Here is a 55620-nt window from a genome sequence, read left to right as displayed (position 1 = left end):
TAATAAACGGACGTTTGGCAGTTTTTTCGCCCACTCTAGTCACCATCTTTTCTGTTCAATTATTTTTTCGATGACTTCGTTCATGAGCGGCACATACGTTGACCAATAAAATTGCGAATCATCGTTTGAAAATCCTTTTAATAAAAGCGGTGCTTTTTCCCACTTAGCTAAGGATTTTTTGGGGTAATCTGTATAATCTCCAGCAAAATAATAAGTTTTATTCTCAGCATGATGGACCACTGCAGGAAATTTTGTCGGGATACCCGATTGTATTAATTGTTCTTCGCCTTTGGAGGTAAGATGTAATTCGTATTCTGCTAATATATCACTGCCCTCCATCGGTGACACGATGTCAAACCAATACATATAGTTGGACGAGGAAACACCGTCTAGCTGCTTCTCTCCCTGCTGCGTTAATTGAACAGATACAAAATCCTTCACATCATGCTTCCCCAAAACGACCACTCGATCGGAAGTGTGGACAAATGCTAATCCTGGGCCCTTGAAATCCCATTTCTCCTTATATTGATTTTCATAATTCCGGATGAGCCATGGGGGAATTTCACTGCTATCCAACTCCTTAAAGTAGCGTCCAATCCAGTCACTCCAGACAACACCTATGTTTCGCTCCATAATCTTTCTAGTCACTTTGTCTGTCGGCTCTGCAAAGGAATTGAATTCCGCAATAAGCGTCGTATCTTTTCCTTTACTTTCCATAACCGCATTCCATTCCAATAAATCCATTCCACCATATACCTTTTGTGTTCTCTCTCCTTCAGGAAGATCTTGTAAATCATCACTGTATACTCCATAAGTATCCGCTATATAGATGAGATCAACATTGCGTGTAACATCGTATGACACAGTTTCTTTTTGCTCATATGGATCATAACCGAAATAATCCCGGCCGATATCATATAATTCTCCATTTGGCTTAACGATTTTTTTATTTTCTAAAATCCAAAACAATCCATTATGTTCTCTATAATCTTTTTTTGGTACCGTTTTATCGACTACTGCAATATCAAGAGCAGCAGCTGACTTGAACATCCAATAAAAACGTGGAGAGAAAAGAACGAGTATAATAGTAATAAATATAATGACCTTCTTCATCCGGTTCCTTCCTTCTATTTGCATGATTAGCTGTTACTTGCATTATCGACTTGCTGCTTGTTCTATGATTAAACTTATACTTATAATTCAAAACTAAATGATAGCAAGTTTCTATCTTCGCATGGTTATCATACTGTAAATTATTTACGTTTAAATCTCATAGTATAGATCGAACTGCCTATGTTATATTTTAACAATCAATTAGTTAACACAAAAGAAAAATATTCTATCCCCTTTTTACAATTTTAGCAATAGATATCTATTTACTAGAGGTGTTATTTTGAAAAACAGGAAAATATCAATACTTATTAGCTGTTTATTTGTAATAATCGTCATTATCATTAGCACATGGACTCAAAAAGAAAAAACATCTCATGTGGCAACATGGCTATGGGAAACAGATCTAATAAAAAACGATATGGATCACACAATACAATTTATCAAAGAGAGACAGATTCAAACCGTTTATCTTCAATACCATTCACAAATCCAAAATAGCACATACAAAAAGTTTATTGCTGCTGTAAATAAGATGGGAGTTCATGTATACGCACTAGATGGCGGCTCCGATTGGGGCATGACTAATCAGGAAAAAGAAAAACAATTCCTCAATCGGTTTATAGACTATCAAACAAGCGCTCAGAAGAAGGAACAGTTTCAAGGAATACATTTAGATGTCGAGCCTTATTTATTGGATGACTGGAAGACAAACCAAGATGAGCGAGTGCTGCAATATCAATCATTAATCGTAAGAATGAAAGAGGCAGCCAAGCATATGAATACTCGCCTCGGTGTCGATATCCCCTTTTGGTACGATAAAGTTTTGTTTAAAAATGAAAATGGGCACGGCATACTTTCTCAATGGGTAATTCAAAATGTAGACGAGATCACCGTGATGGCCTATCGAAACTTTGCACGAGGAAAGAATGGGATTATCGATATAAGCACAAAAGAGGTAGAGTGGGCGGAACAAGAAGGGAAAAGAATATACATTGCTGTTGAAACAAAAGAGCTTCCTGAAGAACATACATCTTTTTACGGAAAGGATATACACACGTTGTCTGAAGAACTAGAAATTGTGACAAGCCACTTCGACAAAAGGATTTCAGGTATAGCTATCCACCATTTTAATAGCTGGCAAAAATTCATTCACGATCAAGAGTAGTATGGATGTATAGGCCTAAATAAAAGTACAGATTCGGACAATCACGCTTTGCTTGGTTCAGCGCGCTTTAATTGCATAATGAAAGGATCGCTTCAACTCTTTCTCATTGGGGGTCTATAACAAAGGGATCTAAATGTTTATACTAAACACCTTGTCTTTACTGAAAGCCTGATTTATAAGAACTAGAAAAATATCATTTAGTCACACCGATTCTTCAAAATAGAAATCACTGCCTAACAGGGACCTTCCACTAATCTCACCTAACTGCCAACTTATCTAGTGTATTCCACTACACAGGGAAGGAATGCCCGCTGTACAAAAAAAGACCCCCAACCAATAGGTTGAGGGTCTTCCAAACGTTGATAATTAACGTTTTGAGAACTGAGGTGCACGACGAGCGCCTTTAAGACCGTATTTTTTACGTTCTTTCATACGAGCGTCACGAGTTAAGTAACCAGCGCGTTTTAATACGCCGCGGTATTCAGGGTCTACATGAAGAAGAGCACGAGCGATACCATGGCGGATTGCTCCAGCTTGTCCAGTGTAGCCGCCTCCGTTTACATTTACATGTACATCATAGCTGCTAGTTGTTTCAGTTGCTACAAGCGGCTGCTTGATTACTGTACGTAATGCTTCGAATGGGATATAGTTTTCTACGTCACGTCCATTAATGACGATTTTTCCGTCTCCAGGTACTAGGCGCACACGAGCAACTGAGCTCTTGCGGCGGCCTGTTCCGATATATTGAACTTGTGCCAAGATAATAACCTCCTCTTAATAATTAGCCGCGAAGTTCGTAAACTTCCGGTTGTTGGGCTTGGTTCTTATGTTCAGGACCAGCGTATACGTGTAATTTTTTAGCCATTTGGCGGCCTAAAGAACCTTTTGGAAGCATGCCTTTAATAGCAAGCTCAAGCATTCTCTCAGGGTATTTTGTACGCATTTCGTTTGCTGTGCGAGTTTTTAAACCACCTGGATACATGCTGTGGCGGTAGTAAATTTTATCAGCTAATTTATTGCCTGTTAATTCAATTTTCTCTGCGTTGATGATGATTACGTGATCACCAGTGTCAACGTGTGGTGTGAATGTTGGTTTATGTTTACCACGTAAGATAGACGCAACTTCGCTGGAAAGACGGCCTAGAGTTTTGCCGGCAGCATCAATCACGTACCATTTACGTTCGATTTCGCTTGCTTTCGCCATATAAGTCGTACGCATTGGTTTGTATCCTCCTAAAAAGTAATTAATTGTTTCATGTTGTCGTATCTTATTTATTATCACGAATAAGTTTCCGGGGCTTATCGTGGGGTTAAATAACGTACCATAGCATATAATATAACTTACAGCAACCAATGTCAAGAAAAAATGTGACACCCGGGCTAGTTGCCATGAACTATGCTCTTATCACTTCATTATTGAAGCCAAAATTTCTCAGCCGGATGATCTAATAAAATACTTCCCACAAATATAAGCCTTCCGCTGGTGCTGTTTTCCCCGCTAATGACCGATCCCGGCCTTCTAAAATCGCTCGAACGGCATCAGGGGCTATTCTCCCTCGCCCTATCTCGATTAACGTACCGGCAATAATACGCACCATATTATATAAAAAGCCGTTCCCTGCCACTCGCAGTTCTATTGTGTTTCCCGAGCGAACCACTTCTAGCTTGGTAATTGTTCTAACTTTGTCCTGCACTTCTGTTTTTGCCGAGCAAAAACTCGTAAAGTCGGACGTTCCGATCAGCAGATTCGCCGCTTCCTGCATAAGTAAAGTATCCAACTCTATAGGAGAGTGACAAGCATAAAAACGATGAAATGGGCTGCGGAACGGGTCTTGATAGATTTGATAGCGATATTCCTTGCCTACCGCTGAAAAGCGCGCATGGAACGATTGGGGCACGATTTCAGCGTGTCTAACCGATATATCTTCCGGAAGCCGGCTGTTCAAGGCTGACGGCCAGCGATCAGCCGGAATCGAAAGGGAGGTGTCGAAATGAATGACTTGTCCCTTAGCATGAACACCGGCATCTGTCCGGCCTGATGCTGTTACTTTTATTGGTTCCCCTTTATGGATCACTGCTAGAACTTTTTCCAATTCCTCTTGAACTGTGCGGCTATTCGGCTGAATTTGATAGCCAGAAAATAAAGCTCCATCATAAGCGATTGTACATTTCACTCGCGGCATATTATCACTCCATTAACTTCTTAACCACCAAAGAACAGCGCCGAGTACGACGAGCAGACCAAGCGCAGCGGTGTCTTTTCCTGTCCAGTGCAGAAGCCGGTATTTCGTCCGGCCTTCTCCTCCTCGATAGCCCCGTGCTTCCATGGCTATAGCCAGTTCTTCGGCCCGTTTAAAGGAGCTGACAAACAAAGGAATGAGCAAAGGGATGACCGCTTTTACTCTATCCTTGATTGGTCCGCTTGAAAAATCCGCCCCTCTTGCCATTTGTGCCTTCATAATTTTGTCGGTTTCATCCATTAACGTTGGAATAAAGCGCAGGGAAATAGACATCATCAGCGCCAGCTCATGAACCGGTAACTTCCACTTTTTAAAAGGATTCAGCAGGCTTTCAAGGCCATCTGTAATCGAGATCGGAGAAGTGGTCAGTGTCAATAAAGATGTCACAAAAATCAGCAATAGAAAACGCAGGGAAATAAATGCCCCTTGGATGACTCCACCTTCATAAATCTTCAAAAAACCAATATCTATAAGTAGCCTTCCTTCTTTCGTTAAAAAAGTGTGCAGAAGGAAAGTAAGTACAATTAACCAGATCACCGGTTTCAGTCCGGCAACTAAAAAGCGTAGGTTAATTTTAGTTAAGTAAACGATAACAAGCGTAAATAGAGCTAATACTCCATAAGACAGTGCATTATTTGCCAAAAAGACAATGATAACAAAACCAAAAATAAACAAAAGCTTTGCCCGCGGGTCGAGCTGATGAACGAGAGAATGAAGCGGGAGGTAGCGGCCAAAAATCATTTTTTCCATCATAAAGGACCACCCCTTTCCCTTGCCTGTGCTAGTTCTTCTACTAGCTCTTCCATCGTTAAACAGGTTTTGGAAAGCTTCATACCTGCTAATGCTTCAAAACGATGTTGAAAACGGACGACTTCTGGAACACTGAGACCTACAGCAGCGAGTTCATCAGAGTGGGAAAATAATTCCCGGGGCTTCCCCTGGTTATACACTTTTCCTTTATGCATAATGATCATTTCGTCAGCATATAAGGCGGCATCTTCCATGCTATGAGTAACCAATACAGTAGAAAGACCGCGTTCACGGTGGATAGCATGGAACATATCCATGATTTCCTTTCTGCCCCTGGGATCTAAACCTGCCGTCGGTTCATCGAGTACGAGAACATCTGGTTCCATCGCAAGAACTCCTGCAATAGCTACCCGTCTCATCTGTCCGCCTGACAGATCAAATGGAGACTTCTGCAGCACTTCTTCCGGAAGGCCTACTTGCTGAACAAGTAGACGGGCCCTCCTTTTTGCTTCTTCTTCTGGCACACCGAAATTCATTGGTCCATAACTGATGTCTTTTTCCACTGTTTCTTCAAACAATTGATGCTCGGGAAACTGGAAGACAACGCCTACCCTTTTACGTACTTCTTTTAAGTTTTTTTCTTTTTTGCCTGCTGAAATAGTTCGGTCTCCAAGGATGATGTGCCCCTTTGTTGGCCGCAGTAAGGCATTTAAATGCTGAATAATCGTGGACTTCCCAGAGCCAGTATGGCCAATAACTGCTAGGAATACTCCCTCAGCAATGGTAAAACTAACATCTTGAATAGCGAGACGCTCAAACGGGGTACCCGCCGCATAGCGATATTCTACTTCTTGAAGTTGTATGTCCATACCTCTTTCACCAGCTCTTCTTCTGTTAAATGATTACTCATAATCTTGAAACCTTGTAAACGCAGCGTCTCACTCAATTTGATAGGAAAAGGGACATCAAGACCAAGCTTAATTAATTCTTCATTCATTTGAAATATCTCTTGGGGTGTCCCTTGGGAATAAACCGTTCCCTCATTTAACACAATTATGCGATCAGCCCGGGAAGCCTCTTCTAAGTCGTGTGTAATAGAAATAACAGTTAAATCCTGTTCTTCTTTCAATTGACGGACCGTTGAAAGTACCTCTTCCCTGCCGCGCGGATCAAGCATAGATGTTGCTTCATCCAATAAAATAATATCTGGCTGCAGGGCGATAATTCCAGCGATGGCTACACGCTGCTTTTGTCCGCCAGATAGATGGTGCGGCTCTTGATTTAGAAAGTCGGCCATACCTACCCGTTGGAGTGAGTTTTTCACCCTCTCTTCCATCACATCATAGGGCACCCCATTATTTTCTAACCCAAAAGCCACATCATCTTGAACAGTCGTACCAACAAACTGGTTGTCAGGATTCTGAAATACCATGCCCAGTCGTTTGCGTATATCCCAAACACATTCTTCTTTTAAGGGATAACTACAAATCGTTACTTGTCCGTCTTCCGGATAGTGCAGACCATTCAACATTTTTGCGAGGGTCGACTTCCCTGAACCATTATGACCGACAATGGCGAGCCATTCGCCCTTCATGACATCTAATGTAATTTCTTTTAATGCATATTGAGTTTGTTCTGGATAACGAAAATTGACGCGGCGAATCGAAATAATCGGCTCTTTCATGACTTTCCTCCTTCCCCAGCTGAATCATCGATCAAAAAACTCTCCATACAAAAAAAAAGCCCGCACCCCATTCCAAAGAAAAATTTTCTGCCAGCAAAGCGGCCTCTTAAACAAGTTAAGAGTGGAAGGAGTGCATGAGCTAGACGAGTCACCCTAAGAGATGCTCATCGTAACGCTCAAGATTCAAATTATTCAGTCTTCAGCGAGAGTTATTAAAAAAAGGGCAAAACACAGCCACGCTGGAAGGTTCTGCCCTTGTTGTGGTTTTATCGAAAATTAAACAAGCTCAATAATAACCATTGGTGCACCGTCACCACGACGAGGACCGATTTTCATGATGCGCGTGTAACCACCTTGGCGCTCATTGTAACGAGGAGCTACATCAGAGAAAAGTTTTTGTACTGCATAAACTGGTTTTTCCTTCTTCTTACCGTCTTCACTTTCAACTTCAACAGTTGATGCTACTTCGTTACGAAGGAATGCAGCTGCTTGACGGCGTGCATGCAAGTCACCACGTTTACCAAGTGTAATCATTTTTTCCACAACTGAGCGAAGCTCTTTCGCACGTGCTTCAGTTGTTTCAATACGCTCGCTGATGATTAAGTCAGTTGCTAAATCACGAAGCATCGCTTTACGCTGAGCGCTTGTACGTCCTAGCTTTCTGTAAGCCATGAAGATACCCTCCTTTGTTGAATTCTACTTTTATTCGATGATCAATCTTCTTTTCTTAAGCCTAATCCGAGCTCATCCAGCTTCGCTTTCACTTCTTCAAGTGACTTACGGCCAAGATTTCGGACCTTCATCATATCTTCTTCACTCTTATTAGCAAGCTCTTGCACCGTATTGATGCCCGCACGCTTTAAGCAGTTGTAAGAACGAACGGAAAGATCAAGTTCTTCAATTGTCATTTCTAGAACTTTTTCTTTTTGGTCTTCTTCTTTTTCCACCATAATTTCCGCATTTTGAGCTTCGTCTGTTAAACCTACGAAGATATTTAAGTGTTCAGTTAAAATTTTGGCACCTAAAGAAATGGCTTCTTTCGGGCCGATACTGCCATCAGTCCACACATCCAATGAAAGTTTATCATAGTTGGTTAACTGTCCCACGCGAGTACTTTCAACTTGATAGTTTACCCGGGCAACCGGAGTGTAGATGGAGTCAATTGGAATGACACCAATTGGATGATCTTCCTTTTTGTTTTGATCAGCTGGAGTATAACCTCTCCCACGCTGTGCTGTGAGACGCATACGAAAATGAGCATTCTCTCCTAAAGTAGCAATATGCAAATCAGGATTAAGAATTTCCACATCACTATCATGCGTAATATCAGCAGCCGTCACAACGCCAGTTCCTTGTACATCTATTTCTAGCGTTTTCTCCTCGTCTGAGTAGATTTTTAACGCCAGTTTCTTAATATTTAAGATGATAGATGTGACATCTTCTACGACGCCCTCGATTGTTGAGAACTCATGCAGTACTCCGTCAATCTGAATAGACGTGACAGCAGCACCTGGGAGTGAGGATAATAGTATACGACGCAAGGAGTTACCCAAAGTTGTACCATACCCACGCTCAAGTGGTTCTACGACGAATTTTCCATGAATGGCATCATCGCTGATCTCAACCGTTTCAATTTTTGGCTTTTCAATTTCGATCATTCAATTATACCTCCTTCAATACGTCGAAACCCCGGTCTGAATCGTCTAACCGAAATTCCCCCATGTTTACGTTCCCAATTGTGCACAGCAAATGTTTTATTATTCCTGTACTGAACGCAACATTCAATTATATCCCATTATTGCCAAAGATATAATTATTATACAGGAAGATTAAACACGGCGACGTTTTGGAGGGCGGCATCCGTTATGAGGAACAGGAGTAACATCTTTAATAGCAGTTACTTCAAGACCTGCAGCTTGAAGAGCACGAATAGCAGCTTCACGACCAGAACCAGGACCTTTAACTGTTACTTCAAGAGATTTCATACCATGTTCAATTGACGCTTTCGCAGCTGTTTCAGCAGCCATTTGAGCAGCAAATGGAGTAGATTTACGAGAACCTCTAAATCCAAGCGCACCTGCACTAGACCAAGCCAAAGCATTACCATGAACGTCTGTAATTGTTACGATTGTATTGTTAAATGTTGAGCGAATGTGTGCAATACCTAATTCGATATTCTTTTTCACACGACGCTTACGAGATTGTTGTTTACGAGCCATGTCTAACATTGACCTCCTTTACCAATTATTTTTTCTTGTTAGCTACAGTTTTACGAGGACCTTTACGAGTACGAGCATTGTTCTTCGTATTTTGTCCACGAACTGGTAAACCACGGCGATGACGGATACCACGGTAAGAACCGATTTCCATCAGACGTTTAATGTTAAGAGAGATTTCACGGCGAAGGTCACCCTCAACTTTTAATTTGTCAATGATCTCACGAATTTTATTTAATTCGTCTTCTGTCAGATCACGTACACGAGTATGTTCAGAAACACCAGCTTCTGTTAGAATTTTTTGTGCAGTGGAACTGCCAATACCATAGATGTAAGTTAATGAGATAACTACGCGCTTGTCGCGTGGAATATCAACACCTGCTATACGTGCCATATCAATGTGCACCTCCTATTCAAATTATCCTTGTTTTTGTTTATGTTTAGGGTTTTCACAAATAACCATTACTTTGCCGCGTCTGCGAATGACTTTGCATTTCTCACAGATTGGCTTTACTGATGGTCTTACTTTCATTTTTTCCAACCTCCTTCATAGTCCGGAGTGCTTAAGTTATTTATAGCGATAAGTAATACGGCCGCGTGTTAAATCATACGGAGAAAGTTCAACTGTTACTTTATCTCCAGGCAGAATGCGAATAAAGTGCATGCGGATCTTCCCTGAAACATGGGCAAGTATCGTATGTCCATTTTCCAGTTCTACCTTAAACATTGCATTCGGCAAAGTTTCAACTACTGTGCCTTCAATTTCAATTACATCGTCTTTCGCCATTCGTTATTCTCCCTTCTCTTTTCATACAGAACCCCGCTGCAAATGAAGCGGTCCTGGTTATTAGACTAGACTTGAATCAATTTCTGGAGAAGCACATATGTGTTAGGCTTTAGTTAGGATTTCAAAACCGGTTTCAGTAATCGCAACTGTATGTTCGAAGTGAGCACACATTTTCCCGTCTTGAGTAACAACTGTCCAGTTGTCCTCAAGTGTTTTCACATAGCGCCTTCCAGCGTTCACCATTGGTTCGATTGCAAGCACCATTCCAGGTCTGAGCTTTGGACCTCTGCCAGGCGGACCGTAATGAGGAATTTGCGGATCCTCATGCAAGTTTTGACCAATGCCATGTCCTACATACTCACGCACTATTGAAAAGCCATGAGATTCCACATATGTTTGAATCGCATGGGAGATGTTTGAAAGACGTTCACCTGGCTTCGCTTCCTCTAAACCGACAAAAAGCGAATCCTTTGTCACTTCCAACAGCTTCTGGACTTCGGAAGAAACGGTGCCAACAGGATAAGTCCAGGCAGAATCACCATGATAACCTCGATAGTTAGCCCCAATATCCAGACTAATGATGTCCCCTTCTTTTAAAACTCTGTCCCCAGGAATACCGTGAACAAGTTCTTCGTTAACAGATGTACAAATACTGCCGCGAAAACCATTATACCCTTTAAAAGAAGGAATTGCATCATGCTGTCGAATAAATTTTTCCGCAATTTCATCTAACTCTTTTGTGCTTATACCGGGAGAGATAAACCTCTGCAGCTCCTTATGCGTTAAAGCAACAATTCGTCCTGCTTCTTTCATAATCTCTATCTCTCGAGGGGTCTTGCAAATAATCATTTACTTGAGGCCTTTCAGAAGTTCGTCAATGTCTTCAAAGACTTTTCCGATTTCCTGCTGACCATTAATATCCTTCAAGTAACCTTTTTGCCGGTAAAAATCTAGTAATGGTTCGGTTTGTTTTAAATTGACATCCAAACGATTTTGAACAGTTTCTTCATTGTCATCTGCACGCTGATAAAGCTCACCGCCGCAACGATCACACTTATCCTCAACAGCTGGCGGGTTAAATACGAGGTGGTATGTAGCTCCGCAGCTTTTGCAAATACGGCGTCCGGTTAAACGAGCCATGAGAATATCTTTATCAACATTAACGTTGATGACATAGTTGATTTTCTTTCCAAGCTCTTCTAACATGTTTTCAAGCGCTTCGGCCTGAGCAACTGTTCTTGGAAAACCATCAAGAAGAAAACCGTCTTGACAATCAGTTTTGCTCAATCTTTCGCGAACAATTCCGATTGTCACTTCATCAGGGACAAGAGCACCTTCATCCATAAAGGATTTAGCCTTCAATCCAAGTTCCGTGCCCTCTTTCATTGCTGCGCGGAACATATCGCCTGTAGAAATGTGTGGAATGTCATATTTTTCAACAATTCGTTCGGCCTGCGTACCTTTTCCGGCACCTGGCAGTCCCATTAATACTAGATTCATTTGTATACCCCCTCAATCTGATTCAAGACGTGCAACAGCTTGCCTTTATTTAATAAAGCCTTTGTAATGGCGTTTGACAAGCTGGGCTTCCAATTGTTTCATTGTTTCCAATGCAACACCAACTACAATCAGCAAACTTGTGCCGCCGATTTGGGCAGTTTGTGGAAGTCCTGCAAACTTTATAAAAAATACAGGAAGAACGGAGATAACAGCTAGGAATATCGCTCCAACAAATGTTAAACGGTATAAAACTCTTGTTAAATAATCCTGCGTGTTTTTCCCAGGACGAATACCTGGAATGTATCCTCCTTGTTTCTTCAAGTTGTCAGCCAATTGTTCTGGATTCACTTGAATAAACGCGTAAAAATACGTAAATGCAACGATCAACGCCACATAAATGATCATACCGACGGGTTTTGTATAATCAAAAATGTTTTGAATCGTCATTGTGACATCATTTGAGCCAAAGAACGACGATAATGTTTGAGGCGTGACCAGAAAAGCTATCGCGAAAATGACAGGAATAACTCCGGCTGCATTTACTTTTAAAGGTAAATGAGTTGCTTGGGCACCACGTGCACCAACCCCGTTGTCACCAGTCACACGCTTAGCGTATTGAATCGGAATTTTACGCAATGCCTGCTGAAAAAAGATTACTCCAACGATAAGTGCCAAGACAGCTAGTACAATCAGTATTAGCACAACGATTTTTAAGAATAGTTGTTCACCGGCTCCTTCAATTTGTTGTACATAAATCTGATTCACGGCATTTGGTATCGCCGCAACAATCCCAGCAAAAATGATAACCGAAATTCCGTTTCCAACACCTTTGGAAGTGATTAACTCCCCAAGCCACATGAGAAAAGCTGTCCCAGCCGTTAACACGAGGGCAATAAGCAGATAAGCGCCTATGCTGTTACTTTCAACGAGCATGCCGCCATATAAGCGGTTGAAACCATACGACATTCCAAGTGCTTGGATAAAACCAAGAACAATCGTGAAATATCTCGTAAACTGTGCCAGCTTACGACGGCCAACCTCTCCTTGCTTCGACCATTCGGTAAACTTCGGAACCACATCCATTTGTAAAAGCTGAACAATGATGGAAGCTGTAATATAAGGCATAATTCCCATAGCAAGAATGGAGAAGTTCTTAAGCGCTCCCCCGCCAAAAGTATTAAGAAAGCCGATCAGTCCTGCCTGTTCCTGCATTTTCAATACATTTGCATCGACGTTGGGAACAGGAATAAATGTGCCGATACGGAAAACGATTAACATAAGAAGGGTGAATATAATTTTTCTTCTTATATCACCCACACGCATAAAATTGGAGATTGTGCGAAACATTAAATCACCTCAGTCGTACCGCCAGCAGCCTCAATTGCTTCTTGAGCAGCAGAAGAGAATTTATGAGCTTTTACAGTCAATTTCTTCTCAACGTTGCCTTTAGCAAGAATTTTGATTCCTGCTTTTTCGTTGCGGACAACACCAGTTTCAATAAGAAGTTCCGGTGTGACTTCTGTTCCTTCGTCAAAGCGATTTAATGCATCGAGATTAACGATTGCATATTCTTTTCTGTTGATGTTAGTAAAACCACGTTTCGGTAAGCGTCGGAATAAAGGAGTTTGTCCCCCTTCAAAACCTAGACGTACACCACCGCCTGAACGGGCGTTTTGTCCTTTATGACCTTTACCGGCAGTTTTACCATTTCCAGAGCCGGGACCACGTCCAACACGATTGCGAGCTTTACGAGAACCTTCAGCAGGTTTTAATTCATGAAGTTTCATGTTCGTGCACCTCCTTATTCTCTAGATTAAAATTATTGTTCGTTAACAGTCACTAAGTGAGCTACTTTATTGATCATGCCTCTAATTGCTGCATTATCTTGATGCTCCACTGTTTGATGTAGCTTGCGAAGACCAAGAGCTTTAACTGTTTCACGTTGATCCTTCGAACGACCGATCAAGCTGCGAGTGAGGGTAATTGTTAATTTTTCAGCCATTGTAAATCCCTCCTTATCCTAACAGTTCTTCTACTGATTTTCCGCGCAATTTAGCAACATCTTCCGCACGCTTCAGTTGTTTAATTCCTTCAATAGTAGCACGCACCATGTTAATTGGCGTATTTGAACCATGAGATTTAGAAAGAATGTCTTCTACCCCACCAAGCTCAAGTACCGCACGAACTGGTCCACCAGCGATAACCCCAGTACCTTCAGAAGCAGGCTTCAAAAGGATTTCGCCGCCGCCAAAACGACCGATCACTTCGTGTGGAATCGTTGTTCCAACGATAGGAATAGTAACTAAATTTTTCTTTGCATCTTCGATTGCTTTGCGAATGGCATCAGGTACTTCTTGCGCTTTACCAGTTCCAAAGCCTACGTGTCCGTTTTTGTCACCGACAACCACAAGAGCAGTAAAGCGGAAACGACGACCGCCTTTTACTACTTTCGCTACACGATTGACCGTAACTACGCGTTCTTCAAGTTCAAGTTTATTTGGATCAATGCGACGCATTAATTTGTCCCTCCTTCTTTATTAGAATTCCAGTCCATTTTCGCGCGCTGCTTCTGCTAAAGCTTTTACGCGACCATGATATAAGTAACCTCCGCGGTCAAATACTACGGATTTGATTCCTTTTTCACTCGCTCTTTTAGCCACTAATTCGCCAACTTTTGCAGCTGCTTCAGTGTTGCCTGTTTTTTCTAAACCGAAGTCTTTTTCGATTGTAGAAGCGTTGACAAGAGTTACACCGTTCACATCATCGATCACTTGAGCGTAAAGATGTTGGTTAGAACGGAAGATATTTAAACGTGGACGAGATGGTGTACCGCTGACTTTCGCACGTACACGAACGTGTCTCTTCTTACGTGTTTTATTTTTATCTTGTTTCGTAATCATCGTGGTCACTCCTTTCGTTTACTTAAGCGACATTACTTACCTGTTTTACCTTCTTTGCGACGTACGTATTCGCCTTCATAACGAATCCCTTTACCTTTGTAAGGCTCTGGTGGACGTACTGCGCGAACGTTAGCAGCAAAAGCTCCTACGCGCTCTTTGTTGATGCCTTTAACGATTACTTTCGTGTTAGAAGGAACTTCCACTTCTACACCTGTTTCTGGCTCCATTTCAACAGGGTGAGAATAACCAACGTTCAAAACAAGCTTGTTGCCTTGTTTTTGTGCACGGTATCCGACACCATTTAGTTCAAGAGCTTTTTCGAAACCTTTAGATACACCCTCAACCATGTTTGCAAGCAACGCACGAGTTGTACCGTGGATTGTACGATGTTCTTTAGATTCTGAAGGACGAACGACTGTAACAACGTTACCTTCAATTTCGATCTTCATGTCTTTGTTAAATGTATTAACAAGCTCACCTTTCGGGCCTTTTACAGTAACAGTGTTATTATCGTTCGCCAATGTTACGCCTTCTGGCAGCTCAATAGGTTTTTTCCCTACGCGAGACATATTGTTGCACCTCCATTCATTACAAAAATATTACCAAACGTATGCTAATACTTCGCCGCCAATTTGTTGAGCGCGAGCTTCTTTATCCGTTAACACACCTTTGGATGTTGATACAAGAGCAATACCTAAACCGTTAAGTACTCTTGGCATTTCATCAGCTTTAGCGTAAACACGCAGACCAGGTTTGCTGATACGTTTTAAACCAGTGATAACCCGTTCGTTGTGCGCTCCATATTTCAAGAAAATACGGATCATGCCTTGCTTGTTGTCTTCAATAAATTCAACGTCACGCACGAAACCTTCACGTTTTAAAATTTCAGCGATTTCCTTTTTGATGTTAGAAGCAGGTACTTCTAATTTCTCGTGACGCACCATGTTCGCATTACGGATGCGAGTAAGCAAATCTGCAATCGGATCTGTCATAACCATTCTATTTACCTCCTTCCCAAGTCGGGGTATTACCAACTGGCTTTTTTAACACCAGGAATTTGTCCTTTATATGCAAGTTCACGGAAACAAATACGGCAAAGCTTAAATTTGCGGTATACAGAGTGTGGACGTCCGCAACGTTCGCAGCGTGTGTACTCTTGTACTTTAAATTTAGGTGTGCGTTTTTGTTTCGCAATCATTGATTTTTTAGCCACGTTTTCGCCTCCCTTTTATAGAGATTACTTTTGGAACGGCATTCCAAGTTGAGTTAACAATTCGCGAGATTCTTCATCAGTTTTCGCAGTTGTAACAATTACGATATCCATACCGCGGATTTTGCTTACTTTATCGTAATCAATCTCAGGGAAGATTAATTGTTCTTTCACACCAAGTGTATAGTTGCCGCGTCCGTCAAATGCTTTCTTAGAAATACCACGGAAGTCACGTACACGTGGAAGTGATACAGAGATCAATTTATCAAGGAATTCGTACATACGCTCTCCGCGTAATGTTACTTTCGCTCCGATCGGCATACCTTCACGAAGACGGAAGCCTGCGATCGAATTTTTCGCACGCGTAATCAACGGCTTTTGGCCAGTAATTAACGCTAGCTCTTCAACAGCTGTATCAAGCACTTTCGCGTTTTGAACAGCGTCGCCAACTCCCATATTAACTACGATTTTTTCAACTTTCGGTACTTGCATTACTGAGTCGTAATTGAATTTATTCATTAAAGCAGGTGTAATTTCTTCATTAAACTTTGCTTTAAGGCGGTTCATAAAGTGTACCTCCCTTCATTAACAGGCTTATTATTTATCTAAAGTTTCACCGGATTTTTTTGCTACGCGTACTTTCTTGCCGTCAACCACTTTGAATCCTACACGAGTAGGTTCATTTGATTTAGGGTCTAAAAGCATAACGTTAGAAACGTGAATAGGTGCCTCTTGGCTAATAATTCCGCCTTGCGGATTTACTTGAGAAGGCTTCGCGTGTTTTTTCACGATATTAATTCCTTCTACAAGAACACGGTCTTTTTTAGGAAATGCTGCAAGCACGATGCCTGTTTTTCCTTTGTCTTTGCCCGTGATAACCATTACTTTATCGCCTTTTTTGACATTCATTTGATCGCACCTCCTTGAATGGTCAAGTTGATAAAATTTAATTTCATTAGATTACTTCTGGAGCAAGAGAAACAATTTTCATAAAGTTGCTATCACGTAGTTCACGTGCAACTGGACCAAAGATACGAGTTCCGCGTGGGCTCTTGTCATCTTTAATAATTACGCAAGCATTTTCGTCAAAACGGATATACGATCCGTCATTACGGCGCATTCCACGTTTTGTACGAACAATAACAGCTTTTACTACATCACCTTTTTTGACAACGCCGCCTGGTGTTGCTTGTTTCACTGTGCAGACGATGATATCTCCGATGTTTGCAGTCTTACGGCCAGAGCCACCAAGAACTTTGATCGCTAAAACTTCACGCGCACCCGAGTTATCAGCTACTTTTAAACGAGATTCTTGTTGGATCATTTATGTTACCTCCCTTCGGATTCACGTTATATCCGAACAATAATAAATTAGATAATAACTGCTTTTTCAACAACTTCAACTAAACGGAAGCGTTTTGTAGCAGACAACGGGCGAGTTTCCATGATACGGACAACATCACCGATTTTTGCTTCATTCAACTCATCATGAGCTTTGAATTTTTTAGAGTACTTAACGCGTTTGCCGTAAAGTGAGTGCTTTTTATAAGTTTCTACAAGAACAGTGACTGTCTTATCCATTTTGTCAGACACAACACGTCCAGTATAAACTTTACGTTGGTTACGTTCACTCATTGCGCAAACCTCCTCTCAATTATCGATTGTTAACATCGATCTCTCTTTGGCGAATTACAGTTTTCATACGAGCGATCGCTTTACGTACCTCACGGATGCGAGCAGTGTTTTCAAGTTGACCAGTCGCTAATTGGAAGCGAAGGTTGAAAAGCTCCTCTTTTAAAGACTTAAGCTTTTGTTCAATTTCGGCAGTGGTTAATTCAATAATTTCATTAGCCTTCATTTGATTCACCACCAATTTCTTCTCGTTTTACGAATTTGCATTTTACTGGTAGTTTGTGTGCAGCAAGACGAAGTGCTTCACGCGCTACTTCTTCAGACACACCAGCAATTTCAAACATAATTTTTCCAGGTTTCACTACAGCTACCCATCCTTCAGGAGCACCTTTACCGGAACCCATCCGAACTTCAAGAGGTTTTGCTGTGTAAGGTTTATGAGGGAAAATTTTGATCCATACTTTACCGCCACGTTTCATATAACGAGTCATAGCGATACGTGCTGATTCGATTTGACGGTTAGTAATCCAAGAAGCTTCAAGAGCTTGTAAACCGTATTCACCGAATGCTACTTCTGTGCCGCCTTTTGCTTGACCGCGCATTTTTCCACGGTGTACACGACGGTATTTTACACGTTTAGGCAATAACATATTATTTTCCTCCTTCCTCAGACTTCTTCTTCGTAGGAAGAACCTCTCCACGGTAAATCCATACTTTCACGCCAAGCTTACCATAAGTAGTGTCAGCTTCAACATGCGCATAATCGATGTCCGCACGAAGTGTATGAAGTGGAACTGTTCCTTCACTATAGTGTTCAGCACGAGCGATATCTGCACCGCCAAGACGTCCAGAAACCTGTGTTTTGATTCCTTTTGCACCCGCACGAATTGTACGTTGAATTGCTTGTTTTTGTGCACGACGGAAAGATACACGGTTTTCCAATTGGCGAGCAATGTTTTCTGCTACAAGCTTAGCATCTAAATCAGCTCTTTTAATTTCAACGATATTAATATGAACACGTTTGCCAGTTAATTGGTTTAGAGATTTACGAAGTGCTTCAACCTCAGATCCACCTTTACCGATAACCATACCAGGCTTCGCTGTATGAACAGTAATGTTGATGCGGTTAGCAGCACGCTCAATTTCAACTCGAGATACAGAAGCATCTTTTAAACGGTTTTCGATATATTCACGAACTTTAAGGTCTTCGTGTAAAAGGCTCGCATAATCTTTTTCTGCATACCATTTTGAATCCCAGTCACGAATGATACCGACACGTAAACCATTAGGATGTACTTTTTGACCCACGAATTATCCCTCCTTCTTTTCTGATACCACGATTGTGATGTGGCTTGTACGTTTATTAATTGCACTTGCGCGTCCCATTGCACGTGGACGGAAACGTTTTAAAGTTGGACCTTCGTCAACAAATACTTGTTTAACAACAAGTTTATTGACATCCATGTCATAGTTATGCTCTGCATTAGCAACCGCAGAGTTAAGTAATTTTTCAACGATAGGAGATGCAGCTTTTGGTGTGTGGCGTAAAATAGCAACAGCTTCTCCCACTTGCTTTCCTCGAATCAAATCAACCACTAAACGTGCTTTACGAGGAGCAATACGAACTGTTTTCACAACAGCTTTTGCTTCCATTAGGATACCCTCCTCTCATTAACGTCTTGTTTTCTTGTCGTCACTGCCGTGACCTTTATACGTACGTGTTGGTGCAAATTCACCAAGTTTGTGTCCGACCATATCTTCCGTTACATATACAGGAACGTGTTTACGGCCATCGTACACAGCAATTGTGTGTCCAATGAAAGCTGGGAAGATTGTTGAACGGCGAGACCAAGTTTTTACAACTTGTTTCTTATCAGCTTCATTTAACTTTTCAATTTTATTGAATAAATGATCATCAACAAAAGGTCCTTTTTTCAAGCTGCGGCCCATTTTGGTACCTCCCTTCGCAATTGGTCTACGGTTCGCAAAAGGAACCGTAGTGCAATTACGTTATTTTTTGCGGCGACGAACGATAAACTTGTCGCTTTTGTTTGTTTTCTTACGAGTTTTGTATCCAAGAGTCGGTTTGCCCCAAGGTGTAACAGGTGTCTTACGTCCGATTGGCGTACGACCTTCACCACCACCGTGTGGGTGATCATTCGGGTTCATTACAGATCCACGAACCGTTGGTTTCTTACCTAACCAGCGAGAACGTCCTGCTTTACCAATGTTAACAAGTTCATGCTGCTCATTACCTACTTGACCAACAGTCGCGCGGCAAGTAGCAAGAATCATACGAACCTCACCAGAATTCAAGCGAACAAGAACGTATTTTCCTTCTTTACCTAACACTTGTGCAGATGTCCCTGCAGAACGAACTAATTGTCCGCCTTTGCCAGGTTTCAACTCGATGTTGTGAACAACTGTACCTACAGGAATGTTAACTAAAGGAAGAGCGTTACCTGTTTTGATATCAGCCTCTGGTCCGGACATAACTTCCATTCCGACTTTAAGGTTTTTTGGTGCTAAGATGTAGCGTTTTTCACCGTCAGCATAATTGATTAAAGCAATGTTTGCTGAGCGGTTTGGATCATACTCGATTGTGGCAACGCGTCCAGGTATACCATCTTTATCGCGTTTGAAGTCGATAATACGGTATTGACGCTTATGGCCGCCACCTTGATGACGAACAGTAGTTCTACCTTGGTTATTGCGTCCGCCTTTCTTTTTAAGAGGCGCCAGCAACGATTTTTCTGGAGTGTCTGTTGTAAGCTCAGAAAAATCCAACGTCGTCATGTTACGACGACCGTTTGTGGTTGGTTTATACTTTTTAATCGCCATGTCATTTCCCTCCTCTTCTTATATTCTTAAATTAAACTTCAAATAGTTCGATTTCTTTGCTGTCTTGAGTTAATGTAACAACCGCTTTACGGCGTTTGTTTGTATAACCTGCAAAACGACCCATACGTTTGAACTTACCTTTGTAGTTCATGATGTTGACTTTTGCTACTTTCACGCCAAAGATTTCTTCGATTGCATCTTTAACTTGAGTTTTGTTTGCTTTCACATCAACTTCGAACGTATATTTTTTATCAGCCATAACTTCAGTTGAATGTTCTGTAATAACGGGGCGCTTAATAACATCGCGAGCATCCATTATGCAAGCACCTCCTCTACTTTTTCAACAGCTGCTTTAGTGATGATTAGTTTGTCATGTCCAAGAACATCTAAAACGCTAATACCACTTGCATCTACCACGGTTACTCCTGGGATGTTACGGGCAGATAAAGCAACATTTTCATTTAAAGCTTCTGTTACGATCAGCGCTTTGCTGTCCACAGAAAGATTTTTCAATACGCTTGCGAATTCTTTTGTTTTTGGTGCATCAAGAGATAATGCTTCCAAAACCACGATATTTTGTTCTGCTAACTTAGAAGAAAGAGCAGATTTAATCGCTAAGCGACGTACTTTTTTCGGCATTTTATAGCTGTAGCTACGTGGAACTGGACCGAACACTGTTCCGCCTCCGCGCCATTGTGGAGAGCGAATAGATCCTTGACGAGCACGTCCAGTACCTTTTTGACGCCATGGTTTACGGCCGCCGCCACGCACTTCTGAGCGATTTTTCACTTTGCTTGTTCCTTGACGTAAAGACGCACGCTGCATCATTACTGCCTCGAATAAAACGTGTTGATTAGGTTCAATACCAAAAACAGAATCATTCAGTTCGATTTCACCAACTTCAGCTCCGCTTTGGTTTAATAGTGTAACTTTCGGCATTCTTATTTCCTCCTTTCTAGAAAAAGTCGATTATTTTACTTTTATCGCACTTTGGATTTTCACTAGAGATTTTCTAGGTCCAGGAACGTTTCCTTTTACTAAGATAACGTTGCGATCCGCGTCAACTCTTACTACTTGCAGGTTTTGGATAGTGATTTGTTCGCCACCCATACGTCCTGGTAGTAATTTGTTTTTGAATACACGGTTAGGAGCAACTGGTCCCATTGAACCAGGACGACGATGATAACGAGATCCATGAGACATTGGCCCGCGGCTTTGTCCGTGGCGTTTGATTGCCCCTTGGAATCCTTTACCTTTTGAAACTCCTGTTACGTCAATGATATCCCCTTCAGCGAAAATATCTACTTTGACTTCTTGACCAACTTCTACTTCGCTGCCGAAATTACGGAACTCACGAATGAAGCGCTTAGGTGCAGTGTTAGCTTTCGCAACGTGACCTTTAGCTGGCTTGTTGGAAAGTTTTTCACGCTTATCATCGAAACCTAATTGAATAGCTTCGTATCCATCGTTTTCGATTGTTTTCTTTTGTAGTACAACGTTTGCTGCTGCTTCGATCACGGTAACTGGGATGAGTTCTCCGTTTTCAGCGAACACTTGAGTCATACCTACTTTTCTTCCTAAGATTCCTTTGGTCATGAGTCACACCTCCTGAATATTGATATTTTTTATAATAAATTAAAGTTTGATTTCAATGTCAACGCCTGACGGTAAGTCTAAACGCATTAATGAATCAACAGTTTGTGGTGTTGGATTCACGATGTCGATTAAACGTTTATGTGTGCGCATCTCGAATTGCTCACGAGAATCTTTGTACTTATGAACCGCACGCAAGATTGTGTAAACAGACTTCTCTGTTGGTAATGGGATTGGACCCGATACGTTAGCACCAGAACGTTTTGCTGTTTCAACGATCTTTTCTGCTGATTGATCTAAAATTCTGTGATCATATGCTTTTAAACGAATACGAATTTTTTCTTTTGCCATTATTTTCCCTCCTTTTCCGCCTATTTGATAATAGACATTCTCCGTGGAAATATCCTAACGACACTCGCCATGGCAAAGCGGCCGGGTGTATCAGCAACCTTCCACATCATCGCTGTCAAAAACCAACATTGTTAAGTATACACGAATTCTTTAAGTTATGCAACTTAATTTAAAATAATTTTTACGCCTCGTGCACTTTTTCTATTATATATACATCAGTCTCTTATTTCAATAGAAGAAAATAGAATAGCTATCAATTAAAACAAGATCGGTTTACATTAAAAGCAGCAGTCCCTTCTTAATAAAGAGCTGAACCCCTAATTGCAAAACATATAGTTTCATATGGCATAAAAAAAGCAGACGGAAATCCGCCTGCTTTTTTGAAAAATGATTACTTTTCGATTGTAGAAACAACGCCTGAACCAACAGTACGTCCGCCTTCACGAATAGAGAAACGAGTTCCTTCTTCGATAGCGATTGGAGAAATAAGTTCAACGTTCATTTCGATGTTATCGCCAGGCATAACCATTTCTACGCCTTCAGGAAGTTGAACAACACCAGTCACGTCAGTTGTACGGAAGTAGAACTGTGGACGGTAGTTTGTGAAGAATGGAGTGTGACGTCCACCCTCTTCTTTAGATAGTACGTATACTTCAGCTTTAAATTTAGTATGTGGTGTGATTGAACCTGGTTTAGCAAGAACTTGTCCACGTTGGATGTCTTCACGTGCAACACCACGAAGAAGAGCACCGATGTTGTCGCCAGCTTCTGCATAGTCAAGAAGCTTACGGAACATTTCTACTCCAGTTACAGTAGTAGATTTCGCTTCTTCAGCTAAACCGATGATTTCTACAACGTCACCAACTTTAACTTGTCCACGCTCAACACGGCCAGTTGCAACTGTACCACGGCCAGTGATTGAGAATACGTCCTCAACAGGCATCATGAATGGTTTTTCAGTGTCACGCTCTGGAGTTGGAACATACTCATCAACAGCGTTCATAAGTTCAACGATTCTTTCTTCCCACTCAGCTTCTCCTTCAAGAGCTTTAAGAGCAGAACCTTTGATTACTGGTACGTCATCTCCAGGGAAATCGTACTCAGAAAGAAGGTCACGTACTTCCATTTCTACTAATTCAAGAAGTTCTTCATCGTCTACCATGTCGCATTTGTTTAAGAATACTACTAGGTAAGGTACACCTACGTTACGAGAAAGAAGGATGTGCTCACGAGTTTGTGGCATTGGGCCATCAGCAGCAGATACTACTAGGATACCGCCATCCATTTGTGCAGCACCAGTGATCATGTTTTTAACGTAGTCAGCATGTCCTGGGCAGTCAACGTGCGCATAGTGACGAGTATCTGTTTCATACTCAACGTGTGAAGTATTGATTGTGATACCACGCTCACGCTCTTCTGGAGCAGCGTCGATTTGATCGTAACCTTTTGCTTCACCGCCGCCTTTTTTAGCAAGAACAGTTGTGATTGCAGCAGTTAAAGTTGTTTTACCATGGTCAACGTGACCAATTGTACCGATATTCGCATGTGTTTTGGAACGGTCGAATTTTTCCTTAGCCATTAGGAAATCCTCCTTTGAGTTGTCAATTTAATTATATTTTATAGGGACTTTTCAGTCAGGGGGAATCCCCCCTGTCTTCAAAGATACCAAAGCATACAATAGTATTTATACTTTATTAGAAAGTATAAATCAATTATTCGCCTTTATTTTTTTTGATAATTTCTTCAGAAACGGATTTTGGCACTTCTTCGTAGTGATCAAAGTGCATTGAATACGTTCCGCGGCCCTGTGTATTAGAACGCAGGGAAGTTGCATAACCGAACATTTCGGAAAGTGGAACGAATGCTTTAACTACTTGTGCATTACCGCGTGCTTCCATTCCTTCTACACGTCCACGACGAGAAGTAATGTCACCCATAATATCTCCAAGATATTCATCAGGAATAACAACTTCTACTTTCATCATCGGCTCAAGAAGAACTGGATTACATTTGGAAACTGCATTTTTCAACGCCATAGAAGCAGCGATTTTAAATGCCATCTCACTGGAGTCAACATCATGGTAAGAACCGTCAAATAGTCTTGCTTTGATGTCGATCAATGGATAACCAGCAAGTACACCATTTTGCAGTGCATCCTCAAGTCCAGCTTGGACAGCAGGAATGTATTCACGTGGAACAACCCCTCCGACGATGCCGTTTTCGAATTCAAAACCAGCACCTTCTTCGTTAGGTGTAAACTCGATCCATACATGTCCAAATTGTCCGCGTCCACCAGATTGGCGGGCAAACTTCCCTTCAACTTGAGCAGAAGCACGGAATGTTTCGCGGTAAGCAACCTGTGGCGCACCAACGTTTGCTTCCACTTTAAACTCACGACGCATACGGTCTACAAGGATATCTAAATGAAGTTCCCCCATACCGGAAATAACAATTTGTCCTGTTTCAGGGTTTGTTTCGGCACGGAAAGTTGGATCTTCTTCTTGAAGTTTTTGAAGAGCAGTTGTCATTTTATCCTGATCACCTTTTGATTTCGGCTCAACAGATAAAGAGATAACCGGCTCTGGGAATTCCATAGACTCTAAAATAACAAGACTTTTCTCGTCACAAAGAGTGTCTCCAGTAGTTGTATCTTTCAATCCAACTGCTGCAGCGATATCCCCTGCATGAACTTCAGCGATTTCCTCACGAGAGTTCGCATGCATTTGCAGAATACGACCTACACGCTCACGCTTGCCTTTAGTTGAGTTTTGTACGTATGAACCAGAATTTAAAATACCGGAATATACGCGGAAGAACGTCAACTTACCAACGTAAGGGTCAGTCATAACTTTAAATGCAAGTGCTGAGAATGGAGCATCATCCGATGATGGACGAGTTACTTCTTCATCACTGTCAGGCAGTGTACCTTTGATGTTAGGTACATCTGTTGGAGCTGGAAGGTAATCAATTACCGCATCAAGCACTAATTGAACACCTTTGTTTTTGAAGGCTGTTCCACAAAGAACTGGGAAGAACTCAACATTCAAAGTACCTTTACGGATCGCAGCTTTGATTTCTGGAATCGTTACTTCTTCTCCACCAAGGTATTTTTCCATGATTTCTTCATCGAACTCTGCAACAGCTTCAATTAACTTTTCACGGTACTCTTCTGCTTGAGCCTGCATCTCTTCAGGAATGTCTCCTTCTTCGATGTCAGTTCCAAGGTCGTTTCCGTAGAAAGTTGCTTTCATTTCAACTAAATCGATAATGCCGCGGAACTCATCTTCAGCTCCAATTGGAAGTTGAATTGGATGAGCATTCGCCATTAAACGATCGTTAATTGTACCTACTGAATACAAGAAGTCCGCACCGATTTTATCCATTTTGTTAACGAATACGATACGTGGAACCCCATAAGTTGTCGCCTGACGCCAAACAGTTTCTGTTTGAGGCTCAACTCCAGATTGGGCATCAAGTACAGTAACAGCACCATCAAGTACACGAAGTGAACGTTCAACCTCAACAGTGAAGTCTACGTGTCCAGGTGTGTCAATGATGTTTACGCGGTGGCCTTTCCACTGCGCTGTTGTCGCAGCAGAAGTGATTGTAATACCACGCTCTTGCTCTTGCTCCATCCAGTCCATTTGAGATGCACCTTCGTGAGTCTCACCAATTTTATGGATTCGGCCTGTATAATAAAGAATACGCTCAGTTGTTGTTGTTTTACCGGCATCGATGTGTGCCATGATACCGATATTTCGAGTGTTTTCTAAGGAGAACTCTCTTGCCATGTATGTCTTTCTCCTTCCTTGGTTTGGTTAGTTTTGAAAGTTAATCTTACCAGCGGTAATGAGCAAATGCTTTATTTGCTTCCGCCATTTTGTGTGTATCTTCACGTTTCTTAACAGAAGCCCCTGTATTGTTCGCTGCATCAAGAATTTCTGCTGCAAGGCGTTCTTCCATTGTTTTCTCGCCGCGCAGACGAGAATAGTTGACTAACCAGCGCAGACCAAGAGTTGTGCGGCGTTCAGGACGAACCTCAACAGGCACTTGATAGTTTGCACCACCTACACGGCGTGCTCTAACCTCTAATACTGGCATGATATTTTTAATTGCTTGATCAAATACTTCCATTGGATCTTTACCCGTACGTTCACGGATAAGGTCAAATGATGCGTAAAGAATGGCTTGTGATTTACCTCTTTTACCGTCTACCATCATTTTGTTGATGAGACGAGTAACTAGCTTTGAGTTGTACATTGGATCTGGAAGTACGTCTCTTTTCGCTACAGGTCCTTTACGTGGCATATGATTTCCTCCTTCCACATAATTGCTTCATTTAATGTTTAACTGAGATTTATTTTTTAGCTTCTTTTGGACGCTTCATTCCGTATTTAGAACGGCCTTGACGACGCGTTTCTACACCGGCAGTGTCAAGCGCACCACGAACAATGTGATAACGTACCCCTGGTAAGTCTTTTACTCTTCCTCCACGGATCAAAACAACACTGTGTTCTTGAAGGTTGTGTCCAATCCCAGGAATATAAGCATTCACTTCGATACCATTGCTCAAACGAACACGGGCATATTTACGTAAAGCTGAGTTAGGCTTTTTCGGAGTCATTGTACCAACACGAGTACATACTCCACGCTTTTGTGGTGAATTAATATCCGTTTGCACTTTTTTGAAGCTGTTGTAGCCTTTGTTAAGTGCTGGTGATTTGGATTTAGTTGTTTTTGATTTACGAGGTTTACGCACTAACTGGTTAATAGTAGGCATGTAAAGATCCTCCCTTCCTTTTTTCTTAAGCCCACACATCCAGGTGGACCATTTTAAAGTAAAAAACAAAGTCTTTGCAATTTCATGCAAAAACATTATTCATTAATAATAGCAACAGCTGATGCCTTGACATCAATCCCACATGTTTTTCCTAATTTAAGCATAGAATCTACATAAGTAGCCGGCACTGCTTTTCTTTTCGCCAGATCCTCTATTTTTTTATTAAAAGAGGGCTAGCGTTAGCAGCGATGATTACTTGCTGTGCATGATTTCTTTCAAGTGCTTTCACTGTTTGTTTTGTTCCTATTGCCAACTTCTTGGCCTTTGCTACTTTATCGTAAGACATATAAACATCCTCCAAAGTAACGTGGTTCATAGGAGCACCTTGATAATATTATCATTCATATTTTTGAATGTCAACTGCAAAAGCAAATTATTTAATGGAGCCGGATATACCGGCTCCAATCACATCATTCACTTCGTCTCCCAGCGATTACATGTTTCTTGATGAGCATGTATTATTCGACTGTTACAGACTCTTCAGTTGAAGTTAAAACTGGCTCCGAATTGCGATATCGCTGCATACCCGTTCCAGCTGGAACAAGTTTTCCGATAATCACGTTTTCTTTCAAGCCGAGAAGTTCATCCCGCTTACCTTTAATTGCAGCATCTGTCAGGACACGAGTCGTCTCCTGGAAGGATGCAGCTGACAGGAATGAATCCGTTTCAAGTGATGCTTTCGTAATACCAAGAAGAACAGGCCTTCCTGTTGCTGGCATCTTTCCTTCAAGCAATGCCTTTTCGTTGGCATCTCTAAACTGATGAATCTCGAGAAGACTTCCAGGAAGTACATCCGTTTCACCGGCATCAAGTACGCGCACTTTACGAAGCATCTGGCGGACCATTACTTCAATGTGCTTATCTCCGATTTCTACCCCTTGCATACGGTATACTTTCTGTACTTCACGTAACAAGTATTCCTGAACAGAAGAAACATCAGTAATTCTCAAGTATTCTTTCGGATCAATGGAACCTTCTGTTAGTTCCTCACCTCGTGTAACATGGTCATTAACAGCTACTTTTAAGCGGGCTGTATAAGGAACTGTATACGTCCGGCTCTCTACATCGCTTTGCAAGACGATTTCTTGTTGACGATCGCGCCCCTCATTTATCGCTGTAACGACACCATCAATCTCAGAGATTACTGCCTGACCTTTCGGATTACGCGCCTCAAACAATTCCTGAATACGTGGCAAACCTTGAGTAATATCGTCTCCGGCTACCCCGCCTGTATGGAACGTACGCATCGTAAGCTGTGTGCCTGGTTCCCCAATAGATTGAGCAGCAATGATACCAACTGCTTCGCCCACTTCCACTTGTTGTCCAGTTGCAAGGTTGCGCCCATAACATTTTTTACATACACCATGACGGGTATTACAAGTGAATGCAGATCGAATCCATACTTCTTCAATACCTGCATTGATGATGACGCTTGTCATGTCCTCATCTATTAAATCATTTTCTCTTGCAATGACTCCCCCAGTTTCAGGGTGTGTAATTGTTTTTCTAGAATAACGGCCTACTAGACGCTCTTCTAGCGGCTCAATGACTTCTGTTCCTTCCTTAATGGAGCGAATGAGAAGCCCACGGTCCGTTCCGCAATCATCTTCACGAACGATCACATCTTGAGCTACGTCAACAAGACGACGAGTTAAATAACCTGAGTCAGCTGTTTTCAGAGCCGTATCCGCAAGTCCTTTACGCGCTCCATGTGTCGAGATAAAATATTCTAATACCGTTAAACCTTCGCGGAAACTTGATTTAATCGGAAGTTCGATAATACGTCCAGCCGGGTTGGCCATCAAACCACGCATACCTGCAAGCTGAGTGAAGTTGGACGCGTTACCACGGGCACCCGAATCACTCATCATAAAGATAGGGTTGCGCTTATCTAATGACGCCATTAACTTGCCTTGGATGATATCTTTCGCTGAACTCCAGATCGAAATAACGCGGTCATAACGCTCTTCTTCTGTGATTAATCCACGTCTGAACTGTTTCATAACATTATCGACTTTTACTTGTGCATCTTTTAGGATTTGTTCTTTCTCGCCTAATACAACAATATCAGCAACACCGACCGTAATACCGGCTTTTGTTGAATACTTAAATCCTAAATCCTTCATGCGGTCAAGCATTTTAGATGTTTCTGTAATTTTAAATCGTTTAAATACTTCTGCGATGATATTTCCAAGAATCTTCTTCTTAAACGGAGCAACAATCTCTTGTTTTTGAATGTATTCTTTTACATTCTCAGTTGGATCGACAAAATATTTTTCCGGTGTTTTGATGACTAGGTTTGTATTTGTCGGCTCATTAATATATGGGAATGTATCCGGAAGAATTTCATTGAAAATCATCTTTCCGACAGTTGTAATTAACAACTGGCTGTTTTGTTCTTCAGTAAATGTTTGGTTATTTAAAGAAGAAGCAGCTACAGCTACTCTCGTATGAAGATGAACGTAACCATTCTGATAAGCAATCATTGCCTCATTCGTATCTTTAAATACCATGCCTTCGCCGATCGCATTTTCACGTTCAAGAGTTAAATAATAGTTCCCCAATACCATATCCTGAGACGGAGTAACAACTGGTTTTCCATCTTTCGGGTTTAAGATGTTTTGGGCAGCCAGCATTAACATCCGCGCTTCTGCTTGTGCTTCTGCTGAAAGCGGAACGTGAACAGCCATTTGGTCACCGTCGAAGTCAGCATTATATGCTGTACAAACAAGTGGATGAAGACGAATAGCACGCCCCTCTACAAGTGTAGGCTCAAATGCTTGAATGCCAAGACGGTGAAGAGTTGGAGCACGGTTCAGAAGAACAGGGTGCTCTCTAATCACTTCTTCAAGTACATCCCATACTTCCGGCTGAACACGTTCAATTTTGCGTTTTGCACTCTTAATGTTATGTGCAAGACCCTTTTCAACAAGCTCTTTCATGACAAACGGTTTGAATAATTCAAGTGCCATTTCTTTCGGCAGACCGCATTGATACATTTTTAAGTTTGGACCAACAACGATAACGGAACGCCCTGAATAGTCAACACGTTTCCCTAGCAAGTTCTGACGGAAACGACCCTGTTTTCCTTTGAGCATGTGTGAAAGCGACTTTAACGGACGGTTCCCCGGTCCTGTTACAGGTCGGCCGCGTCGTCCATTATCAATTAATGCATCTACTGCTTCTTGAAGCATCCGTTTTTCGTTTTGAACGATAATGCTTGGTGCCCCAAGATCGAGCAGACGCTTCAAGCGGTTGTTACGGTTAATTACTCGACGGTATAAATCATTCAAGTCAGACGTTGCGAAACGGCCGCCATCCAGCTGAACCATTGGACGAAGCTCAGGAGGAATCACAGGAAGTACATCTAAGATCATCCAATCCGGCTTATTTCCGGAATGACGGAACGCTTCGATAACTTCTAAACGCTTGATTGCTCTTGTTCGACGCTGACCTTGCGCACTCTTTAATTCTTCTTTGAGAAAGTCTACTTCTTTTTCAAGATCAATATCCTGAAGAAGCTTTTTAATCGCCTCTGCACCCATAGATGCTTGAAACTTGTTTCCGTACTTATCTCGATAAGCACGGTATTCCTTTTCGGAAAGCAATTGTTTTTTCTCAAGTGCTGTTTCACCAGTTTCTGTTACAACGTAAGAAGCAAAATAAATAACTTCTTCAAGCGCACGCGGAGACATATCCAACACAAGTCCCATACGGCTCGGGATGCCTTTAAAATACCAGATATGTGAAACAGGAGCTGCTAGTTCAATGTGTCCCATACGTTCCCGGCGAACTTTAGCTTTTGTTACTTCTACTCCGCAGCGGTCACAGACAACACCTTTATAGCGCACTCTTTTATATTTCCCACAATGACATTCCCAGTCTTTTGTCGGTCCAAAAATACGCTCACAAAACAATCCATCTTTTTCTGGTTTTAATGTACGATAATTGATCGTTTCTGGTTTTTTTACTTCACCATATGACCAAGATCGAATTTTATCGGGTGATGCTAGACCGATTTTCATGTACTCAAAGTTATTTACATCTAACAAGGGGCCTACCTCCCTTTTAATCTACAGGTTTTAACCAGTATGCTTAAACTGCTGTGTATGAAAGACAGCCGGGGAATGCTGTGTGGAATCCCCCGGCCTGCTCATTAATTAATCCGTTGAACTTACTTTTTCAGACAATTTTTCTTCAGGGGCAATATTTAATGTATCTGCCTGCTGAAGATCCTCTTCGTCTTCTAAATCACGCATTTCAATTTCCTGATCGTCTCCAGACATGATCTTAACATCCATACCTAAGCTTTGAAGTTCTTTAATCAATACTTTAAATGACTCCGGAACTCCAGGCTCTGGAACATTTTCACCTTTGACGATCGCCTCATATGTTTTTACACGGCCAACGATATCATCTGATTTGACAGTAAGAATTTCCTGAAGTGTATAAGCAGCTCCATAAGCTTCAAGCGCCCATACTTCCATCTCTCCAAAACGCTGACCGCCAAATTGAGCTTTCCCTCCAAGCGGCTGCTGAGTAACAAGGGAATATGGCCCCGTTGAACGGGCATGCAGCTTATCATCAACCATGTGCGCCAGTTTGATCATATACATGATACCGACAGAAACACGGTTGTCAAATGGTTCCCCGCTTCGGCCATCATAAAGAACAGTTTTGGCATCACGAGACATACCGGATTCTTCAATTGTTTCCCAAACATCGTCTTCTGTCGCTCCATCAAATACAGGAGTCGCTACATGCATTCCTAAATAGCGGGCTGCCATACCTAAATGAAGCTCCATTACCTGTCCAATGTTCATACGGGAAGGTACCCCTAATGGGTTTAACATGATATCAACCGGTGTACCATCTGGAAGGTAAGGCATGTCTTCCTCCGGCAAAATACGGGAGATAACCCCTTTGTTTCCGTGTCGTCCAGCCATTTTATCACCTTCAGAAATCTTACGTTTCTGAACGATATATACACGAACAAGCTGATTTACACCCGGTGGCAGTTCATCGCCATCTTCACGGTTAAATACTTTTACATCAAGGACGATTCCCCCACCGCCGTGCGGAACACGTAAGGACGTATCGCGTACTTCACGCGCTTTTTCACCGAAAATGGCATGTAACAGCCGCTCTTCTGCAGTTAGTTCAGTGACACCTTTTGGCGTTACTTTCCCAACAAGCAAATCGCCATCCTTTACTTCGGCTCCTACACGAATAATTCCACGCTCATCAAGGTTACGAAGAGCATCTTCTCCAACGTTCGGAATATCACGAGTGATTTCTTCCGGTCCAAGCTTTGTATCTCGAGACTCTGACTCATATTCTTCAATATGGATAGAAGTATATACGTCATCTTTCACGAGTCTTTCGCTCATGATGATCGCATCTTCATAGTTGTATCCATCCCATGTCATGAAGGCAACCATGACGTTGCGCCCTAGAGCAAGCTCGCCTTTTTCCATGGAAGGTCCATCAGCAAGAACTTCGCCTTTTGTTACGCGGTCACCGACACTAACAATCGGCCGTTGGTTGTAGCATGTACCTTGGTTTGATCGGATAAATTTAAGCAGGCGGTATTTATCCAAATTACCTTTTACTTCTTTGCCATCTATCTCTTCCACACGACGAACCCAAATTTCCCGCGCTTCTACATGCTCAACAATACCAGGCGCTTTACAAATAACAGCAGCTCCAGAGTCTTTCCCTGAAACGTACTCCATGCCTGTACCGACAATCGGCGCTTCTGGCTGCATTAAAGGCACAGCTTGACGCTGCATGTTCGCTCCCATTAATGCCCGGTTAGAGTCATCGTTTTCTAAGAACGGAATACAAGCAGTTGCAGCAGATACTACTTGTTTTGGCGAAACGTCCATGTAATCTACACGCTCGCGTTTTACAACTGTGTTTTCACTCCGGAAGCGGGCTACTACTTCTTCTTCGATAAATGAACCATCTTCATCGAGCAAGACGTTAGCTTGCGCCACAACATAGTTGTCTTCTTCATCAGCTGTTAAATAGTCAATTCGGTCTGTCACTTTTCCGGTATCAGGGTCTACTTTCCGGTACGGTGTTTCAATAAAGCCAAACCGGTTTACTTTTGCATAAGTAGATAGTGAGTTGATCAGTCCGATGTTTGGTCCCTCAGGTGTTTCAATTGGACACATACGGCCATAGTGAGAATAGTGAACGTCACGCACTTCAAATCCTGCACGTTCCCTCGTTAATCCACCAGGTCCAAGGGCAGATAGACGACGCTTATGCGTCAATTCTGCTAACGGATTGGTCTGATCCATAAATTGTGATAGCTGAGAGCTTCCAAAAAACTCTTTAATAGAAGCAATGACCGGACGAATGTTAATAAGCTGCTGCGGTGTAATAGTATTCGCATCCTGAATCGACATCCGTTCACGAACTACACGTTCCATCCGAGACAAACCGATTCTGAATTGATTCTGAAGCAGTTCCCCAACAGAACGAAGACGACGATTACCTAAGTGATCGATATCGTCTGTGTCTCCAACACCATAGAGCAAGTTAAAGAAGTAGCCGATAGATGAAATAATATCAGCAGGAGTAATGTGCTTCACGTTTACATCTGGGAAGCCGTTCCCGATAATATTGATCACTTTTTCCTCATCACTGTTCGGTGCATATACTTTAATGGACTGAATAACAATGTCTTCTTCTACTACTCCGCCCGATTGTTTGTATGTCTTAAAGCCAACACCATTTTCTAAATTCGGGATAATCTTATCAAGTGCACGGCGGTCAAGAAGCGTACCCTTTTCAGCAATAATTTCGCCAGTTTCCGGGTCAGCCAATGTTTCGGCCAAGCGTTGTCCGAATAAACGATTTTTTGTGTGAAGCTTTTTATTCATTTTATAACGCCCGACGCTGGCAAGATCATATCGTTTCGGGTCAAAGAAACGGGAGATCAGCAAGCTTTTGGCATTTTCAACAGTTGGAGGTTCGCCCGGACGCAGCCGCTCATAAATTTCAATGAGCGCTTTTTCGGTACTCTCCGTGTTATCTTTTTCAAGTGTATTGCGAATGTATTCATTATCGCCGATAAGGTCGATGATTTCTTGATCAGAGCCAAACCCAAGAGCACGTAACAACACAGTAATTGGCAATTTTCGCGTACGGTCAATACGAACATATACAATATCTTTTGCATCTGTTTCATATTCCAGCCAAGCTCCTCGGTTCGGAATAACAGTAGCAGTAAAACCGCGTTTTCCGTTTTTGTCCAGTTTCCCACTGTAATACACACTTGGAGAACGAACAAGCTGAGATACGATAACACGCTCTGCTCCATTAATAACAAATGTTCCTGTTTCGGTCATAAGCGGAAAGTCGCCCATGAATACTTCCTGATCCTTTACTTCACCAGTCTCTTTATTTAAAAGACGGACTTTTACTCGAAGTGGAGCTGAATAAGTTACATCGCGCTCCTTAGACTCATCCACCGGATATTTCGGTTCTCCGAGACTGTAATCGATAAATTCCAGTGCAAGATTACCAGTGAAATCTTCAATAGGAGAAATATCCTGAAACATTTCTCTCAAGCCCTCATCAAGAAACCACTGATAGGAGGATGTTTGGATCTCAATGAGATTTGGTAATTCTAAAACTTCACTAATGCGCGCATAACTTCTGCGCTGGCGGTGTCGTCCATACTGAACTAGTTGACCTACCAACTGATTCACCCCTCAAATCAAGCGTTTTAGTTGCCCATATACTTCTTAGCAGCAGGCATCCAGCCTTGCCATAAGACAAAAATAAAAAGGTTTTTTCAAAGAAAACCTCATTTTTACACATGATGAACTATTATTTTATCATCGTAGCCATTTTAACCAGTAATTATACAATATAAATTATTTTAGTAAAAATGGACACAAGTATTATATTGGCATTTTATAATACTAACATAGTGCCATTTGCCAGTCAACGTTTTTCCGCCTTGATGATGTAGTAACCTTTTGAGCGGTGAACTGTTTCTACATTTCCAAATAAGGATTCTACTTCTTTAATAGCAGAAGGAGCTCCTTGTTTTTTTTGGATAACAATCCACAGCCAGCCACCTTCAGCAAGCTTCTCATAACTCTGACGAAAAAAATCAAATACTACTTTTTTCCCGGCTCGAATGGGCGGATTTGTTAATATAGCCGCAAACCCTGTTTCATGGACATTTCCCAGCCGATCACTCTCATAAATCTTGACATTGTCTATATGATTAAGAGCGGCATTTTCTTTTGCTAACGAAAGAGCCCGCTGATTAACATCAATCATATGAACCATTCTATCAGGTAATATGGATGCAACCGAAAGACCAATCGGCCCATATCCGCAGCCAGCATCCAGAACTGGCCCTTCCATTTCAGGCACCTGAAAGGTTTCAATTAACAGACGCGAACCAAAGTCAACTTCCTTTTTCGAAAAAACACCAGCATCTGTTTTAAAACGAAACGTCCGGCCTTTTAAGGAATACTCCCAAAATACCGGATTACTTTCACTATCCGGCGTTTGCGAAAAATAATGGTTTGTCACACCTATTCCTCCACTCCGGCAATTTAATTTAAAAAAGTAACTAAAACTAGACATCGAAATGACATATAAAAATCTGTCATTTCTTCATTCATAAATAAAAGTCCGCTGAATCCAGCGGACTTTTGGTTTTTCAAAGTTGCTTAATTACTTAACTTCTACGCCAGCGCCAACTTCTTCAAGTTTAGCTTTGATTTCTTCAGCTTCTTCTTTAGATACTGCTTCTTTAACTGCTTTTGGAGTGTTATCAACAAGTTCTTTCGCTTCTTTAAGACCAAGGCCTGTGATTTCGCGAACAACTTTAATAACTTTAATTTTTTGACCGCCTGCATCAGCAAGTACAACGTCGAATTCAGTTTTCTCAGCTGCAGCGTCTCCACCAGCAGCTCCACCTACTACTGCTACAGGAGCAGCCGCAGTTACACCAAATTCTTCTTCAATTGCTTTTACTAAGTCGTTTAAGTCAAGAACGGACATTTCTTTAATCGCATCAATGATTTGCTCTTTAGTCATTTTAAAATTTCCTCCTTAATTTTTACATTCTTTTTATTCGTTTACGCAACGGCTGAAAAAATCAGCTTACGCGCCTTGTTCTTCTTTTTGATCGGCAACAGCTTTTGCTGCCAAAGCGAAGTTGCGCATTGGAGCTTGCAACACGCTGAGTAGCATAGAAAGAAGTCCTTCGCGGGACGGAAGTTCAGCAAGAGCTTTCACTTCTTCCATCGTTACAAGATTTCCTTCAAGAACACCGGCTTTAATTTCTAACGCTTCATTTTCTTTTGCGAAGCTGTTAAGGATTTTCGCTGGTGCAATCACATCTTCGTTACTGAAAGCAATCGCGTTCGGTCCAGTTAAGAATTCATCTAATCCAGAAATCTCTGCTGCTTCAGCTGCACGGCGAGTTAAAGTGTTTTTATATACTTTAAATTCAACACCCGCTTCACGAAGCTGCTTACGAAGCTCAGTTACTTGGCTTACTGTTAATCCACGATAGTCTACTACTATTGTAGAAGCGCTATTTTTGAATTTTTCAGCGATATCACTTACTAACTGTTTCTTTTGCTCGATTACACTGCTCATCTTTACACCTCCTATAGATTTCTGAGAAAAAGTTTTACACTTTCTCGTTCTGCCTGTCCATTCATACCTTACATGAAAGTAGAAACCTCCATGTCTCGTAGACATGGAGGTTACGAAAAGCACAGCAAACTGCCATACTATATATATTCGTATTACCTCGGCGGGAAATTAAGCTTTTCAGCACCTGCTGTCTACGGTATAAATGTTCATATTATTTTGCAACAGAATGAATTATATCAAATAAAAAAACTGTTGTCAACTTAATTTACAGCAGCTACAGAAGAAGGATCTACTTTGATACCAGGGCCCATTGTTGAAGTAATTGTTACATTCTTCATGTATGTGCCTTTAGCTGCAGATGGTTTTGCTTTTAGCATTGTGTCAAAAACTGCGCTAAAGTTCTCAGCTAACTTTTCGTTATCAAAAGAAACTTTACCGATTGGAACGTGAATGTTTCCAGCTTTATCTACACGATATTCCACTTTACCAGCTTTAATTTCTTCAATTGCTTTCGCAACATCAAACGTAACTGTACCTGTTTTAGGGTTTGGCATAAGGCCTTTAGGTCCAAGAACACGACCTAATTTACCAACTTCACCCATCATGTCAGGTGTAGCAACGATTACGTCAAATTCAAACCAACCTTGTTGGATTTTGTTGATGTAATCAGCATCGCCTACGTAATCAGCGCCAGCCGCTTCAGCTTCTTTCGCTTTTTCACCTTTAGCAAATACTAAAACTTTTTGTGTCTTACCTGTACCGTTTGGCAGTACAACTGCTCCACGGATTTGCTGATCAGCTTTCTTCGGGTCTACTCCTAGACGGAAAGCCGCTTCTACTGTTGCGTCAAACTTTACAAAGTTTGTTTTCTTTACTAACTCAATCGCTTCGTTCAAGTCGTAGTTCGTTGTACGATCAACAAGATTCGCTACTTCTTGAAACTTTTTACCTTTTTTAGCCATGTTAAAATTTCCTCCTTATGTGGTTTTAGCGGAATAACCTCCCACGAATAAAGGTTGCGAGTGAAGTAATAGACATACATTCACAGCGCAACCCTTGAACAAACACCTTCATACGACAATTAGTCTTCGATCACAATTCCCATGCTGCGGGCAGTACCTTCAACCATACGCATAGCTGCTTCAACACTAGCTGCGTTAAGGTCTGGCATTTTTGTTTCAGCAATTTCGCGAACTTTATCACGTTTTACTGTAGCAACTTTATTGCGGTTTGGCTCACCTGAACCAGACTCAATACCTGCCGCTTTCTTAAGAAGAACAGCAGCCGGCGGAGTTTTTGTGATGAATGTAAATGAACGGTCTTCAAAAACCGAAATTTCAACCGGAATGATCAAACCAGCTTGATCGGCTGTGCGCGCATTAAATTCCTTACAGAATCCCATGATATTCACACCAGCTTGACCAAGTGCAGGACCTACCGGCGGCGCTGGATTAGCTTTACCTGCAGGGATTTGCAACTTAACCACTTTAATAACTTTTTTAGCCACGAGACACACCTCCTTAAGTCCGTGATGTGGTATTTGGGGTTTCCCCCTCCCACTCAATAACATCTTTAATATATAAAGATGATTAATTAAAATTAGTCTGTCTTAAAGACATACTGACTTAAAAATATTATCATTATTCACTTAATATTTCAAGCTACTTTCCATTATAATTTATTCACCTGATGAAAATCAAGTTCAACCGGAGTTTCACGGCCAAACATATTCACGAGTACCTTTAACTTTGCTTTGTCAAGATCGATTTCTTCGACTACCCCTTCAAAGTTAGCAAATGGCCCTTCATTTACAATTACAGTTTCATTCACTTCAAAATCAATATCTTTACGTTTTTCATCCATGCCCATCTGTTTCAAAATGTTTTTTACTTCATCAGGCAAAAGAGGTGTCGGCTTTGACCCATGTCCGGAAGAACCAACAAACCCGGTTACACCTGGCGTGTTTCGAACAACATACCAGGAGTCATCTGTCATTACAATTTCCACTAAAACATAACCTGGGAAAACTTTCTTTTTTGTAACTTTCTTTTTACCATTTTTAATATCAGTTTCTTCTTCTTCAGGAACAATGACACGAAAGATTTTATCTTGCATGCCCATCGATTCCACACGCTTTTCCAGGTTGGCCTTTACTTTATTTTCATATCCTGAATATGTGTGTACCACGTACCAATTCTTTTCCATAGAAAGGGACTAAGCGTCCTTCCCTCCTTTACTTTTAAAAAGCAAATGAAAAAACCCGTTGAAGCGGGCTTTTTTCTTTCTTTTATGATGTTCCATTGTACCATATAACAAAACAATATATTCAAACGGAAAGACTGAATCTGCAAATTATAGGGACAATACCCATCGTACAACAGATGAAATACCTAAATCAACTACTGCAAAAAAGATAGCTAGAAAAATGACAGTTGTAATAACAGTGATTGTATATCCTGTCAGCTCTTTTTTCTTAGGCCAGCTGACTTTCCTAATTTCCGAACCTACGTTACGGAAAAATTGTACTATGCCTGACATTCCAAACCCTCCAAAGGTGAAATCGACTTTTCGTTAAAAGTTTGTTAGTTAGCGGCCGTCCCAAGGCATGAATCTGCCTGCTGGCTTCGTCCTCTTTACCTTACATAGACATTCCACGCTGAGCACTCAATCCGCTTTTTATTTCGTTTGCTTGTGAATGGTGTGACTGTTGCAAGTACGGCAAAATTTTTTAACTTCTAGGCGTTCTTCACTTTTTTCTTTGCCATGAGTGGAATAGTTCCTTGAACCGCATTCGGAACAAGCTAATATTCTTTTGTTAGTCATTGTGGTTCACCTTATCTATCTCAATTGTAAAAAATAACATTATCAACGGAACTAGTCAAGTCCTATCCTACATCGTGATTTCTCTAAATTCAAGATAGCGCTCAAGTTTTCTCTTGACCCGCTGCAAAGCATTGTCGATTGATTTCACATGGCGGTTAAGTTCTTCCGATATTTCCTGGTATGATTGCCCGTCCAAGTATAAGGCCAATACCTTCCGCTCCAGGTCACTCAACAATTCATTCATTTTATCTTCAATGCTGCTGAATTGTTCCCGATTAATAATTAATTCTTCCGGATTCATAATCTTCGCACCTGTGATTACATCCATCAATGTCCGATCTGATTCTTCATCGTATATCGGCTTATCGAGTGAAATGTAGGAATTTAACGGAATATGCTTTTGTCTTGTGGCTGTTTTGATGGCAGTGATAATTTGTCTTGTAATACAAAGTTCGGCAAAAGCTTTAAAGGTGGTCAACTTATCTTCCTTGTAGTCACGAATGGCTTTATAAAGCCCAATCATTCCTTCCTGAACGATATCTTCTCTGTCGGCCCCGATTAAGAAATATGAACGCGCTTTCGCCCGGACAAAGTTTTTATACTTATGGATCAAGTAATCTAGAGCATCGCTGTTTCCCTTGTGAACAAGTTCTATCAACTGCTCATCTTGAAGCGTTTCCAATGCTGTACTATTTGAAGAACGATTCAAACACACACACATCCCCTCCGCCTGCAAAACCATAGATAGAAACATTATACAGTACAAATTTTTCGAACGTCAATGATTCATTTCTCTCCACGGCGCCACTTTTCAAAAATTTCTGCCACTTCATCCGTAAGGGGAATCTTAGAATTCACCTTTTCTTCGTGAAACTTTTTTACGCTTCTTCCGATTTTTTTCCTTGTGACTTTTACCTCTATAAGCAATTCCCTTGCGGATATCCGCAGGGCACCTTGTCCAAAAATAGCCCATTGCTCTGTGAAGTCCGAAGTTGCTACGGAAATTTGATTTTTAATGCTGTTCAACTCAATAGCTAACTTTTCAATCCGTTCATCAGCCGACTCATTTTCCCGTGTAAAAATCACTTCCACCTTAGAGTCACGGTATTTTTTTTCCGTTCCTTTTACATAATGAGCATCAAAAACGATAATGACCCGGTAGCCCGTAAACCCCTGGTATTCAGCCATTAATTGAATCAAGCGGTCACGGGCAGAAGCAAGGTCATGCTTTTTTAGCTTTTGGAGCTCTGGCCAGGCGCCAATAATATTGTAACCGTCCACTATGAGGATGTTCATAGTTATTCTCCTAAAGGGTGCCGCCTTCTATACACTTCATACATCAACAAACCTGCGGCGACAGATGCATTTAACGAGGTAACGCGCCCGGTCATTGGCAGACGAATTAAAAAATCACATTTGTCCCTGACTAGCCGGCCCATTCCTTTTCCTTCACTGCCAATGACGAGTCCAAGCGGCATGGTTCCATCTAACTGTCTATAATCATCCGATCCTTTAGCATCTGTACCAGCAATCCACATACCACGCTCTTTCAATTCATCAATCGTCCGCGCCAGATTGGTTACCCGTACAACCGGAATATACTCGATCGCCCCTGTAGATGCTTTAGCTACTGCAGCGGTTAGACCTACAGCCCGGCGCTTCGGAATGATAATACCATGAGCACCGACTGCATCAGCCGTCCTCATGATGGACCCTAGATTGTGAGGATCTTCAATCTCATCTAACAAAAGAAAAAATGGTGCTTCCCCGCTCTTCTCAGCCTTTGCGAAAAGATCATCTAATTCAGCATAATGATACGCAGCAACAGAAGCCACGATGCCTTGATGATTCTCATCACTCATCTGGTCTATTTTTTGCTTAGGGACAAACTGAACAAGGACATTTCTTTCTTTTGCTTGTTTTATAATTTGCTGTATAGGTCCTTTCTGCGCCCCTTCGGCTATCCAAATTTTATTAATTTCTCGATCAGACCTTAACGCTTCTAGAACTGGATTTCTGCCGGCAATAAATTCTTTGGACATCATACATCTCCTCCTTTCTTATCGTGGTTTGGCTGCAGACAAAATTCGATCACTTCCGCGAGCCGCTCTTCTTTTCCTGTTAAAAATAACATTCCGATTAACGCTTCAAAAGCTGTGCTATGCCGGTATGTTTGGACATCGGTGTTTTTTGGGATCGTTCCTGATTTCGCATTGCGCCCTCTTTTGACAACGGCCAACTCTTCTTCCGACAAAAAGTTACTTTCAAACATATTGTACAAAATCCGGGCCTGCGCCTTTGCAGATACATAATGCGTTGCTTCTCTGTGCAGCTGATTTGGCTTAACTTTTCCATTCTCCAGCAAATAGCGGCGGATGTACACTTCATAAATAGCATCCCCCATATAAGCAAGAGCAAGACTATTCATAAGCCGGGCATCTTTTAATGGTTCAAACTTCAACGTCTTTATCCTCTCTTCCAACGAGTGCCCTGCGGCGTATCTTCTAAAATAATGTTCATGTCTTTCAGCTTATCACGAAGCTCATCAGCCAGCTGGAAATCCCGGTCTTTTCTCGCTTGAATCCGCTGTTCAATCAACTCTTCAATCTCTTCGTCTAAAAGGGCTTCCTCTGTTTCAAGCTTTAGTCCAAGTACAAAGAATAGATCTTCAAATCCCTTTACAAATGCATCAATGACTTTTTCAGACGTATTCTTTTCCATTAAGTAATAGTTCGCTTGTTTGGAAAGTTCAAACAAAACAGAGATAGCATTGGCTGTATTGAAATCGTCATCCATTTCCTTTGTAAACGCTTCGTTCAACTCTTCAATTTTTTTCATCCAGTGATCATCATGATCTGTTAAGTTTGCACTGGACTGCTTGCGGTGCTTTAAATTCTCATAAGCTGTTTTTAACCGATCAAGAGCTGTCTTAGCATTTTCCAGCAGTTCCTCATTGTAATTAATCGGATGTCTATAATGCACAGACAACATGAAAAAGCGGAGTACTTGCGGATCTATGTGTTGAATAATGTCATGAACCAGCACAAAGTTACCGAGCGATTTCGACATTTTCTCATTATCGATATTGATGTAGCCGTTATGCAGCCAGTAACGGGCAAATGGTTTTCCTGTCAATGCTTCTGACTGAGCAATCTCATTCTCGTGATGTGGGAAAGTCAAATCCTGCCCGCCTGCATGTATATCAATTGTATCTCCTAAATACTTTCGCGCCATGGCTGAACATTCAATGTGCCAGCCTGGACGACCTTTTCCCCATGGGCTGTTCCAGAAAATTTCCCCTTCCTTTGCTGCTTTCCACAAAACAAAGTCCAGTTCATCTTCTTTCTTTTCTCCTACACCGATTCTAGCTCCGACCTTCAATTCGTCTATCGATTGATGAGAGAGCTTGCCGTAATCTGCAAACTTTCTTGTGCGATAGTACACATCCCCTCCTGATGCATAAGCATAACCCTTCTCAATCAGTGCTTCAATAAATTCAATAATAATGTCAATACTCTCTGTAACACGTGGATGTACATCTGCTTTTTGGCAGCCAAGTGCACCTGTATCTTCAAAGTAAGCTTTAATGAACCGGTCAGCGATCACCGGCACTTCCTCTCCTAACTCATTTGCTGCCTTAATCAGTTTGTCATCAACATCTGTAAAGTTAGAAATAAAATTGACTTCGTACCCACTATATTGGAAATAACGGCGGACCGTGTCGAATACGATCGCTGGGCGGGCATTGCCAATATGAATATAGTTATACACGGTCGGGCCGCATACATACATTTTTATCTTTCCTTCTTCAAGAGGGACGAAATCCTCTTTTTTCCTTGTTAATGTATTATAAACGCGAATGGTCATTTACACGTTCTCCCTTCTTTACTTCTTCAAGCTCTTGATTCAACCTGGAAATCTCTTTTTCCATAAAGGAAAGGCGGTCGGCAATTGGATCCGGTAAGTCACGATGATTAAAGTCCTTTTGTACTTTCTTTCCATCACGGATCACAATTCGGCCTGGAATACCAACTACTGTTGAATTGGATGGTACATCTCTTAAAACAACAGAACCTGCTCCTATTTTGGAGCTTTCCCCGATTGTAATTGATCCAAGCACTTTAGCGCCTGATGCAATTAAAGCATGATCCTTTACTGTCGGGTGCCGCTTCCCCTTTTCTTTACCGGTACCGCCAAGTGTGACTCCTTGATACAGTGTCACATTATCACCAATTTCACAAGTTTCCCCAATAACAACTCCCATCCCATGGTCAATAAACAAACGACGGCCAATCGTAGCGCCAGGATGGATTTCTATACCTGTAAAAAAGCGGCTGATTTGAGAAATAACACGCGCGAGAAAGAAAAACTTTCTTTTATACAAACCATGAGCCAGCCGGTGGCCCCAAATGGCATGGAGCCCTGAATAGGTTAGAATTACTTCCAAATAGCTGCGCGCAGCTGGGTCTTGCTCAAATATCGTATCGATGTCTTCTTTCAATAACTTAAACATCTCTATTTCTATCCTCCTTTTATTCAGAAAAAACATAGGTACTGGCAGAAGGTGTACTTTTCCTGAAGAAGCTAAGTCACTGCCGAAGCGGAAAAAATGGTACAAAAAAACGCCTCTGTATAGACAGAGACGTTAAGTATACGCGGTTCCACTCTGTTTGAAAAACAGGTTGTATCTGTTTTTCCAACTTTAAACTGATAACGGGTGCTCCCGCCGCCGCTTACTCGTTACCTTTCAGCAGCAGGCTCAGAGGGGCATTTCAATCATTGAGCGGCTTGAACTGCTTGCAGCCGATGACAGTTCTCTCTGTAAAGCATCAATGATTTACTTCTCCTCTTCAACGCTAACTTCATTATAAAATAGTTTATCTTTACTATATTACAATTTGAATAAAATGTTAACTGCTAATCTTACGAAGCCGCTCAACAACTTTTTCTCGGCCGAGCAATTCAATCGCTTTTGGCAGGTCTGGTCCGTGTGTCTGGCCCGTTACTGCCGCACGAATTGGCATAAACAGCTTCTTCCCTTTATGGCCTGTTTCTTTCTGGACAGCTTTCATCGCCTGCTTGATTTCATCAGCCTTGAACCGGTCCAGATTCTCCACCTTGTCGAGGAAGGAGGCCATCACTTCAGAAACCTGTTCTTCTTCTAGAACCTCTTTCGCTTCATCTTCATAGCTGATTTCCTCTTTAAAGAACAGTTCGGACATATCAACGATTTCTGCGCCAAAACTCATTTTCTCCTGATAAAGACCGATTAATTGACGCACCCATTCTTCCTCTTCAGGAGACCGCTCTGCATTCACACGGCCGGCTTTCAACAGATGAGGCATTGCAAGCGATACTACTTGATCAAGCTCTGCCTTTTTCATATATTGATTGTTCATCCATAATAACTTCTGCTGATCGAATAAAGCTGGTGATTTAGATAAACGGCTAGCATCGAACATCTCAACAAACTCTTCTTTAGAAAAGATTTCTTCTTCTCCAGTTGGAGACCAGCCGAGCAAAGCAATAAAGTTAAATAAGGCTTCTGGCAAATAGCCAAGCTCTTTATATTGCTCAATAAATTGAATAATGGATTCATCACGCTTACTTAATTTTTTACGGCTTTCATTAACAATCAATGTCATGTGGCCAAAAACCGGTGGTTCCCATCCCAATGCATTATAGACGACCAACTGCTTTGGTGTGTTAGAAATATGGTCATCACCGCGTAATACGTGCGACATCTTCATTAAATGGTCATCTATCGCTACAGCAAAGTTGTACGTCGGTGTACCATCCTTTTTCACGATGACGTAATCATTGATTCCATCTGACTCAAAAGACACTTCGCCTTTCACCATATCCGTAAACGTCAGCACTTCTCCAGCAGGGACTTTAATACGAATGCTCGGTTCCCGTCCTTCCGCTTCTCTCGCTGCACGCTCTTCTGCCGTTAAGTGGCGGCACTTACCTGAGTAACCAGCCATATCTTTGCCTTCTGCCTGCTGAGCTTCCCGTTCAGCTTCCAATTCTTCTTCTGTACAATAACATTTATATGCCTTGTCTTCTTCTAGTAATTGATCATAGTATTTCTTATAGATATCGTTCCGTTCGGATTGGCGGTAAGGGCCGTATTCCCCTTCCTTGTCCACACTTTCGTCCCAATCAATGCCGAGCCATTTCAAATACTTCAGCTGGCTTTCTTCGCCGCCTTCAATGTTTCGCTTTTGATCGGTATCTTCAATTCTAATAATAAATTTTCCGCCTTGGCTGCGGGCATATAAATAATTAAAAAGCGCTGTACGCGCATTTCCTATATGTAAGTGGCCTGTCGGACTCGGTGCATAGCGCACACGAATATCATTTGCCATTTCTAACTCCTCCTCTAATCTCGTTCATATAGCTCTATTTATTTTACCATCGCCTGCCTCTAGAGAAAAGAAGATTCATGAGATGACAGACAAAGTCTAGTTTGGACACCCTTAAACTGATTTATTTTCTTTTGCTATTAAAAGGACAACTGCTTGTGCAGCGATTCCTTCTTCCCTGCCGACAAATCCTAACTTTTCTGTTGTTGTCGCTTTCACATTCACTTGTGAAACGTTTGTTTCTAACAATTCTGCTATTCTTTGTTGAACCTGCGCGATATAAGGAGCCATTTTTGGTCTTTGTGCCATAATTGTGCAGTCAACATTTCCTAGGGAATATCCCTTCTCTTTCACAAGCTTCCATACATGCTGGAGCAAAACAGCAGAATCTGCGTCTTTAAACTCTGGATCTGTATCTGGAAAATGACGGCCGATGTCTCCTTCTCCAATCGCTCCGAGACAAGCGTCTGCGATCGTATGCAGTAAAACATCGGCATCTGAATGCCCAATTAAGCCCTTTTCATGGGGGATCTTTATCCCTCCGATAATTAATGGACGATTTTCTGCAAATTCGTGCACATCAAAGCCTTGTCCAATTCTAAACATAGTTTTTTTCTCCTTCAATCTTTATAGTGACTTTCTTTTTTGAATAATAGCTTCCGCGAAAACAAGATCTTCTGGTGTCGTTAATTTTATATTATCATAGTCTCCCTCTACAATTTGCACACGGACATGAATCTTTTCCACCAAAGATGCCTCATCTGTTCCAACGTAATCATCTTTTTGTGCTTGTTCGTGCGCCTGTAAAATCAGCGGCACGCGAAAAGCTTGTGGCGTTTGAACTGACCACAAGCTTGAGCGTTCGACAGTCTCAATTACGGTGCCGCCTTCGACACGCTTAATTGTATCTTTTACGGGAACAGCTGCGATCGCTGCTCCCCCGTCTTTAGCCTTTTCAACCAGCTGTCCTATAATAGAAGCAGTAATAAACGGCCTTGCTCCATCGTGAACGAGAACGACTTCCGCTTCATCTATTTCTTTTAATCCATTGTATACACTTTGTTGTCTTTCACTGCCGCCGTGCACGATCTTCCGCACTTTAGATAGATTGTAGTCACGAACCAAGTTTGAGAATGTCGCCACTTCTTCCCGATGAACAACGAGGATCATCCCGTCGCAATTCGGATCTTCCTCAAAAACTTCCAGCGTGTGGATGATAACTGGACGTCCCTGCAGCAAAAGCAGTAACTTATTTTTGTCTGCCTTCATTCTCGTTCCCCGGCCGGCAGCTGGAATAATTACTTGATAATTCATGTTTCTCCTGCTCCTTTAAAGCGCTTTTTCTACTAGCTTTGGCTTAGCAAAAATCATCCGTCCCGCTGACGTTTGCAAAACGCTCGTCACAATTACATCAATTTGCTTACCGATATATTCGCGGCCACCTTCTACAACAATCATCGTTCCGTCATCTAAATAAGCAATTCCCTGCCGCTGCTCTTTCCCGTCTTTAATAACAAGGACACTCATTTCTTCGCCCGGAATGACTAACGGCTTCACCGCATTAGCCAAGTCATTAATATTAAGCACCTGTACCTTTTGCAGTTCACATACTTTATTTAAGTTAAAATCATTGGTCACAACAATTCCGTTCATTTCCTTAGCCAGCTTGACTAGTTTACTATCCACTTCGTGAACGTCCTCAAAATCCCGCTCAACGATTTCTACCTCTATCGCAATATCCTTTTGAATGCGGTTCAATATATCGAGCCCTCTTCTGCCTTTCGTGCGTTTTAACGTGTCTGAAGAATCAGCAATATGCTGCAGCTCTTCAAGAACAAATTGCGGGATAATTAAGCATCCTTCCAAAAAGCCAGTTTGACAAATATCCGCAATTCTCCCATCAATAATTACGCTCGTATCTAAAATTTTATAGGATTTTTGTACAACAGATGACCCTTCAGATGCGCCAGACTCTTTCTTTTTGCCACTTCTGTTAATTGAAAACAAGCTCGTAATTTCATCACGCTTTTTAAAGCCGACCTGAAAGCCAAGATAGCCTAATAATATCGTTAGGAAAATTGGAGCAACCGTATTTACAATTGGTATTTCTATTGAATTCAACGTGTTCCCTGCTAAAAAAGCTACAATCAACCCTAGAATTAATCCTAAACTGCCGGAAAGAATGTCCGTCAAGGGTGCCGTGACAATTCGGTCTTCCATCCACTTAACAAAATCAATGATGTAGTCCATCACCCAAAATGTCAGCATATAGAAAATAATAGCCCCTATAATTACTGCAACATACGGGTTATTAATTAAGGTTAGATGATCTAAATGAATTAATGCTAATAAGTCCGGAATAAGAATAATGCCTAACGTTCCTCCTAAAATAATAAAACCCGCTTGCACAAGACGTTTCAACATTCTTACTTCACCTCCCTATTAGTAGTATAAACACTTTTTTCCACATGCAGTCGTTTTTTTGCAAAAACATCTCAAGGTCCCAAAAAGAAAAACCAGCACTTATCTGCCAAAAACCAGCTGCAATGCCTCATTAACAGTAGCTACACCGGCCACTTCTACCCCCTCTGGCACTTTCCAGCCTCCAAGATTATTCGCAGGGAGAATGACCCTTGTAAACCCTAACTTGGCTGCTTCAGAGACTCTCTGTTCTATTCTTGACACACGGCGTACTTCTCCTGTTAATCCAACCTCCCCAATGATGCAGTCTGTTTGATTCGTCGGCTGATCCCGAAAGCTGGAGGCGATACTAACAGCAATCGCAAGATCAATCGCTGGTTCATCTAACTTTACACCGCCTGCCACTTTTAAGTAGGCATCTTGATTTTGCAGTAAAAGACCAACCCTTTTCTCTAGTACCGCCATCAATAAAGTCACGCGATTGTGATCAATACCAGTAGCCATTCGCCGGGGATTCCCAAAAACGGTCGGCGAAATCAATGCTTGAACTTCAACGAGTACCGGCCTTGTGCCTTCCATAGAAGCAACAACTGTAGAACCTGAAGACCCTTGTGAACGTTCCTCCAAGAAAATTTCAGATGGGTTTTCTACTTCCTCAAGTCCCTCCTCCTTCATTTCAAAAATCCCCATCTCATTCGTGGAACCGAAACGGTTTTTGACCGCCCTTAGAATACGGTACGTGTGGTGGCGCTCTCCTTCAAAATATAACACAGTATCCACCATATGCTCCAATAATCTAGGTCCAGCAATTGAACCTTCTTTCGTTACATGTCCTACAATGAAAATAGCAATCCCATTTATTTTCGCTATCCTCATCAATTCAGCGGTACATTCCCTTACTTGGGACACACTTCCCGGAGCAGATGTCACTTCCGGATGATAGATCGTTTGAATTGAGTCAATAATAACAAAAGATGGCGAAAGCTGTTCAATCGATGAATGAATGAGCTGCAAGTTGGTCTCTGAATAAATAAAAAGATCTTCTTCCTTTACAGCAAGCCGTTCTGCCCTTAATTTTGTCTGTTTAATGGACTCTTCTCCAGAAATATATAATACCCTGCTTTTATTTGCTGCCAACTGCGCAGAAACTTGCAGCAACAAAGTGGACTTCCCTATTCCCGGATCTCCCCCAATCAGTACGAGTGAGCCAGGAACCACACCTCCTCCAAGTACCCGGTTGAATTCTTTCAATTTCGTTTTTACACGCGGTTCCTGGACCGTTGTCACATCGGTAAGCTTTGTTGGTTTAGACGCCGTTGTCTGCTCTGAATGCATAAACGTCCTTTTAGGCGTCCCTGTAATCGCTACTTCTTCCACCATTTGATTCCATTCTCCACAGCCAGGACACCGGCCCATCCACTTTGCCGATTCATAACCACAAGACTGACAAGTAAATTTTGTTTTTTTCTTCGCCACGTTGATTACACCTCCTCCATTATGCTTAAAAAAGAACTGGCCCATAATAAGAAAAAGGCCAGGCGCCTCCAGCACTGTGTATAGATTCATACTATACACAGGCTTATATAGGAGGAGCCAGGCACTTGTAGGACAGCCTCTTTCTTTATTTTACAGCTGATGGTTCTGCAACTGATGATTCTTGTACTTTCACAATAAACTCATCGCCTTCTACATCCACTAACACATTCTGTCCTATTGAAATGTTGCCTTTTAATAATTCCTCTGATAAGCGATCTTCCACTTGTTTTTGTAATGCACGGCGCAGAGGGCGTGCCCCGTACTCTGGGTCGTAACCTTCATCAGTAATCTTCTCTTTCGCCCGATCAGACAATTCAACAATAATATTTTGTTCTTTAAGACGATTCGTTAATTGATCGGACATTAATGTCACAATTTCTTTTAAGTGCTTTTTCTCTAATGCATGGAAGACGATAATTTCATCAATACGGTTAATGAATTCCGGACGGAATGCCCGCTTAAGCTCCTCCATTACTTTGCCCTTCATATCTTGGAAGTCCTGTTCACCATCCTGGATATTAAAGCCGACAAACTTATTGCGGCGCAAGGATTGGGCTCCTACATTCGATGTCATAATCAATACCGTATTACGGAAATCGACTGTCCGGCCTTTTGAATCAGTTAAACGTCCATCTTCTAATACTTGAAGTAAAATATTGAATACATCTGGATGAGCTTTTTCAATTTCATCTAATAAGATGACTGAATAAGGCTTGCGGCGGACTTTCTCTGTCAGCTGGCCGCCTTCCTCATAGCCGACATATCCTGGAGGCGATCCAACAAGACGAGATGTCGAATGTTTTTCCATATACTCGGACATATCAATACGGATCATTGCATCTTCGTCACCAAACATAGATTCGGCAAGCGCTTTGGCTAGCTCTGTTTTACCAACACCAGTCGGTCCAAGGAAGATGAAAGAGCCGATTGGACGCTTCGGATCTTTTAATCCAGCTCTTGCCCGGCGGACAGCTTTGGACACAGCTTTCACTGCTTCCTCTTGGCCAATTAAACGAGAATGAAGAATTTCTTCAAGGTTAAGCAATCTTTCCGTTTCTGTCTGCGCCAATTTCGAAACTGGAATACCTGTCCAGCTGGACACAACTTTCGCAATGTCATCTAATGTTACTTCACTATTCTCTTTACCTTGTTTTTCTTTCCAATTGTTCTTGGTCCGCTCTAACTCTTCACGCAATTTTTGTTCAGCATCACGAAGAGAAGCAGCTTTTTCAAATTCTTGACTTTGAACTGCGGCGTCTTTTTCATTCCGAATTCCGTCAAGCTTGATTTCAAGTTCCTTTAAATTAGGAGGAGTAGTAAATGAACGCAAGCGGACTTTTGAACCGGCTTCATCAATTAAGTCAATCGCTTTATCCGGTAAAAAGCGGTCAGAAATATAACGATCAGACATTTTTACTGCTGCATCTATTGCTTCATCAGTAATAGATACACGGTGATGCGCTTCATAACGATCTCTTAACCCTTTTAAAATTTGAATCGATTCTTCCAAGGTCGGTTCATCTACTTGAATCGGCTGGAAGCGGCGTTCAAGCGCTGCATCCTTTTCAATGTACTTCCGGTACTCATCAAGCGTAGTGGCACCAATACACTGCAATTCACCGCGTGCTAACGATGGCTTTAAAATATTAGAAGCATCGATAGCTCCTTCCGCCCCGCCGGCACCAATTAACGTGTGAAGCTCATCGATAAATAGAATAATATTGCCTGCCTGACGAATCTCATCCATCACTTTCTTTAGACGATCTTCAAATTCACCACGATATTTTGTTCCAGCTACAACCGTACCCATATCAAGTGTCATGACACGTTTGTTGCGAAGTGTTTCCGGAACCTCGTTATTGACAATCTGCTGAGCAAGCCCTTCAGCAATGGCTGTTTTACCTACTCCAGGCTCACCAATGAGTACGGGGTTATTTTTTGTTCTTCTGCTCAGCACTTCGATAACACGCTGGATTTCTTTACCGCGGCCAATGACGGGATCCAAACTTCCTTCTCTGGCAATCATCGTCAGATCACGCGCGAGACCATCAAGCGTAGGTGTATTCGCATTCGAGGCTGAACCACTCTGATGTCCGTTAGATTCATTGCTGCCGAGTAACTGAAGCACTTGTTGACGCGCCTTGTTTAAACTGACGCCTAAATTACTAAGTACACGAGCAGCTACACCTTCTCCTTCACGGATTAATCCAAGCAGGATATGTTCTGTACCGACATAAGAATGGCCAAGCTTTCTTGCTTCGTCCATTGATAGTTCTGTTACTTTTTTTGCACGAGGAGTGTAATGGACTGTTTGGGTGCTTCCTTCTCCTCTGCCGATTAAGTTTTCGACTTCTTCCTGAATTTTCTCCGAACTAAGCCCGAGTCCATAGAGAGCCTTTGCCGCAATGCCTTCTCCTTCACGAACTAAACCTAACAAAATATGTTCTGTACCAATATTGCTATGTCCTAGACGAAGTGCTTCCTCTTGAGCAAGCGCCAATACCTTCTGTGCTCTTTCCGTAAAACGACCAAACATCATATCCATCCCTCTCCTTTACATCAACAATTTTCTTCCAATTTTAGCCGCTCTCTGATTAAAGCAGCGCGCCGGATGTCCCTTTCTTCAGGACGGAGTGGTCCACCGGCATATTGCTGTAAAAAGCCTGGTTGTGTCAAAATCATCAACTCATTTAAAATACTTCTGGAAACATCGCTAATGTAACCGATGTCAATTCCTAACCTCACATCTGATAAACACTGAGCTGCTTCTTTTGTTTCAATAATTCGGCTATTTGCTAATACACCATAAGAGCGGAATACTTTATCCTCCAAATGGATGGAAGACATGTTGATTAAAGCTTCTCTAGCTGATTTTTCATGAGCGACAATTTGATGAACGATACTTATCAAATCCTCTACTATATCCGCCTCTGACTTGCCAAGCGTCAACTGGTTAGATATTTGGAAAATGTTACCCAAAGCTTCACTGCCTTCTCCATATATTCCTCTGACCACAAAGCCAATTTGACTGATAGCAGGAATAATACGGTTGAGCTGCTTCGTTAAAACCAGCCCAGGCAAATGAATCATCACAGATGCCCGTAAACCCGTTCCGACATTTGTTGGACAGCTAGTTAAATATCCTCTCTGTTCATCAAAAGCATACTGAACATGGGCTTCGATGGCATCATCGAGATTATTGGCCTTTTCCAATGTTTCTTTGAGCTGTAAGCCCGGAGAAAGACACTGAATGCGAATATGATCTTCCTCGTTAATCATGATGCTGATGTCTTCATCTTCTGAAAGAAGAACGGCTCCATGTACAGTAGAATCAGCTAAGTATGGGCTTATTAAGTGTTTCTCTACTAGCACACGTTTCTGCAATGGAGACAAATTTTCCATCGTAAGCAATTCAAGCGAATATTCCTCTTGTACGCCTTCACTGATTTTTCTGCTCATCTCCTCTGCCTCATCAGATTTTAAGAATGAAGGAAAGCGATAATCAGCTAGATTTCTAGCAAGACGGACCCTTGAACTTAAAACAATATCACAATGAGGTCCCTCATTACTCATCCATGAACTGACAGCCTGATTAATAAACCTTTCTAGAGACATCACAACTCTCCTCCTTCAAAAAGCATTTTTTTTTCGAGAGAGCGGATTTGATCACGAATATCAGCTGCCAATTCAAATTCTTCTTGTACAATTGCTTGTTGAAGCCTTGTCTTTAATTCGGCTATTTCTTTTTTCAAATGAAGCGTGCCGCCCATTCTTTCTGGCATCTTCCCTCTGTGCATATTATTTCCATTTTGCAGTCTTTTTAGTATGGGGGCAAGTTGCTCTTGAAAAGCTTCGTAACAATGGGCGCATCCAAACTTTCCTTTATTAACAAATTGCTGAAAAGTTGTTTGACAGTTTTCACACTTTAAGACTTTCTGCTGCGGGTATTGAGTTGGTTTTGACGAAAATGGAGAATCAAGATTAAGTAAACCACCTAGTAAATTGCCAATAGAAAACTCTGGGTGATAAGAAAACATATATTTTTCACTTTTTTCCCTTGCACATTTGTCACATAAGTGAAATTCTGTCTTTTCGCCATTTAATGTTTTTGTAAAATGAAGTGAAGCCGGTCTTTCTTTACATTCCTGACAGATCAAAGCAAACCACCCCCCTTGTAATCATTTATATTTCAAAGCCATTAACATAGAAGTAATCATTCTCGCACGAAGTTCATCTCTATGAGGAAGATCAATATATAATACAGAACGATCAATTACGCTCATCATAAGTTTTGCTTCCCGATTTGAAATGACACCTTCTTCCATCAATCGATAAATTAAGTTTTCAGCAGCTGATTGCGAAACCTGATTTCCTACTAAAGAAACTAATTGCTCAATTAAATCAGATTGATCGTGTACTTTTACTTTTATAATGCGAATATAGCCGCCCCCTCCCCTTTTGCTTTCTACCATGTATCCTTTTTCAATAGTAAAGCGAGTATTAATTACATAATTAATCTGCGAGGGAACACATTGAAATTTTTCAGCTACTTCGTTTCTCTTAATTTCCACGATTTCGCTTCCACTCATCTCAAGAACTTTTTTTAAATAGTCCTCAATAATATCAGATATATTACGCATCAAACCTCCTCCATTTCTGACTTTGACTATATTTGACGTTAATTATACATGAAGGTACGAATCATTTGCAATTCTAATGTATGTACTTAATGATCATTTTTGACGCTTTTCAAGAAATTTAATCGTTCTAAAAATGATATTTCTATATTCCACTTGTTAAAGAAAAATAAACATAAAACAGAAATATTGATTAAGCATTTTCCGTATCCTGGGTAGAAAATTTTAATTGATACCTTAGTTAGGTCCAGTATATTAATTGAAACAAATAATTATAGCAATTCATTAGATTTACAGAACCTTGCGAACGAGAAAGCCCACTAAGGGCACTAGCCTGCCTTTAGGTGTGGGATGACAGTGAGGTTGAATCAGGCTTGTTTTCGGAGGTACCTGATTCTTATTTTTGGACATTAACTCTTCTTGAAACATGCGTTCTGTTGTCATTGTCTTATAGATGAAAAAAGAGGGAGAAGATGTTTGTCACGCATCCTTTTCAAACTTTCTTATCAGGAAACTTTATATGCGGAACTGAGAACGATACAGGGGGAAGCGGCTTCTATCGAGAATGACATCGTCTTATTTCTTCACCCATGGCAACTGGCTGAGTAAAACAGAGATTCAGTTCATTCAAAAACAAACGGACATTCTTCACTCGCAGACTGTTCAGGCAATTGCAGATAAAAAGACAAGAAACTGCGAAAAACGGACAAAAAAAGCCAAATATTTATGGGGAAAAAGGTTTATTATTGTACAAATCGTTTCCGAAGAAAAACGGACGTACATGGATTCCTCACCTCGCTAAAAAATCTTGAATTATGCAACTATGCGGAAGTTGTCTGGCGAAACGGGGCATACTGGTTTTGTTATTCCGTTCCTGTTCCTGAAAAAGACGTTTCCATTTATGACTTTTAAAACGGCAAGGACCGATCTAGGAGAGATTCATGCCGTCACGGCGGCGACGGAAGGCAAAACGCTGAAAAACTTGAGAAGAAAAATGGAAAGATGCAAGTGAAGAAGAGAAATTCACTTCTCAGGAGTTGTTTACCAAAGTTGCGCCTCTTCCCCTTCTTTGAAAGAAAGCAAGCGTGACGTTCGGAAAAAGAATCCCATGGCTTCGGCGGCGAGAATAGTCAAAGTCGAATAATGGCTTAATAAGCTGAGACATGTATCGACAGTTTATAGAAGAAATAGATAGCCTTCCGATCCTAGATAATAAAAAAGAACAGCATTTGCTGTTCTTTTCGTTTGCCTGGCAGCGTCCTACTCTCACAGGGGGAAGCCCCCAACTACCATCGGCGCTGAAGAGCTTAACTTCCGTGTTCGGTATGGGAACGGGTGTGACCTCTTCGCTATCGCCACCAGACTGTATAA

69 protein-coding genes, 1 rRNA gene, 1 pseudogene and 2 other annotated features (1 of these 73 only partly in view) are annotated in these 55620 nt (G+C 41.6%); of the genes and pseudogenes, 2 read left to right on the top strand and 69 right to left on the bottom strand.

Features of this window, described 5'->3' with window-relative positions:
* Positions 1-34, bottom strand: partial view of a hypothetical protein gene (locus tag QYG89_RS14685; RefSeq protein ID WP_404318584.1) — the start only. Its footprint begins 1670 nt before the window's first position; the window shows 34 of its 1704 coding nt (coding positions 1-34); the start codon lies at positions 32-34; its stop codon lies off the left edge, out of view.
* Between the two features lie 5 nt (positions 35-39).
* Entirely contained in the window at positions 40-1113 is a 1074-nt protein-coding gene (locus QYG89_RS14680) for a hypothetical protein (protein WP_404318582.1), read from the bottom strand.
* Positions 1114-1489: 376 nt separating this feature from the next.
* Here QYG89_RS14680 and QYG89_RS14675 point away from each other — a divergent pair, with 376 nt between their 5' ends.
* Positions 1490-2278 (top strand): amidase, encoded by a 789-nt coding sequence (locus QYG89_RS14675; RefSeq protein ID WP_404318580.1) that lies wholly within the window; start codon positions 1490-1492, stop codon positions 2276-2278.
* Positions 2279-2644: 366 nt separating this feature from the next.
* On the opposite strand, the gene rpsI is transcribed toward QYG89_RS14675, so the two are convergent.
* From rpsI to QYG89_RS14345, 66 genes and pseudogenes are all read right to left on the bottom strand, one after another.
* The gene (gene rpsI / locus QYG89_RS14670) at positions 2645-3037 is read right to left on the bottom strand and encodes a 30S ribosomal protein S9 (protein ID WP_404318579.1); all 393 of its coding nucleotides are present in this window, start codon (positions 3035-3037) and stop codon (positions 2645-2647) included.
* A 22-nt stretch (positions 3038-3059) separates the two neighbouring features.
* Positions 3060-3497: a 50S ribosomal protein L13 gene (gene rplM / locus QYG89_RS14665; RefSeq protein WP_404318577.1), complete on the bottom strand. Its 438-nt coding sequence runs from the start codon at positions 3495-3497 to the stop codon at positions 3060-3062.
* A gap of 226 nt (positions 3498-3723) precedes the next feature.
* Positions 3724-4461: a tRNA pseudouridine(38-40) synthase TruA gene (gene truA, locus QYG89_RS14660; protein WP_404318576.1), complete on the bottom strand. Its 738-nt coding sequence runs from the start codon at positions 4459-4461 to the stop codon at positions 3724-3726.
* Between the two features lie 12 nt (positions 4462-4473).
* Positions 4474-5271 carry an energy-coupling factor transporter transmembrane component T family protein gene (locus QYG89_RS14655; protein ID WP_404318575.1) on the bottom strand — a complete coding sequence of 266 codons (798 nt, stop codon included), beginning with the start codon at positions 5269-5271 and terminating at the stop codon, positions 4474-4476.
* Entirely contained in the window at positions 5268-6137 is an 870-nt protein-coding gene (locus tag QYG89_RS14650; protein ID WP_404318573.1) for an energy-coupling factor ABC transporter ATP-binding protein, read from the bottom strand. Before QYG89_RS14650 ends, QYG89_RS14655 begins: the two co-directional genes overlap by 4 nt.
* Positions 6113-6952, bottom strand: coding sequence for an energy-coupling factor ABC transporter ATP-binding protein (locus QYG89_RS14645; protein ID WP_404318571.1), 840 nt, complete (start codon positions 6950-6952; stop codon positions 6113-6115). The genes QYG89_RS14650 and QYG89_RS14645 overlap by 25 nt, the downstream gene beginning before the upstream one ends.
* Before the next feature lie 276 nt (positions 6953-7228).
* A complete protein-coding gene (gene rplQ, locus QYG89_RS14640) occupies positions 7229-7624 on the bottom strand; it encodes a 50S ribosomal protein L17 (protein ID WP_404318569.1) in 396 nt (131 codons plus the stop codon).
* Positions 7625-7665: 41 nt separating this feature from the next.
* On the bottom strand, positions 7666-8610 hold the full coding sequence (locus QYG89_RS14635; protein WP_404318567.1) for a DNA-directed RNA polymerase subunit alpha: 945 nt from the start codon (positions 8608-8610) through the stop codon (positions 7666-7668).
* A gap of 171 nt (positions 8611-8781) precedes the next feature.
* Positions 8782-9171 carry a 30S ribosomal protein S11 gene (rpsK, locus tag QYG89_RS14630; protein ID WP_152154141.1) on the bottom strand — a complete coding sequence of 130 codons (390 nt, stop codon included), beginning with the start codon at positions 9169-9171 and terminating at the stop codon, positions 8782-8784.
* 25 nt (positions 9172-9196) lie between these two features.
* Positions 9197-9562 (bottom strand): 30S ribosomal protein S13, encoded by a 366-nt coding sequence (rpsM, locus tag QYG89_RS14625; protein WP_404318565.1) that lies wholly within the window; start codon positions 9560-9562, stop codon positions 9197-9199.
* A gap of 24 nt (positions 9563-9586) precedes the next feature.
* Positions 9587-9700, bottom strand: a complete 114-nt coding sequence (gene rpmJ / locus QYG89_RS14620; RefSeq protein WP_000868344.1) for a 50S ribosomal protein L36 — start codon at positions 9698-9700, stop codon at positions 9587-9589.
* A gap of 36 nt (positions 9701-9736) precedes the next feature.
* A complete protein-coding gene (gene infA, locus QYG89_RS14615) occupies positions 9737-9955 on the bottom strand; it encodes a translation initiation factor IF-1 (protein WP_039234460.1) in 219 nt (72 codons plus the stop codon).
* A gap of 102 nt (positions 9956-10057) precedes the next feature.
* Positions 10058-10804 carry a type I methionyl aminopeptidase gene (gene map, locus QYG89_RS14610; RefSeq protein WP_404318562.1) on the bottom strand — a complete coding sequence of 249 codons (747 nt, stop codon included), beginning with the start codon at positions 10802-10804 and terminating at the stop codon, positions 10058-10060.
* The gene (locus tag QYG89_RS14605; RefSeq protein WP_404318560.1) at positions 10805-11455 is read right to left on the bottom strand and encodes an adenylate kinase; all 651 of its coding nucleotides are present in this window, start codon (positions 11453-11455) and stop codon (positions 10805-10807) included. It abuts the gene before it with no gap.
* A 45-nt stretch (positions 11456-11500) separates the two neighbouring features.
* The gene (secY, locus tag QYG89_RS14600) at positions 11501-12802 is read right to left on the bottom strand and encodes a preprotein translocase subunit SecY (protein ID WP_404318558.1); all 1302 of its coding nucleotides are present in this window, start codon (positions 12800-12802) and stop codon (positions 11501-11503) included.
* Positions 12802-13242, bottom strand: a complete 441-nt coding sequence (gene rplO, locus QYG89_RS14595; RefSeq protein ID WP_404318557.1) for a 50S ribosomal protein L15 — start codon at positions 13240-13242, stop codon at positions 12802-12804. The genes secY and rplO overlap by 1 nt, the downstream gene beginning before the upstream one ends.
* 32 nt (positions 13243-13274) lie before the next feature.
* Positions 13275-13457, bottom strand: a complete 183-nt coding sequence (gene rpmD, locus QYG89_RS14590) for a 50S ribosomal protein L30 (RefSeq protein WP_404318556.1) — start codon at positions 13455-13457, stop codon at positions 13275-13277.
* Between the two features lie 13 nt (positions 13458-13470).
* The gene (gene rpsE, locus QYG89_RS14585; protein WP_404318554.1) at positions 13471-13971 is read right to left on the bottom strand and encodes a 30S ribosomal protein S5; all 501 of its coding nucleotides are present in this window, start codon (positions 13969-13971) and stop codon (positions 13471-13473) included.
* A 21-nt stretch (positions 13972-13992) separates the two neighbouring features.
* Entirely contained in the window at positions 13993-14355 is a 363-nt protein-coding gene (gene rplR / locus QYG89_RS14580) for a 50S ribosomal protein L18 (RefSeq protein ID WP_404318552.1), read from the bottom strand.
* Positions 14356-14387: 32 nt separating this feature from the next.
* Positions 14388-14924, bottom strand: a complete 537-nt coding sequence (gene rplF / locus QYG89_RS14575) for a 50S ribosomal protein L6 (RefSeq protein WP_404318550.1) — start codon at positions 14922-14924, stop codon at positions 14388-14390.
* A gap of 30 nt (positions 14925-14954) precedes the next feature.
* Positions 14955-15353 (bottom strand): 30S ribosomal protein S8, encoded by a 399-nt coding sequence (gene rpsH, locus QYG89_RS14570; RefSeq protein ID WP_404318548.1) that lies wholly within the window; start codon positions 15351-15353, stop codon positions 14955-14957.
* 29 nt (positions 15354-15382) lie between these two features.
* On the bottom strand, positions 15383-15568 hold the full coding sequence (gene rpsN / locus QYG89_RS14565) for a 30S ribosomal protein S14 (protein WP_001085700.1): 186 nt from the start codon (positions 15566-15568) through the stop codon (positions 15383-15385).
* Positions 15569-15592: 24 nt separating this feature from the next.
* The gene (gene rplE / locus QYG89_RS14560; protein WP_404318545.1) at positions 15593-16132 is read right to left on the bottom strand and encodes a 50S ribosomal protein L5; all 540 of its coding nucleotides are present in this window, start codon (positions 16130-16132) and stop codon (positions 15593-15595) included.
* Positions 16133-16162: 30 nt separating this feature from the next.
* Positions 16163-16474 (bottom strand): 50S ribosomal protein L24, encoded by a 312-nt coding sequence (gene rplX, locus QYG89_RS14555; RefSeq protein ID WP_404318543.1) that lies wholly within the window; start codon positions 16472-16474, stop codon positions 16163-16165.
* A 46-nt stretch (positions 16475-16520) separates the two neighbouring features.
* Positions 16521-16889 carry a 50S ribosomal protein L14 gene (gene rplN / locus QYG89_RS14550; protein WP_404318541.1) on the bottom strand — a complete coding sequence of 123 codons (369 nt, stop codon included), beginning with the start codon at positions 16887-16889 and terminating at the stop codon, positions 16521-16523.
* A 47-nt stretch (positions 16890-16936) separates the two neighbouring features.
* Entirely contained in the window at positions 16937-17200 is a 264-nt protein-coding gene (rpsQ, locus tag QYG89_RS14545; protein ID WP_041101764.1) for a 30S ribosomal protein S17, read from the bottom strand.
* 19 nt (positions 17201-17219) lie between these two features.
* Positions 17220-17423, bottom strand: a complete 204-nt coding sequence (gene rpmC, locus QYG89_RS14540; protein WP_041101766.1) for a 50S ribosomal protein L29 — start codon at positions 17421-17423, stop codon at positions 17220-17222.
* Complete coding sequence (rplP, locus tag QYG89_RS14535; RefSeq protein WP_404318539.1) at positions 17413-17847, bottom strand: 50S ribosomal protein L16; 435 nt, start codon at positions 17845-17847, stop codon at positions 17413-17415. The genes rpmC and rplP overlap by 11 nt, the downstream gene beginning before the upstream one ends.
* 1 nt (position 17848) lies before the next feature.
* The gene (gene rpsC, locus QYG89_RS14530; RefSeq protein ID WP_404318537.1) at positions 17849-18505 is read right to left on the bottom strand and encodes a 30S ribosomal protein S3; all 657 of its coding nucleotides are present in this window, start codon (positions 18503-18505) and stop codon (positions 17849-17851) included.
* A 3-nt stretch (positions 18506-18508) separates the two neighbouring features.
* On the bottom strand, positions 18509-18850 hold the full coding sequence (gene rplV, locus QYG89_RS14525; protein ID WP_404318535.1) for a 50S ribosomal protein L22: 342 nt from the start codon (positions 18848-18850) through the stop codon (positions 18509-18511).
* 18 nt (positions 18851-18868) lie between these two features.
* Positions 18869-19147 carry a 30S ribosomal protein S19 gene (gene rpsS / locus QYG89_RS14520; protein ID WP_120035863.1) on the bottom strand — a complete coding sequence of 93 codons (279 nt, stop codon included), beginning with the start codon at positions 19145-19147 and terminating at the stop codon, positions 18869-18871.
* Between the two features lie 60 nt (positions 19148-19207).
* Complete coding sequence (gene rplB / locus QYG89_RS14515; protein WP_404318533.1) at positions 19208-20038, bottom strand: 50S ribosomal protein L2; 831 nt, start codon at positions 20036-20038, stop codon at positions 19208-19210.
* Between the two features lie 31 nt (positions 20039-20069).
* Positions 20070-20354, bottom strand: coding sequence for a 50S ribosomal protein L23 (gene rplW, locus QYG89_RS14510; protein ID WP_404318532.1), 285 nt, complete (start codon positions 20352-20354; stop codon positions 20070-20072).
* Positions 20354-20977: a 50S ribosomal protein L4 gene (gene rplD, locus QYG89_RS14505; protein ID WP_404318530.1), complete on the bottom strand. Its 624-nt coding sequence runs from the start codon at positions 20975-20977 to the stop codon at positions 20354-20356. The genes rplW and rplD overlap by 1 nt, the downstream gene beginning before the upstream one ends.
* A 30-nt stretch (positions 20978-21007) precedes the next feature.
* Positions 21008-21634 (bottom strand): 50S ribosomal protein L3, encoded by a 627-nt coding sequence (rplC, locus tag QYG89_RS14500; protein WP_404318529.1) that lies wholly within the window; start codon positions 21632-21634, stop codon positions 21008-21010.
* 39 nt (positions 21635-21673) lie between these two features.
* Positions 21674-21982 (bottom strand): 30S ribosomal protein S10, encoded by a 309-nt coding sequence (gene rpsJ, locus QYG89_RS14495; RefSeq protein WP_019394071.1) that lies wholly within the window; start codon positions 21980-21982, stop codon positions 21674-21676.
* 391 nt (positions 21983-22373) lie between these two features.
* The gene (gene tuf, locus QYG89_RS14490) at positions 22374-23561 is read right to left on the bottom strand and encodes an elongation factor Tu (protein ID WP_404318527.1); all 1188 of its coding nucleotides are present in this window, start codon (positions 23559-23561) and stop codon (positions 22374-22376) included.
* Positions 23562-23694: 133 nt separating this feature from the next.
* A complete protein-coding gene (gene fusA / locus QYG89_RS14485) occupies positions 23695-25773 on the bottom strand; it encodes an elongation factor G (protein WP_404318525.1) in 2079 nt (692 codons plus the stop codon).
* Between the two features lie 46 nt (positions 25774-25819).
* Positions 25820-26290, bottom strand: a complete 471-nt coding sequence (gene rpsG, locus QYG89_RS14480; RefSeq protein WP_095479276.1) for a 30S ribosomal protein S7 — start codon at positions 26288-26290, stop codon at positions 25820-25822.
* Between the two features lie 49 nt (positions 26291-26339).
* Positions 26340-26762: a 30S ribosomal protein S12 gene (gene rpsL, locus QYG89_RS14475; RefSeq protein WP_404318523.1), complete on the bottom strand. Its 423-nt coding sequence runs from the start codon at positions 26760-26762 to the stop codon at positions 26340-26342.
* A gap of 95 nt (positions 26763-26857) precedes the next feature.
* Positions 26858-27108, bottom strand: a pseudogene (locus QYG89_RS14470) (ribosomal L7Ae/L30e/S12e/Gadd45 family protein).
* A 172-nt stretch (positions 27109-27280) separates the two neighbouring features.
* Complete coding sequence (gene rpoC, locus QYG89_RS14465) at positions 27281-30874, bottom strand: DNA-directed RNA polymerase subunit beta' (RefSeq protein WP_404318520.1); 3594 nt, start codon at positions 30872-30874, stop codon at positions 27281-27283.
* Positions 30875-30982: 108 nt separating this feature from the next.
* A complete protein-coding gene (gene rpoB / locus QYG89_RS14460) occupies positions 30983-34537 on the bottom strand; it encodes a DNA-directed RNA polymerase subunit beta (protein WP_404318517.1) in 3555 nt (1184 codons plus the stop codon).
* Positions 34538-34784: 247 nt separating this feature from the next.
* Entirely contained in the window at positions 34785-35387 is a 603-nt protein-coding gene (locus QYG89_RS14455; protein WP_404318515.1) for a class I SAM-dependent methyltransferase, read from the bottom strand.
* A 144-nt stretch (positions 35388-35531) separates the two neighbouring features.
* A complete protein-coding gene (gene rplL, locus QYG89_RS14450) occupies positions 35532-35897 on the bottom strand; it encodes a 50S ribosomal protein L7/L12 (protein ID WP_404318513.1) in 366 nt (121 codons plus the stop codon).
* A gap of 66 nt (positions 35898-35963) precedes the next feature.
* Positions 35964-36464 carry a 50S ribosomal protein L10 gene (gene rplJ / locus QYG89_RS14445; protein ID WP_404318511.1) on the bottom strand — a complete coding sequence of 167 codons (501 nt, stop codon included), beginning with the start codon at positions 36462-36464 and terminating at the stop codon, positions 35964-35966.
* 70 nt (positions 36465-36534) lie between these two features.
* Positions 36535-36679: a sequence feature (ribosomal protein L10 leader region), on the bottom strand.
* Positions 36680-36724: 45 nt separating this feature from the next.
* Complete coding sequence (gene rplA, locus QYG89_RS14440) at positions 36725-37426, bottom strand: 50S ribosomal protein L1 (RefSeq protein ID WP_404318509.1); 702 nt, start codon at positions 37424-37426, stop codon at positions 36725-36727.
* A 119-nt stretch (positions 37427-37545) separates the two neighbouring features.
* Complete coding sequence (gene rplK / locus QYG89_RS14435) at positions 37546-37971, bottom strand: 50S ribosomal protein L11 (RefSeq protein ID WP_041101809.1); 426 nt, start codon at positions 37969-37971, stop codon at positions 37546-37548.
* 164 nt (positions 37972-38135) lie between these two features.
* Complete coding sequence (gene nusG / locus QYG89_RS14430; RefSeq protein WP_404318508.1) at positions 38136-38669, bottom strand: transcription termination/antitermination protein NusG; 534 nt, start codon at positions 38667-38669, stop codon at positions 38136-38138.
* Between the two features lie 147 nt (positions 38670-38816).
* Positions 38817-39002, bottom strand: a complete 186-nt coding sequence (gene secE, locus QYG89_RS14425) for a preprotein translocase subunit SecE (protein WP_404318506.1) — start codon at positions 39000-39002, stop codon at positions 38817-38819.
* A gap of 138 nt (positions 39003-39140) precedes the next feature.
* Complete coding sequence (gene rpmG / locus QYG89_RS14420; RefSeq protein WP_404318504.1) at positions 39141-39287, bottom strand: 50S ribosomal protein L33; 147 nt, start codon at positions 39285-39287, stop codon at positions 39141-39143.
* A 67-nt stretch (positions 39288-39354) separates the two neighbouring features.
* Positions 39355-39996 carry an RNA polymerase sporulation sigma factor SigH gene (gene sigH / locus QYG89_RS14415; protein ID WP_404318502.1) on the bottom strand — a complete coding sequence of 214 codons (642 nt, stop codon included), beginning with the start codon at positions 39994-39996 and terminating at the stop codon, positions 39355-39357.
* Positions 39997-40073: 77 nt separating this feature from the next.
* Positions 40074-40583 (bottom strand): NYN domain-containing protein, encoded by a 510-nt coding sequence (locus tag QYG89_RS14410; RefSeq protein WP_404318500.1) that lies wholly within the window; start codon positions 40581-40583, stop codon positions 40074-40076.
* Between the two features lie 2 nt (positions 40584-40585).
* On the bottom strand, positions 40586-41329 hold the full coding sequence (rlmB, locus tag QYG89_RS14405; protein ID WP_404318602.1) for a 23S rRNA (guanosine(2251)-2'-O)-methyltransferase RlmB: 744 nt from the start codon (positions 41327-41329) through the stop codon (positions 40586-40588).
* Positions 41329-41715, bottom strand: coding sequence for a Mini-ribonuclease 3 (locus tag QYG89_RS14400; protein ID WP_404318600.1), 387 nt, complete (start codon positions 41713-41715; stop codon positions 41329-41331). Before QYG89_RS14400 ends, rlmB begins: the two co-directional genes overlap by 1 nt.
* Before the next feature lie 38 nt (positions 41716-41753).
* Positions 41754-43154 (bottom strand): cysteine--tRNA ligase, encoded by a 1401-nt coding sequence (gene cysS / locus QYG89_RS14395; protein WP_404318498.1) that lies wholly within the window; start codon positions 43152-43154, stop codon positions 41754-41756.
* Positions 43135-43800 (bottom strand): serine O-acetyltransferase EpsC, encoded by a 666-nt coding sequence (epsC, locus tag QYG89_RS14390; protein WP_404318496.1) that lies wholly within the window; start codon positions 43798-43800, stop codon positions 43135-43137. Before epsC ends, cysS begins: the two co-directional genes overlap by 20 nt.
* Before the next feature lie 122 nt (positions 43801-43922).
* Positions 43923-44150, bottom strand: a binding site (T-box leader).
* 47 nt (positions 44151-44197) lie between these two features.
* Positions 44198-45658, bottom strand: a complete 1461-nt coding sequence (gltX, locus tag QYG89_RS14385) for a glutamate--tRNA ligase (RefSeq protein ID WP_404318494.1) — start codon at positions 45656-45658, stop codon at positions 44198-44200.
* A 111-nt stretch (positions 45659-45769) separates the two neighbouring features.
* Positions 45770-46261, bottom strand: coding sequence for a 2-C-methyl-D-erythritol 2,4-cyclodiphosphate synthase (gene ispF, locus QYG89_RS14380; protein WP_404318492.1), 492 nt, complete (start codon positions 46259-46261; stop codon positions 45770-45772).
* Positions 46262-46282: 21 nt separating this feature from the next.
* Positions 46283-46969: a 2-C-methyl-D-erythritol 4-phosphate cytidylyltransferase gene (gene ispD / locus QYG89_RS14375; RefSeq protein WP_404318490.1), complete on the bottom strand. Its 687-nt coding sequence runs from the start codon at positions 46967-46969 to the stop codon at positions 46283-46285.
* Between the two features lie 15 nt (positions 46970-46984).
* Positions 46985-48079: a PIN/TRAM domain-containing protein gene (locus QYG89_RS14370; RefSeq protein WP_404318488.1), complete on the bottom strand. Its 1095-nt coding sequence runs from the start codon at positions 48077-48079 to the stop codon at positions 46985-46987.
* Positions 48080-48178: 99 nt separating this feature from the next.
* Entirely contained in the window at positions 48179-49552 is a 1374-nt protein-coding gene (gene radA, locus QYG89_RS14365) for a DNA repair protein RadA (protein WP_404318486.1), read from the bottom strand.
* Positions 49553-49697: 145 nt separating this feature from the next.
* Complete coding sequence (gene clpC / locus QYG89_RS14360; RefSeq protein ID WP_404318484.1) at positions 49698-52151, bottom strand: ATP-dependent protease ATP-binding subunit ClpC; 2454 nt, start codon at positions 52149-52151, stop codon at positions 49698-49700.
* Between the two features lie 20 nt (positions 52152-52171).
* On the bottom strand, positions 52172-53227 hold the full coding sequence (locus QYG89_RS14355; protein ID WP_404318482.1) for a protein arginine kinase: 1056 nt from the start codon (positions 53225-53227) through the stop codon (positions 52172-52174).
* Positions 53227-53769, bottom strand: a complete 543-nt coding sequence (locus tag QYG89_RS14350) for a UvrB/UvrC motif-containing protein (RefSeq protein WP_404318480.1) — start codon at positions 53767-53769, stop codon at positions 53227-53229. The genes QYG89_RS14355 and QYG89_RS14350 overlap by 1 nt, the downstream gene beginning before the upstream one ends.
* A 21-nt stretch (positions 53770-53790) precedes the next feature.
* Positions 53791-54255, bottom strand: coding sequence for a CtsR family transcriptional regulator (locus tag QYG89_RS14345; protein WP_404318478.1), 465 nt, complete (start codon positions 54253-54255; stop codon positions 53791-53793).
* A 559-nt stretch (positions 54256-54814) separates the two neighbouring features.
* Here QYG89_RS14345 and QYG89_RS14340 point away from each other — a divergent pair.
* A complete protein-coding gene (locus QYG89_RS14340) occupies positions 54815-55051 on the top strand; it encodes a hypothetical protein (RefSeq protein WP_404318476.1) in 237 nt (78 codons plus the stop codon).
* A gap of 445 nt (positions 55052-55496) precedes the next feature.
* On the opposite strand, the gene rrf is transcribed toward QYG89_RS14340, so the two are convergent.
* Positions 55497-55612: ribosomal RNA gene (gene rrf, locus QYG89_RS14335) — 5S ribosomal RNA — on the bottom strand.
* Positions 55613-55620: the final 8 nt, after the last annotated feature.

This window comes from Bacillus lumedeiriae, from assembly GCF_044891285.1.
GTDB classification, from domain to species: Bacteria; Bacillota; Bacilli; order Bacillales; family Domibacillaceae; genus Pseudobacillus; species Pseudobacillus lumedeiriae.
Note: the sequence above shows the minus strand (reverse complement) of the source record. Positions and strands in the feature narration are given on the sequence as shown.

What these genes read in the sequence shown, in the direction of transcription:
- rpsH (WP_404318548.1), bottom strand. Translation starts at nt 15,353, where the DNA reads ATGGTTATGACAGATCCGATTGCAGATTTGCTTACTCGCATCCGTAAT.
- ispD (WP_404318490.1), bottom strand. Translation starts at nt 46,969, where the DNA reads ATGAATTATCAAGTAATTATTCCAGCTGCCGGCCGGGGAACGAGAATG.
- rplQ (WP_404318569.1), bottom strand. Translation starts at nt 7,624, where the DNA reads ATGGCTTACAGAAAGCTAGGACGTACAAGCGCTCAGCGTAAAGCGATG.
- rpsJ (WP_019394071.1), bottom strand. Translation starts at nt 21,982, where the DNA reads ATGGCAAAAGAAAAAATTCGTATTCGTTTAAAAGCATATGATCACAGA.
- rplW (WP_404318532.1), bottom strand. Translation starts at nt 20,354, where the DNA reads ATGGATGCTCGCGATGTTATTAAGCGCCCCGTTATTACAGAACATTCA.
- rpmC (WP_041101766.1), bottom strand. Translation starts at nt 17,423, where the DNA reads ATGAAGGCTAATGAAATTATTGAATTAACCACTGCCGAAATTGAACAA.
- rpsG (WP_095479276.1), bottom strand. Translation starts at nt 26,290, where the DNA reads ATGCCACGTAAAGGACCTGTAGCGAAAAGAGACGTACTTCCAGATCCA.
- rpsM (WP_404318565.1), bottom strand. Translation starts at nt 9,562, where the DNA reads ATGGCACGTATAGCAGGTGTTGATATTCCACGCGACAAGCGCGTAGTT.
- rpmD (WP_404318556.1), bottom strand. Translation starts at nt 13,457, where the DNA reads ATGGCTGAAAAATTAACAATTACCCTCACTCGCAGCTTGATCGGTCGT.
- QYG89_RS14635 (WP_404318567.1), bottom strand. Translation starts at nt 8,610, where the DNA reads ATGATCGAAATTGAAAAGCCAAAAATTGAAACGGTTGAGATCAGCGAT.
- rplX (WP_404318543.1), bottom strand. Translation starts at nt 16,474, where the DNA reads ATGAATGTCAAAAAAGGCGATAAAGTAATGGTTATCACGGGCAAAGAC.
- rpsK (WP_152154141.1), bottom strand. Translation starts at nt 9,171, where the DNA reads ATGGCTCGTAAACAACAATCTCGTAAGCGTCGTGTGAAAAAGAATATC.
- rplC (WP_404318529.1), bottom strand. Translation starts at nt 21,634, where the DNA reads ATGACCAAAGGAATCTTAGGAAGAAAAGTAGGTATGACTCAAGTGTTC.
- QYG89_RS14650 (WP_404318573.1), bottom strand. Translation starts at nt 6,137, where the DNA reads ATGGACATACAACTTCAAGAAGTAGAATATCGCTATGCGGCGGGTACC.
- QYG89_RS14680 (WP_404318582.1), bottom strand. Translation starts at nt 1,113, where the DNA reads ATGAAGAAGGTCATTATATTTATTACTATTATACTCGTTCTTTTCTCT.
- QYG89_RS14355 (WP_404318482.1), bottom strand. Translation starts at nt 53,227, where the DNA reads ATGTCTCTAGAAAGGTTTATTAATCAGGCTGTCAGTTCATGGATGAGT.
- truA (WP_404318576.1), bottom strand. Translation starts at nt 4,461, where the DNA reads ATGCCGCGAGTGAAATGTACAATCGCTTATGATGGAGCTTTATTTTCT.
- QYG89_RS14645 (WP_404318571.1), bottom strand. Translation starts at nt 6,952, where the DNA reads ATGAAAGAGCCGATTATTTCGATTCGCCGCGTCAATTTTCGTTATCCA.
- rplN (WP_404318541.1), bottom strand. Translation starts at nt 16,889, where the DNA reads ATGATCCAACAAGAATCTCGTTTAAAAGTAGCTGATAACTCGGGTGCG.
- rplA (WP_404318509.1), bottom strand. Translation starts at nt 37,426, where the DNA reads ATGGCTAAAAAAGGTAAAAAGTTTCAAGAAGTAGCGAATCTTGTTGAT.
- secY (WP_404318558.1), bottom strand. Translation starts at nt 12,802, where the DNA reads ATGTTTCGCACAATCTCCAATTTTATGCGTGTGGGTGATATAAGAAGA.
- rpsE (WP_404318554.1), bottom strand. Translation starts at nt 13,971, where the DNA reads ATGCGTCGCATTGATCCAAATAAACTTGAACTTGAAGAACGCGTAGTT.
- clpC (WP_404318484.1), bottom strand. Translation starts at nt 52,151, where the DNA reads ATGATGTTTGGTCGTTTTACGGAAAGAGCACAGAAGGTATTGGCGCTT.
- tuf (WP_404318527.1), bottom strand. Translation starts at nt 23,561, where the DNA reads ATGGCTAAGGAAAAATTCGACCGTTCCAAAACACATGCGAATATCGGT.
- rlmB (WP_404318602.1), bottom strand. Translation starts at nt 41,329, where the DNA reads ATGTCCAAAGAATTTATTGCCGGCAGAAATCCAGTTCTAGAAGCGTTA.
- rplJ (WP_404318511.1), bottom strand. Translation starts at nt 36,464, where the DNA reads ATGAGCAGTGTAATCGAGCAAAAGAAACAGTTAGTAAGTGATATCGCT.
- rplL (WP_404318513.1), bottom strand. Translation starts at nt 35,897, where the DNA reads ATGACTAAAGAGCAAATCATTGATGCGATTAAAGAAATGTCCGTTCTT.
- gltX (WP_404318494.1), bottom strand. Translation starts at nt 45,658, where the DNA reads ATGGCAAATGATATTCGTGTGCGCTATGCACCGAGTCCGACAGGCCAC.
- infA (WP_039234460.1), bottom strand. Translation starts at nt 9,955, where the DNA reads ATGGCGAAAGACGATGTAATTGAAATTGAAGGCACAGTAGTTGAAACT.
- epsC (WP_404318496.1), bottom strand. Translation starts at nt 43,800, where the DNA reads ATGTTTAAGTTATTGAAAGAAGACATCGATACGATATTTGAGCAAGAC.
- secE (WP_404318506.1), bottom strand. Translation starts at nt 39,002, where the DNA reads ATGTCAGGCATAGTACAATTTTTCCGTAACGTAGGTTCGGAAATTAGG.
- nusG (WP_404318508.1), bottom strand. Translation starts at nt 38,669, where the DNA reads ATGGAAAAGAATTGGTACGTGGTACACACATATTCAGGATATGAAAAT.
- rpmG (WP_404318504.1), bottom strand. Translation starts at nt 39,287, where the DNA reads ATGACTAACAAAAGAATATTAGCTTGTTCCGAATGCGGTTCAAGGAAC.
- rpsQ (WP_041101764.1), bottom strand. Translation starts at nt 17,200, where the DNA reads ATGAGTGAACGTAACCAACGTAAAGTTTATACTGGACGTGTTGTGTCT.
- rplF (WP_404318550.1), bottom strand. Translation starts at nt 14,924, where the DNA reads ATGTCTCGCGTAGGGAAAAAACCTATTGAGCTGCCAGAAGGCGTAACA.
- rplD (WP_404318530.1), bottom strand. Translation starts at nt 20,977, where the DNA reads ATGCCGAAAGTTACACTATTAAACCAAAGCGGAGCTGAAGTTGGTGAA.
- ispF (WP_404318492.1), bottom strand. Translation starts at nt 46,261, where the DNA reads ATGTTTAGAATTGGACAAGGCTTTGATGTGCACGAATTTGCAGAAAAT.
- QYG89_RS14605 (WP_404318560.1), bottom strand. Translation starts at nt 11,455, where the DNA reads ATGAATCTAGTATTAATGGGACTGCCAGGTGCCGGAAAAGGTACGCAG.
- rplE (WP_404318545.1), bottom strand. Translation starts at nt 16,132, where the DNA reads ATGAACCGCCTTAAAGCAAAGTTTAATGAAGAAATTACACCTGCTTTA.
- rplB (WP_404318533.1), bottom strand. Translation starts at nt 20,038, where the DNA reads ATGGCGATTAAAAAGTATAAACCAACCACAAACGGTCGTCGTAACATG.
- QYG89_RS14340 (WP_404318476.1), top strand. Translation starts at nt 54,815, where the DNA reads ATGACATCGTCTTATTTCTTCACCCATGGCAACTGGCTGAGTAAAACA.
- rplR (WP_404318552.1), bottom strand. Translation starts at nt 14,355, where the DNA reads ATGATTACGAAACAAGATAAAAATAAAACACGTAAGAAGAGACACGTT.
- QYG89_RS14370 (WP_404318488.1), bottom strand. Translation starts at nt 48,079, where the DNA reads ATGTTGAAACGTCTTGTGCAAGCGGGTTTTATTATTTTAGGAGGAACG.
- fusA (WP_404318525.1), bottom strand. Translation starts at nt 25,773, where the DNA reads ATGGCAAGAGAGTTCTCCTTAGAAAACACTCGAAATATCGGTATCATG.
- QYG89_RS14655 (WP_404318575.1), bottom strand. Translation starts at nt 5,271, where the DNA reads ATGATGGAAAAAATGATTTTTGGCCGCTACCTCCCGCTTCATTCTCTC.
- QYG89_RS14400 (WP_404318600.1), bottom strand. Translation starts at nt 41,715, where the DNA reads ATGAATAGTCTTGCTCTTGCTTATATGGGGGATGCTATTTATGAAGTG.
- rplM (WP_404318577.1), bottom strand. Translation starts at nt 3,497, where the DNA reads ATGCGTACGACTTATATGGCGAAAGCAAGCGAAATCGAACGTAAATGG.
- rpmJ (WP_000868344.1), bottom strand. Translation starts at nt 9,700, where the DNA reads ATGAAAGTAAGACCATCAGTAAAGCCAATCTGTGAGAAATGCAAAGTC.
- rplO (WP_404318557.1), bottom strand. Translation starts at nt 13,242, where the DNA reads ATGAAACTTCATGAATTAAAACCTGCTGAAGGTTCTCGTAAAGCTCGC.
- cysS (WP_404318498.1), bottom strand. Translation starts at nt 43,154, where the DNA reads ATGACCATTCGCGTTTATAATACATTAACAAGGAAAAAAGAGGATTTC.
- rpsS (WP_120035863.1), bottom strand. Translation starts at nt 19,147, where the DNA reads ATGGGCCGCAGCTTGAAAAAAGGACCTTTTGTTGATGATCATTTATTC.
- rplV (WP_404318535.1), bottom strand. Translation starts at nt 18,850, where the DNA reads ATGGAAGCAAAAGCTGTTGTGAAAACAGTTCGTATTGCTCCTCGTAAA.
- map (WP_404318562.1), bottom strand. Translation starts at nt 10,804, where the DNA reads ATGATTATTTGCAAGACCCCTCGAGAGATAGAGATTATGAAAGAAGCA.
- rpsL (WP_404318523.1), bottom strand. Translation starts at nt 26,762, where the DNA reads ATGCCTACTATTAACCAGTTAGTGCGTAAACCTCGTAAATCAAAAACA.
- QYG89_RS14410 (WP_404318500.1), bottom strand. Translation starts at nt 40,583, where the DNA reads ATGAACATCCTCATAGTGGACGGTTACAATATTATTGGCGCCTGGCCA.
- rplP (WP_404318539.1), bottom strand. Translation starts at nt 17,847, where the DNA reads ATGTTATTGCCTAAACGTGTAAAATACCGTCGTGTACACCGTGGAAAA.